Consider the following 56,674-nt stretch of genomic DNA (forward strand, 5'->3'; position numbering starts at 1 on the left):
GGCGGCACCTCGCACGGTGTCGCCATGGAGAGCCCGTCGTCGGCAGCCACCGCACGTTCACGGGCCATCGCAGTGGCCGAGGGCGTGCTCGAGGCGGCGCACCGGGTGCGCTCGCCGTTCACCGTCTCCGGCGTCATGCCGAGGTTCGCGGAGCCGCCGCACATGCAGTGCAGCCTCCTCTCGCTGCCGGCCGGGCTGACTCCCCCGCAGATCGGCGACGAGGTCCCGGTGCGCATGCGCCTCACCACGACCACCCCGGACGCCGTCGTCGTCGCCTGAGCGCAGCCAGCTCCTACGTGCCGAGGTCGCCGTCGGGATAGATCCACCGCGGCGGGTCCGGCACGATGACGCCCACCACGCGCGGCTGCGACCCGACGCGCCCGAGGTCGACGACCGACCCGGAGCCGGCCCTTGCGACGATCCGGCGGCACTGCCTCGGAGCACACCACAGGGGCAGCACGTCGCCGTTGTCGGACCGGACCGCCATCCTCAGCGTGCCGGCCATGATGCCACCCTCGCGGGTGTGGACCAGGGCTGGATCCTGGTAGACGACGACGACCGGACGCATGCCGTCGGCATCGACCCGGGTGGCTGCCTCGGCCATCGCGGCGTACTGCAGCCGGGTGGCCTGGTGCTCGCCCACGTCCGAGCGCCAAGTGAGCACGCCCCCCACGACGAGGACGACCAGGCCGGCTGCGGCCAGACGCCCCACGGGGACACCGCGTCGACGAGCGAAGGGGACGCCGACGCGGCGTGACGGTGGCGCGCCGAGCAGCAGGGCCACGGGTAGCACGGCGACGTACCAGGTCCACAGCTGGCCACGGCTCTCTGTCACGACCCCCGTGATGAGGGCCTGCGCGGCGTCAAGCCCGCCGGCAAGGGCGAGCCCCACCAGGAGACGCTGCATACGAGGTCGTACGGCGACGTCCCGCAACCCCAGCCCGATGGCCCCGACGGCCACGGCGGCCGCCCACCACTGCTCGGCCCAGAGGGCTCCGGCGGCCCGTGCCCAGGCTGCTGAGTTCGTCGCCAGGGCGCCGGCCGAGGTGAGCGGGTGAGGGTTGCGCCAGTAGGCGATCTTGATGCCGAAGTAGCCGTGCTCCAGCCAGTTCAGGAGGTACGCCACCCCGACCCCGACGGCGAACCCGGCCAACCATCCCGCCAGGACTGCGAGAACCGCCCGCCACCGCGCCTCACGCAGGAGCACGACGGCGAAGACCGCGAGCAGCACGCCCACCGGGGGGTAGGTCAGGACCGCGGCGGCCTCCCAGCCGACCAGCCACGGCCCCAGGCGCCACCTCGACCGCGCCGCCCAGGGCAGGGTCCACAAGGCGCCGGCCGCGACGAGCACCGACGGCGTCAGCACCCCGGGCCAGTAGAGCAGCTGCACCCAGACGGCGGACGCGTAGAGGCCGACCCCGAGAAGTGCATCGACCGCCGCTCGGGGGCGGATGCCTGCGAGGTGCAGCACACGCCACATCCCGGCCACGAGAAGGGCGTAGCCGACGGCATACGTGATCGCCGCCGAGGTGGGAGTGCCGTGCTGGCCGACCACCGCCCACCACAGGGAGTTGAGCCAGCGGCCCTCGTTGAGCTCGTGGTCGGCCACGGGCGTCACGCCCGGGGTGCGGGCGGGCACGAGGAACGGCCAGTCGTCCTGGCGGATGAACGGGGTCACGGCCTGGCTGAAGGCCTCCGTCAGCAGGAGCGCGCACGCGATGACGACAGGAACGAGGTAGTGCCGGCGGGGCCGCTTCGGCAGCGGGCGGGGCGAGGTCGAGGCGACGGGAGCGGTGCGCGTGGCCCGTGCGCTCGTCAGAGTGTCGCCGAGAGGTCGCAGGTCGGTGGTCGTCACGTTGAGCGGCATACCCAACGGAGAGGAGGAGGGCTTCCGCGTCCGTCGGCGGGCCCTGTCCGCCGGGGTCTGGGGGCTGTTGTCAGCCGAGGCGGTCGAGGATCCGGTCGGCGACCTCCTCGGAGCGCAGCCGTGTCGTGTCCAGCTCGACGGCGTCCGCCGGAGCGGGTAGCTGCGGGATGGACAGCAACGACCGCAGCACCGTCGGGTCCATCAGCTTCGCCCGGCGCGACCGCTCGGGGCGCGCCACCCGGGCCGCCAGCTCGTCTGCGTCGGCGCTCAGCCAGACCGGCACGAAGCCGGCCCCACGGCGCCGCGCGAGACGCCGGAGCCGCTCGAGGATGGCCGCGTTGTCCGGCTCGTCCGGCAGCCAGTTGGTGAAGACGTGGCTGAACGACGGTGGAGCGAGCTCGGCGGCCTCGTGGACGATGTCGAGGACCCGGGCGCGCAGCTCGTCGGTCGCCTCGATGCCCTCACCCCGGTGGACACCCATCGGCACGAACACCGGGTCGTTGACGAGGTGGTTGTCCACGACGATGGCGCCGGTGCGCCGCTCCAGCTCGCGGGCGACCGTGAGCTTCCCGACGGCGGGCGGCCCGACGAGGTAGAAGATGTGCGTGGTTTGGGTCACCCGGAGACCCTATGCCGCCAGGCGGGTACGTCGTCAGAGCAGCAGACGACCCAGGATCCCCCCGCACTAGGGTGATCTCGACCGGATCGGGGGAGCTCCCCGGTCCCGAGCCCAGGAGCGGCAGATGAGCTTCAACGACAACGCGCAGCTCGACACCTCCCAGGTGCAGAGCGGCGGCAGCAGCGGCGGAGGAGGCGGCGGCTTCCCCGGCGGCATCCAGGTCGGCGGAGGCATCGGCGGCCTCATCCTGCTCGTGCTCGCGCTCGTCTTCGGCGGCAACGTCCTCGGCGGCGGCAGCTCCGACGGCGGCTCGACCAGTGGCCTGCCCTCGCAGCAGCTCGACAGCAGCCAGCTCTCGGCGGGTGGCCAGGTCGACCGGTCCTCCTTCTCCCAGTGCAAGACGGGCGCCGACGCCAACCGCAATGACGTGTGCCTCATCGTCGCCACGGTCAACAGCGTCCAGGACTACTGGACCAAGACCCTGCCGAAGTACCGGGTGAACTACGAACCGGTGAAGACGGTCATCTACCAGGGCCAGACGCCGTCGGGCTGCGGCACGGCGAACGCGCAGGTGGGTCCCTTCTACTGCCCGCTCGACTCCAAGGTCTACGTCGACGCGAGCTTCTTCCAGGAGCTGACGAGCAAGTTCGGCGCCGACGGTGGCCAGCTCGCCATGGAGTACGTCATCGCCCACGAGTACGGCCACCACATCCAGAACCTGCTGGGCCTGCTGAACCGGGCGCAGCAGGACCCGCAGGGCGCCAACTCGGGAGCCGTCCGAACGGAGCTGATGGCCGACTGCCTCGCCGGCACCTGGGTCAAGCACGCGACCGAGACCACCGACGCGAACGGCACCCCGCTGCTCAAGCCCATCACCCAGAGCGACATCAAGTCCGCCCTCTCCGCGGCTTCGGCCGTGGGCGACGACCGCATCCAGGAGAAGATGCAGGGCCGCGTCACCCCCGAGACCTGGACACACGGCTCCGCGCAGGCCCGGATGAAGTGGTTCACCCAAGGTTACGAGACCGGCGACCTCAACCAGTGCAACACCTTCGGCGTCCCCACCGTCACCTGAGGCGCTGACACGATCGAAAGAGCAGTTCGTCCGCCCGGACGAACTGCTCTCCCGGGGCGAACTGCTCTTTCGATTCTCAGGGATCGGTGGGCTCCGTGAGCTCGATGCGCGTGGCTCGGCCGCGCCGCAGCGCCGTCTCGAGCACGTCGCGCTTCGGGTCCGGCAGGTCGTAGAGCTCGCGCATCGGCAGGCCGGCGAGGGCGCGCAGTGCCGGCGCCCCGAGCACCTCGCGCACGAGCGCGCGGTCACCCCCGACCACCAGGGCGCGAGGTATGCCGTCCGCGCCCGTGCGTGGGGACTCGTCGTCCCCCAGGAGCACCCTGCGGGCGTGCGCGACCACGGCGTCGACGAGCTCGTCTGCCTGCTTGCCTCGGCGCCGTGCGAAGCGCTGCTGGGACCACCCCCCTGCGGCGGTGCGCGACTGCACGTGGCGGGTGCCGACCTTCGACGCCGTGAAGTCGCCGGCGCGGGCCAGCCCGACGGCATACCCCCCACGCCGCACGAGCACGACACCGAGGGGCTCGTGCGCGAACGGCGTTGCCACGACTGTGGAGCCGTCAGCCGCGCGAGCGGAGACGACGACGCCGCCGGGAGTGGTCTCCTCGGCGGCGTCGTAGGGGCCGTGGCGCTCGGCGAAGCCCGTCATCCATCGGTCGAACCGTGCGGGGTCGACCTCGATGACGCGCGTCGTCACGGGCGCTGGTGGTGCACGCTCAGAGGTTGAAGCCGAGGGCGCGCAGCTGCTCGCGGCCGTCCTCGGTGATCTTGTCGGGACCCCACGGCGGCATCCACACCCAGTTGATGCGGTGCGTCGTGACGAGGCCCTCGAGCGCCTGTGCGGTCTGGTCCTCGATGACGTCGGTGAGCGGGCACGCGGCCGAGGTCAGCGTCATGTCGAGGACGGCGTGCGACTGCGCGTCGACGGTGATGCCGTAGACGAGGCCGAGGTCGACGACGTTGATGCCCAGCTCGGGGTCGACGACGTCGCGCATGGCCTCTTCGACGTCGGCCACGTTGGGCGGGGTGGTGGTCTGGGTCATGACGGAACTCCTTGGGGGGAGGCGGGACTCGTGGACGAGATGTCGATGCCGGCCTGGGCCAGCGCGTCGGTGAAGGCGGTCCAGCCGAGCAGGGCGCACTTGACGCGCGCGGGGTACTTCGAGACACCGGCGAAGGCGACACCGTCACCGATGACCGTCTCGTCGCCGGTGACCTGGCCGCGGGAGGTGAGCATGGACCGCATGGCCGCGAAGGTCTCGAGCGCCGCGGAAACCGGGTGGCCGATGACCTCCTCGGCGAGCACGGACGAGCTGGCGACGGAGATCGAGCAGCCCTGGGCCGAGTACGAGACGTCGGTGACGACGGCGTCGGGGCCGGTGCCCGAGACGTCGACCCGCAGGGTCACCTCGTCGCCGCAGGTCGGGTTGATGTGGTGCACCTCGGCGTCGAACGGCTCACGCAGACCTGCATGGTGCGGCCGCTTCGAGTGCTCGAGGATGAGCTCCTGGTAGAGGTCCATCAGCTGGCCTCCCGTTCGATGTCGAGGCCGAAGATCACCGGCACCCGGTCGAGGGCCGCAAGCAGCGCCTCGACCTCGGCGGCGGTGTTGTGGACGGCGAACGACACGCGGGTCGTGGCAGTGGCACCGAGCGCACGGTGCAGCGGCCACGCGCAGTGGTGGCCCACGCGGACGGCCACCCCGGCATCGTCGAGCACCTGTCCGACGTCGTGGGCGTGCACGCCGTCGACGACGAACGCGACGGCACCGCCGCGCGGGGTGCCGACCGAGGGACCGACGACGCGGACCCACGGGCGCTCGGCCAGACCCCGCTGCAACAGGTCGACGAGGGCGGCCTCGTGCGCGTGGAGGCGCTCGATGCCCAGGTCCTCGATCCAGCGGATCGCGGCAGCCAGTCCCACGGCCTGCGCCGCGTTCGGCACGCCGGCCTCGAACTTCTGCGGTGCGGGCGCGTAGGTCGAGCGCTCCATCGTGACGAGCTCGATCATCGAGCCGCCCGTGAGGAAGGGCGGCATGACCTCGAGCAGCTCGCCGCGGCCCCAGAGCACGCCGACCCCCATGGGGCCGTACATCTTGTGGCCGCTGAAGGTGATGAAGTCGGCGCCCAGGGTGGCGACGTCGACCGCGAGGTGCGGCACCGACTGGCACGCGTCGACGACGACGAGTGCCCCGACGGCGTGCGCGCGCTCGGCGAGCTCGGTGACGGGGTTGACCGTGCCGAGCACGTTGGAGACGTGGGTGAAGGCGAACACCTTGGTGCGCTCGGTGAGCAGGTCGTCGAGGCCCGAGACGTCGAGCGCCCCGTCGTGGTCGACGGGCACCCAGCGCAGGGTCGCGCCGGTGCGACGAGCGAGCTCCTGCCACGGCACGAGGTTGGCGTGGTGCTCCATCTCGGTCACGAGGATCTCGTCACCGGGGCCGAGCAGGAACCGCTCGTCCTTGGGCTCGTCGGTCGGGGCCGCGTTGGAGAAGGCGTACGCGACGAGGTTGAGCGCCTCGGTGGCGTTCTTCGTGAAGACCACCTCGTCGGCTGGCGCGCCGACGAACGAGGCGATCGTCGCCCGCGCCGCCTCGAAGTCGTCGGTCGCCTCCTCTGCGAGCTGGTGCGCGCCGCGATGGACGGCGGCGTTGTGCTGCTCGTAGAACGCGCGTTCGGCGTCGAGGACCGGCGTCGGCTTGTGCGACGTCGCCCCGGAGTCGAGGTAGACGAGCGGCCTGCCGTCGCGCACCGTGCGCGCCAGGATGGGGAAGTCGCCGCGGATCGCGGCGAGCTCCCCGTCCGTGAAGGGCAGGACGTCGGTCATTCGGCTCAGGCCTGGGCCGCCGCGGCGGGGGCCGCGGTGAGGTAGCGGTCGTAACCCTCGTCCTCGAGGCGGTCGGCCAGCTCGGGGCCACCCTCCTCGACGATCTTGCCGTCGACGAAGACGTGCACGAAGTCGGGCTTGATGTAGCGCAGGATGCGTGTGTAGTGCGTGATGAGCAGGACGCCGAGGTCGCTCGCGTCCTTGGCGCGGTTGACGCCCTCGGAGACGATCTTGAGCGCGTCGACGTCGAGCCCGGAGTCGGTCTCGTCGAGGATCGCCATCTTCGGCTTGAGCAGCTCCATCTGGAGGATCTCGTGGCGCTTCTTCTCGCCGCCGGAGAAGCCCTCGTTGACGTTGCGCTCGGCGAACGCGGGGTCCATGCGCAGGTTGCCCATCGCCGCCTTGACGTCCTTGACCCACGTGCGCAACTTGGGGGCCTCACCCTCGATGGCGGTCTTGGCCGTGCGCAGGAAGTTGCTCACCGTGACCCCGGGGACCTCGACGGGGTACTGCATCGCGAGGAAGAGGCCGGCGCGGGCGCGCTGGTCGACCTTCATCGCGAGGACGTCCTCCCCGTCGAGCGTCACGGTGCCGCCGGTGACGGTGTACTTCGGATGGCCGGCGATGCTGTAGGCCAGCGTCGACTTGCCGGAGCCGTTGGGCCCCATGAGCGCGTGGGTCTCCCCCGACTTCACGGTGAGGTCGACCCCGCGCAGGATCTCCTTGGGGCCGTCCTCGGTCTCGACCGAGACCGTCAGTCCCTTGATCTCGAGCGTGCTCATGGGTCAGTTCTCCTTGTGGGTGCTGGCGGTGTCAGGGCTGGGGGTGTGCTGGGTGGGAGCGGCGTACGCGGTCGACGCGAGCTCGTCCTCGATGGCCGCGGTGATCTCGTCGCGGAGGTCGGCGAGCGGGATCTCACGGATGATGTCGGCGAAGAAGCCGCGGACGACGAGACGCTTGGCCTCGTCCTCGGTGATGCCGCGCGACTGCAGGTAGAACAGCTGCAGGTCGTCGAACCGGCCTGTGGCAGAGGCGTGCCCGGCACCCAGGATCTCGCCGGTCTCGATCTCGAGGTTCGGCACCGAGTCGGCGCGGGCGCCGTCCGTGAGAACGAGGTTGCGGTTGAGCTCGTAGGTGTCGGTGCCCTCGGCCTCCGCGCGGATCAGGACGTCGCCGACCCACACGGTGCGGGCGGTCTCGCCCTGGAGCGCACCCTTGTAGGTGGCGCGGCTCTTGCAGTGCGGCGCGTTGTGGTCGACGTACGAGCGGTGCTCGAGGTGCTGGCCGGCGTCGGCGAAGTAGACGCCGAGCAGCGTGGCGTCACCGCCCGGACCGGCGTAGCGCACGTTGGCGTTGACGCGGACGACCTCGCCGCCGAGCGTCACAGACAGGTGCCTGTACCGGGCGTCACGGCCCACGAGCGCGTCGTGCTGGGCGAGGTGGCGGGCGTCGTCGGCCCAGCGCTGCACCGACACGACGGTCAGGTCGGAGCCGTCGTCGGTGATGACCGACACGAGCTGCGAGTAGTGCGCCGAGCCAGTGTGCTCGACGACCACGGTCGCCTTGGAGAAGCGTCCGGCGCGCACGACGAGGTGGCCGTGGACGGGCTCGCCGCCCTGGCCGACGAGCGAGAGGCGCACGGGCTGGTCGAGCTCGGCCTCGGCCGGGATGTCAAGCAGCAGCGCACCGTCCGCCGCGGCTCCCGCGACGGCTGCCGCGCGATCCTGGGGCGGCAGGATGCCGAGGGCCTGCGCCTGCTCGGCGCCGATCGTCGACGTCGTGACGCCCTCCGGAAGGGAGGTGGCCCAGTCGAGCCGGCCGGTCGCTCCCTCGGCCAGCAGGCCGGCGAGCTTCTTGACGGGCGTGAAGCGCCAGTCCTCCTCGCGGCCGCTCGGGAGCGGGAAGGCGGCGACGTCGAAGGACGCCGTGCGCTCGGCACGCGACTGGTCGGGCACGAAGGCCGCGGCCGAGTCGGTGTGCCCGGAGGCACCCGGCACGGTCGCGGTGGCGGTGGCGGTGGGGGCGGCGTCGGGCACCGTGGTCTCGCTCTGCTGGGTCTCGGTGGTCTGGGTCGTCTGGGCGGTCGTGTCAGCCAGAAGGCTCATCAGCCGACGGCTCCTTCCATCTGCAGCTCGATGAGGCGGTTCAGCTCGAGGGCGTACTCCATCGGCAGCTCGCGGGCGATCGGCTCGATGAAGCCGCGCACGATCATCGCCATGGCCTCGTCCTCGGCCATGCCGCGGGACATGAGGTAGAAGAGCTGGTCCTCGGACACCTTGGAGACCGTGGCCTCGTGACCCATCGAGACGTCGTCCTCGCGGATGTCGACGTAGGGATAGGTGTCGGAGCGGCTGATCGTGTCGACGAGCAGCGCGTCGCAGCGCACGGTCGAGGCCGAGTGCGAGGCGCCCTCGAGCACCTGCACGAGGCCGCGGTAACTCGCGCGACCGCCCCCACGGGCGACCGACTTGCTGATGATCGAGCTCTTCGTGTTGGGGGCCGCGTGGACCATCTTCGAGCCGGTGTCCTGGTGCTGGCCCTCGCCCGCGAAGGCGATCGAGAGCGTCTCGCCCTTGGCGTGCTCGCCCATCAGGAAGACGGCCGGGTACTTCATCGTCACCTTGGAGCCGATGTTGCCGTCGACCCACTCCATCGTGGCGCCGGCCTCGCACGTCGCGCGCTTCGTGACGAGGTTGTAGACGTTGTTGGACCAGTTCTGGATCGTCGTGTAGCGCACGCGGGCGTTCTTCTTGACGATGATCTCGACGACGGCCGAGTGCAGCGAGTCCGACTTGTAGATCGGGGCGGTGCAGCCCTCGACGTAGTGCACGTAGGAGCCCTCGTCGGCGATGATCAGCGTCCGCTCGAACTGGCCCATGTTCTCGGTGTTGATGCGGAAGTACGCCTGGAGCGGGATGTCGACGTGGACGCCCTTGGGCACGTAGATGAACGAGCCACCCGACCACACGGCCGTGTTGAGCGAGGCGAACTTGTTGTCGCCGGCCGGGATCACCGTCGCGAAGTGCTCGCGGAAGAGGTCCTCGTGCTCCTTCAGCGCCGTGTCGGTGTCGAGGAAGATGACGCCCTGGGCCTCGAGGTCCTCACGGATCTGGTGGTAGACGACCTCCGACTCGTACTGCGCGGCGACACCGGAGACGAGGCGCTGCTTCTCGGCCTCGGGGATGCCCAGGCGGTCGTAGGTGTTCCGAATGTCCTCGGGCAGGTCGTCCCACGTGGCCGCCTGCTTCTCGGTCGACTTCACGAAGTACTTGATGTTCTGGAAGTCGATGCCGGTGAGGTCCGAGCCCCAGGCGGGCATCGGCTTCTTGCCGAAGAGGCTGAGGCTCTTCAGGCGCAGCTTCGTCATCCACTCGGGCTCACTCTTGCGGGCCGAGATGTCGCGCACGACGTCCTCGCTGAGCCCACGACGCGCCGTGGACCCGGCCACGTCGCTGTCGGCCCAGCCGTACTCGTAGGTGCCGATGCCCTTGAGGCCGGGGTTCAGCTCTTCGATGTGGGTGGTCATGAGGAACCTTCCTTGACGTGCGTGAGCGTGTCGGTGCTGCTGGTGGGGGGCGTGCTCGTGCGGGGCGTACGCGTGCCGGTGACCGTGCGTGCGGTGGTCGCGGCCACTGGGTCAACACCGGGGGACGCCGTGGTCTTCCGGCCTCGGGCGCCGATTCCGCCGGTCGGCACGAAGGTGGTGCACACGTGGTGGCCGCCCGCCAGGGTGGCGAGCCGCTGGACGTGAACCCCCAGGAGGCGGGAGAAGGCGTCGGTCTCGGCCTCGCAGAACGCGGGGAACTCGGTGGCGACGTGCTGCACGGGGCAGTGGCCCTGGCACAGCTGGACACCGGTCAGGCCGCCGGCCCCGACCGGCCTCGCGGTGGCCGCGAAGCCGTCCTCGCTGAGCGCCTCGACGAGGGCCGCCGTGCGGGCGGAGGGGTCGTCGCCGGCGGCGGCGAGGCGGGCGGCATACCGCTCCTCGAGGTCGCCGACCCGGCTGCGGGCGAAGTCCGCCACCGCTGCAGGACCGGCGTGCTGCTCGAGGTAGCGCAGCACCTCGACGGCGAGAGAGTCGTAGTCGGCCTCGAGCGCGCTGTGGCCGGCGTCGGACACGACGTACGCGCGGGCGGGGCGACCGCGGCCGCGGCGACCACCGGAGGGCTCGTGCGGCACGACGGCACCCTGCTCGACGAGGACGTCGAGGTGGCGCCGGACCGCGGCGGGTGTCAGGTCGAGGTGGCGGCCGAGCTCGGCCGCCGTGATGGGGCCGTCTGCGGAGACCATGTGGAGCACGCGCGAGCGGGTGCGGGACTCGAGCGGCGACCCGTGGTCGCCGTCCTTCGCCTCGCGCGGCGCATGCTCACCGATAAACACCACACCAGTGTGACCTAATTGCCCCCAGGACTCCAGTTAGGAGCCCCTTACCGCTCGCGGCGCCGGCCACCGTCGCAGTCCCCCAGGCCCGCGAGGTCCTCGCCGTCCTCGCCGCCGTCCTCGCCGCCGTCCTCGTCCTCGTCCTCGTCGGACTCCGGCGGCATGATCACCGAGGGGAGTCGGGTGCGGGGCGGGGCCACCGCGTCGGGACCGAACCACCGTCGCCGCAGGGGACCCGTGAGCCAGCCGAGCGGACACGTCAGCACGTAGCCGTAGGCGAGCGCCATGCCGGTCTGGCCCGGGTAGAGCGCCAGCCCCAGCACGATGACGACCACCAGGGGGACGGTGATCCGCAGGTGGCGGGGCGAGAGCAGGTCGCGGAAGGACCGGAAGCGGAACGAGGACGCCATCAGGGCGGCCGGGACGACGCCGGCGGCGACCGGCACCAGCGGCGCCCAGTCGTAGAGCGGGTCGCCGATCGCGAGCACAGTGGAGATGACCACGCCTGCCGCGCCGGGGCTCGCGAGGCCGACGAAGTAGCGCTTGTCGGCCAGCGGGTCGATGGTCACGTTGAAGCGGGCCAGGCGGTAGGCGGCGCACGCCAGCCAGAACATCGCCCCCGCCCAGGCCCAGACCGGGTAGGCCGGCAGGGCCCACGTGTAGACGAGGACGGCGGGGGCGATCCCGAAGGAGATGAGGTCGGCCAGCGAGTCGAACTGCAGGCCGAACGGCGTGATGGCGCCGACGGCCCGGGCCACCGCGCCGTCGCAGATGTCGAGCACGATCGAGATGCCGACGAGGACGGCGGCCGTGCGGAAGTGGCCCTGGAAGGAGAGCAGCACCGAGGAGAAGCCGCACAGCATGTTGCCGAGGGTGAAGAGGCTCGGGAGCGTCGCCCGGGCGCGGACGCGCGGGTTGAGGCGGTCGAGGGGGATGACCCTGGCACCCGTGGCGGAGACGAGCCGCATCCGCCGGCTCACGCGGTCCCGCCGGCGGGGGCGGTCGTCGGAGGCCGTGTCGCCGGTCATGAGAGGTCCGCCGCGGGGAGGCGGGCCGGCCGGCGCGGTGATCACCGTGGGCGCGGCCGCCATGACGGCGAAGGGCCGGGCGGCTGGGTCGATCTTCACGAGTGCGGTCTCCGTCGGGTGCGAGAGGTGGGAGCAGCGGGCCGGCGGCGGTCGTGCCCGGGGCGGGACGAAGGGTACGCGCTCCGCGGCCGACGGCGCGATGACCGGGCTTCCTCTCTCCGAGCCTAGACTCATGAGCCATGACCGCCGCGGTGACACTGGCCGACCTGCACCGCACCTTCGGTCAGGTGGCGGCGCTCGACGGCCTGAGCTGGTCGGCCCCTGCGGGCCGCATCACAGCAGTGCTCGGGCCCAACGGTGCAGGCAAGACGACGGCCATCGAGTGCGCCGTCGGCCTGGGCCGTCCGGACTCCGGCGACGTGCGCGTGCTGGGCGTGGACCCGTGGCAGGCGAGCGCCGACCACCGGGCCCGGGTCGGCGTGATGCTGCAGGCGGGCGGGCTGCCCAACGGCACGAAGCCGCTGCGCCTGCTGCACCATCTGTCCCGCCTCTACGCGGCACCCATGGACGTGGAGGCCGTCGCCCGGCGCCTGGGCGTCACGGACTTCGCCTCGACCACGGTGCGCCGGCTCTCGGGCGGACAGAAACAGCGGCTGGCCCTCGCCGCCTCGCTGCTCGGCCGCCCCGAGGTGCTCTTCCTCGACGAGCCGGCCGCCGGCCTCGACCCCCACGGCCGGCTCGACGTCTGGGACCTCGTGACGGAGCAGCGTGAGGCGGGGGTCACCGTGGTGGTGACGACGCACTCCTTCGAGGAGGCCGACCGCCTCGCCGACCACCTCGTCATCATGAACGCCGGACGCGCCGTCGCGGAGGGGGCTCCCGACGCAGTGACAGGCGGCCGTTCGCTCGAGGACGTCTACTTCAGCCTGACCCGGAGGGGGGCCGCGTGAGCACGTCAGCCGGTCCCGTGGCCTCGACCACGGGACGTGCCGCCCCCGCGCGACGTCGGGTCCTGGCCCAAGCCGCATTCGAGGTCGGCAGCCTCCTGCGCAACGGCGAGCAGCTGCTCGTCTCGCTCGTCCTGCCGGCGATGGCGCTGGTCGGGCTGAGCCTCACCACGTCCCCGTCGCTCGGTCCGGGCATCCGCATCGACGTGGCGACGCCCGGTGTCATCGCCCTCTGCGTCGTCTCTGCCGCCTTCACGTCCCAGGCCATCGCCACGGGCTTCGACCGCCGCTACTCCGTCCTGCGCTACCTCGGCGTCACGCCTCTGGGCCGCGGCGGTCTCGTCGCCGCGAAGGTGCTGGCCACGCTGGCCGTCGAGGTCGTGCAGATCGGATTGGTCGCGGGGCTGGGCCTGGCGCTCGGCTGGAGCCCGGAGCCGGCCGGGATCGCGTATGCCGTCCTCTTCGTCGTCGTGGGCACCTGGGCCTTCGTGGCGCTGGCCCTCCTGCTGGCGGGAACGCTGCGGGCGGAGGCGGTGCTCGCCGTCGCCAACCTCGTGTGGGTCCTGCTGCTGGGCCTCGGCGGCGTCATCGTGCCCCGTACGCAGCTGCCGGCCGGGCTCTCGCACCTTGCGGCCTACCTGCCCTCGGGCGGCCTGGCCGACGGCCTGCGGTCGGCGCTGGTGCGCGGAGAGCTGAACCTCGCCGCCCTCGGCGTCGTCGTCGCGTGGGCGCTCGTCGCCACCGTGCTCGCGGCGCGTCTCTTCCAGTTCGACGACTGAGCCGGACACACTGGCGACACCCAGGACCGCTCGGAGCACGGCTCACCGCCGCCTTCGACGACCTGACGACCGCCCGGCCTGGAGGCAACGTGTTCGACTACATCTTCGGTCTGCCCATGCACGTGCTCGTGATCCATGCCGTCGTCGTCCTGGTGCCCCTGTCGGCGCTCTGCGCCATCGCGTACGTCGTGCGACCGGAGTGGCGCCACCTGCTGCGGTGGCCGACCGCCGTCGGAGCCGTCGTCTCCGGCGTCTCCGCCTACGTGGCGGCCGAGAGCGGTGAGGCGCTGCAGCGCAGGGTCGTGCGGGTGCGGGCGAGCACCACCGACGCCGCCCTGCTCGGCGAGCACGTCGAGTGGGGCGACCGCGCCAAGCTGTTCTGCCTGGCGTTCATGGTGCTGACGCTGGTCGCGCTGTGGTTCGCCCGGCCCCGAGACGAGGAGTCGCCGCGCCGGCGTTCCTTCGACGTCTTGACCGGGACGCTCGTGGTGGTCTCCGCTGCGATCGCGGTCATCACCGTCGTGCTCGCCGGGCACGCTGGGGCGCAGGTCGTGTGGACCGCGTTGGCCTGACCGGCACGAGGCTGGTTCGGGTGTCCCGGCCCGGCGGCATACCCTTGAGGGGTGTCCTCCACGCGAACCGTGAGCGACGCCGACGCACGGGCGGCCACCCCCCGTCTCGCCCGGCTCGCCAGCCACCTGCCCGCCGTTCCCGCCCGGTGGGCCCGACCGGTCCTGATGGCCAACCTCGTCGCAGAGGTGGGCATCGTCGTGACCGGCGGGATCGTGCGGCTGACCGGCAGCGGCCTCGGCTGCAGCACCTGGCCCGAGTGCCAGCCCGGCTCCTTCACGCCCGTCCGCACGCCGCAGAGCGCCTACCACGACCTCGTCGAGTTCGGGAACCGCACGCTGACCTTCGTCGTCGCGGTGCTCGCCATCGCCTCGCTCTGGGTCGTGCTGACCCACTGGCCGCGCCGCCCCAGGCTCCACCTCGTGGCCATCGGCGTCCTGGCCGGCATCCCGGCGCAGGCTGTCCTCGGCGGCATCAGCGTGCTCACCGGGTTGAACCCCTGGACCGTCATGGGCCACTTCCTGCTGTCCATGGTGCTCGTCGCCCTGGCCACCGCCCTGGTGCGCGGCTCCCGCGATGACGTGTCGGGCCCCGGTGAGCTCGTCGTGCACCCGCTCGCCAGGACCCTCGCGATCGTCACGAGCGCGGTCGGCGCGGTCGTCCTCCTGCTCGGCACCGTCGTGACGGGCTCGGGGCCCCACTCGGGAGACGCCGACCGGCCGGCCCGCACCGGCTTCGACCCCCAGGCCGTGTCGTGGCTGCACGCGGACGCCGTGATGCTCTTCTCGGGGCTCGTCATCGCCACGCTCGTGGTGGTGCGCATCTCGGCGACGACCGACGATGCGCGTCGAGCCTGGACCATGGTGCTCGTCGTGACCATCGCCCAGGGCGTCATCGGCTACGTCCAGTACTTCACCAAGCTCCCCGAGCTGCTCGTCCTCGCCCACATGCTCGGCGCCAGCCTGCTCGTGGTCGCCCTGACGTTCGGGGTCCTGGCGACGCGGCGGCACCCGGTCTGACTCCGGGCCCAGGACGCTTGCCTAGGCTGGGGTCGTGAGCGACCAGCCGACCCTGCGTGAGGGCGAGCTCGTGCTGCGGCCGTGGACGCTGGACGACAGCGACGCCACGCGCTCCCTGCACGACGACGAGATCGCCCGCTGGTTCGACTCCCCGGCCACCCCGCCGACCGCCGAGGAGCACCACGCCTGGATCCGGCGCACGCACACCGAGTGGGCCCACCGGTCCAGGGCGACCTTCCTCGTCGAGTGGGGCGGGTCGGCCGCAGGCACCGTCGACGTGCGCGTCCAGGGCCTGGGGGTCGGAGTCCTCTCCTGGGCGGTCTACGCACCACACCGGGGCCAGGGACTCGCGTGGCGGGCCGTGCGCCTGCTCGTCGAGTGGGCCTGGGACGGTCTCGGCGTCGAGCGCGTCGAGGCGCACGTCAACCCCGGCAACCGCGCCGCGGTGCGCACTGCGCTGCGCGCCGGGCTGCGCCGCGAGGGACTGCTGCGCGGCAACACCACCCTGGGCGGCGCCCGTCAGGACACCCTCGTCCTCGGCCGCCGGCGTGACGACGCGCACCCCGACTCGCGCCAGGGCTTCACGGCGATGCTCGACTCGACGCTGCCGACGAAGCGCGCCATCGGCCAGGGCGCCCTGCGCTCCCCCTCCGGACACGTGCTCCTGTGCGAGCTCGTCTACAAGCGCGACTGGGACCTGCCGGGAGGCGTCGTCGACCGGCACGAGTCCCCCGCCGCCTGCGTGGTGCGCGAGGTCCGCGAGGAGCTCGACCTCGTCGTGACGGCTGGTCCGCTCCTCGCCGTCAACTGGCTCCCGGCCCTGCACGGCTGGGCCGACGCGACGGCCTTCGTCTTCGACCTGGGCACCATCGAGCCCGACGTCATCGAGCGGGCGCACCTGCAGCAGCGCGAGATCCGAGACGTCCACTGGACAGGCCCGCACGACTGGCCCGGTCGGGTGGCGCCCTACAACGAACGCCTGCTCAAGGCCCTGCACCACCACGAGGGCGGCACGCTCTACCTCGAGGACGGCGCGCCGACCCCCTGACCGCGGCACACGGCATACGCCCTCGGTGGGCTCAGGAGAGGAACGGCAGCGGCAGGTGCCAGATCGGGTCGAGCGCGACCCCCACGAACAGGATCGTGAGGTACGTGATCGAGAAGTGGAACAGGCGCATCGGCTTGAGGACGTCGTCGGCCGCACCGGCCCGCGCCCTGGCCAGCAGTCGGTGCGCCTCGGTCAGGAAGAGCCCGCCGGCCACCACGGCCGCCGCGGTGTAGACCCAGCCGACGTGTTGGACGGGGATGAGCGCGAGCGAGGTCAGCACCATCGCCCAGGAGTAGGCGACGATCTGCCGCGCGACGACGACGAAGCGCTCGACGACCGGCAGCATCGGCACGTGCGCCGTGGCGTAGTCGTCCTTGTAGCGCAGCGACAGCGGCCAGTAGTGCGGCGGCGTCCAGAAGAAGATGACGAGGAAGAGGATGAACGCCGACCAGCTGAGCGAGCCGGTGACGGCCGACCACCCGATCAGCACCGGCATGCAGCCCGCTGCGCCGCCCCACACGATGTTCTGGGCCGTGCGCCGCTTGAGCAGCAGGGTGTAGCCGAAGACGTAGAAGGCGAGGGCGCCCAGGGCGAGCCACGCGCTCAGCCAGTTGACGAGCAGTCCCAGCCACAGGGTCGACGCGACGGTCAGCGCGACGCCGAAGACGAGCGCCCCCCGCGGACTGACCGTGCCGGTGACCAGGGGCCGGCGGCTCGTGCGGTGCATGACGGCGTCGATGTCGCGGTCGATGTAGCAGTTGAGGGTGTTCGCGGCGCCGGCCGACAGGGTGCCACCGACGACCGTCGCGACGACGAGCCAGAGGTTGGGCACGCCGTGCTCGGCCAGGAACATCACCGGGATGGTCGTGATGAGGAGCAGCTCGATGATCCGCGGCTTCATCAGCGAGACGTACTGTCCGACGAGGAACTTCACCCCACTGCCGTTCGGACCGTGCAGCGCCGAGAGGTCGGCGCGGGGGTCCACCGTTGTCACTGAGATCCTCACCGCTGGTACGTCGCTCCGACCCTGGGGTACGAAAGCATTGCGTCGCAAGTCTAGACCGTCAACGCGGACGGCCGGCACCGCGCCGAGGGGCGCCGAACCACCCTTCGGGCGAGGTGTGATCCCTCACAGCACGGGGACTAGGCTCGTCGCAGTACGCGACCCACCTTGCCGAAGGAGAACCGTTCCGTGCCCACCGCTGCGTCCAGCGCCGCCCCCACGGCGAAGAATCCCACCCGATCCAGCACCTCGCGGACGGCGAGGACGAAGGGCCTGCTGGCACAGCGCGACCCGGGTCTGCCGATGCCCGTGGCGAAGAAGGCCGGCTGGAGCGACCTCGACGTGCGCGCGGTCGACACGACGCGTCTGCTCGCCGCGGACGCCGTGCAGAAGGTCGGCAACGGCCACCCCGGCACGGCCATGTCCCTCGCGCCGCTCGCGTACCTGCTCTACCAGAACGTCATGACGCACGACCCCTCCGACCCGGCGTGGCTGGGACGCGACCGGTTCGTGCTCTCGTGCGGGCACTCGAGCCTCACGCAGTACATCCAGCTCTACCTCAGCGGCTACGGCCTGTCCCTCGACGACCTCAAGTCGCTGCGCACGTGGGGCTCGCTGACCCCTGGTCACCCCGAGGTGCACCACACCCCCGGCGTGGAGATCACGACCGGGCCCCTCGGCTCGGGCCTCGCCTCGGCGGTCGGCATGGCCATGGCGCAGCGCCGCCAGCGCGGGCTCTTCGACCCGGACGCGAAGCCGGGCACGAGCCCCTTCGACCACCACGTCTACGTCATCGCCTCCGACGGCGACATGCAGGAGGGCGTCTCCCACGAGGCCTGCGCGCTCGCGGGCCACCAGGAGCTCGGCAACCTCACCGTCCTCTACGACGCCAACCAGATCTCCATCGAGGACGACACCGACATCGCCTTCAGCGAGGACGTCGGCGCGCGGTTTGAGGCCTACGGCTGGCACGTCGTCGAGGTGGACTGGCGCCAGGACGCCGACGGCGCCACCTACGTCGAGGACGTCGACGCCCTCCTCGCCGCGATCCGCTCCGGTGACAAGGTGACCGACAAGCCGACCCTCGTCGTGCTTCACACGATCATCGCGTGGCCGGCGCCGACCAAGCAGAACACCGGCAAGTCGCACGGCTCCGCGCTCGGCGACGACGAGGTCGAGGCGACCAAGGAGCTCCTCGGCTTCGACCCGAAGAAGAGCTTCGTCGTCGAGCCCGCCGTGCTGAAGCACGCCCGCGACGTCGTCAAGCGCGGCAAGGCGGCCCACCGCGAGTGGGACAAGTCGTTCAAGGCCTGGCGCAAGGCCAACCCGGACCGCGCGCAGCTGCTCGACCGGATCCTGTCGGGGCAGGCGCCCGCAGGCCTCTCCAAGGCGCTGCCCTCCTTCCCTGCCGATGAGAAGGGCGTCGCCACCCGCGCCGCCTCCGGCAAGGTGCTCACCGCCCTCGCCGACGTCATGCCGGAGCTCTGGGGTGGGTCCGCCGACCTCGCCGAGTCGAACAACACGACGATGGAGGGCGAGCCCTCCTTCATCCCCAGCGGCAAGCAGACGCGCTCGTGGAAGGGCGGCCCCTACGGCCGAACGCTCCACTTCGGCATCCGCGAGAACGGCATGGGCATGATCCTCAACGGGATCGCGCTCGAGGGCCTGACCCGTCCCTACGGCGGCACCTTCCTCGTCTTCTCCGACTACATGCGCCCGGCCGTCCGCCTCGCCTCGATCCAGCAGGCGCCCGTCACGTACGTGTGGACGCACGACTCCATCGGCCTCGGCGAGGACGGCCCGACCCACCAGCCGATCGAGCACCTCGCCGCCCTGCGCGCCATCCCGGGCCTCGACGTCGTGCGTCCCGCGGACGCGAACGAGACGGCGGCCGCCTGGGCCCAGATCCTCACGAACACCGACGGCCCCGCGGCACTGTGCCTGACGCGCCAGCCCGTGCCGACGTGGGACCGCAAGAAGTACGGCAAGCTCAGCGGCGTCGCCAAGGGCGCCTACGTCCTCGTCGAGGAGTCGCGTCCCGGCGACCCGGACGTCGTCCTCGTCGCCACCGGCTCGGAGGTCCAGCTCGCCGTCGAGGCCGCCGAGCGGCTCGAGAAGTCCAAGATCGCGACGCGCGTCGTCTCGATGCCGTGCCGGGAATGGTTCGAGAAGCAGGGCCGTTCCTACCAGGACAAGGTCCTGCCGCCGGCGGTTCGCGCCCGCGTGAGCGTCGAGGCCGGGATCTCCATGGGCTGGCACGACATCGTCGGCGACGCCGGGCGCATCGTGAGCATCGAGCACTTCGGTGCCTCTGCCGACCAGGCCACGCTCTTCCGTGAGTTCGGCATCACCGCCGACGCCGTCGTCAAGGCCGCAAAGGACTCCCTCAAGGCCGCCCGGAACGGAGCGAAGAGCGCACCCGGGGTGACCGAGACCAACCCGGCGCGCGCCGCCCAGAGCGCCTCCACCGACGTCATGGGCGCCGTGGACCACACCGGCAGCGGCAACGCCGCCCGCGCGGCAGCCGCATCCGCAACGAGCAAGGGGAAGTGACCAGCATGACCAACCCGAACACCCAGGCACTCTCGGAGGCAGGCGTCTCCATCTGGCTCGACGACCTCTCCCGTGAGCTCATCGAGACCGGCAGGATCTCCGAGCTCATCGAGGAGCGCAACGTCGTCGGCGTCACCTCCAACCCGTCGATCTTCCAGGCGGCGATGGCCAAGGGCGAGCGCTACAACGACGACCTCGCGAAGCTGACCAAGGACGGCAAGGACGTGGAGGAGGTCGTGTTCGAGCTGACGACCTCCGACGTGCGCGAGGCGTGCGACCTCTTCCTGCCGCTCTACGAGTCGACCGAGGGCGTTGACGGCCGCGTCTCCATCGAGGTCGACCCGCGGCTCGCCCACGACACCGACAAGACGGTCGAGCAGGCCAAGGCGCTGCATGCCGCCGTCGACCGCCCGAACGTGCACATCAAGATCCCGGCCACCAAGGCGGGCCTGCCGGCCATCACGGCCACCATCGCCGAGGGCATCAGCGTCAACGTGACCCTGATCTTCTCGCTCGAGCGCTACCGCGCCGTCATGAACGCCTACCTCGAGGGCCTGGAGAAGGCGCACGCCAACGGCCACGACCTGGCGAAGATCCACTCCGTCGCCTCGTTCTTCGTCTCGCGCGTCGACACCGAGATCGACAAGCGCCTCGACGCCGTCGGCACCGACGAGGCCCGCGCCCTCAAGGGCAAGGCGGGCCTCGCCAACGCGCGCCTCGCCTACCAGGCGTTCGAGGAGGTCTTCTCCACCCCGCGCTGGGGCTCGCTCGCCGAGGCCGGCGCCAACGTGCAGCGCCCCCTCTGGGCGTCCACGGGTGTCAAGGACCCGGCATACCCCGACACGATGTACGTCACCGAGCTCGTCGCAGCGGACGTCGTCAACACGATGCCCGGCAAGACGCTCGAGGCGACCGCCGACCACGGCGACATCCACGGCGACACCGTGACGGACGGCTACGAGCTCGCCAGCAACGTCCTCGACGACCTCGAGGGCGTCGGCGTCTCCTACACGGAGGTGGTCGAGCTGCTCGAGAGCGAGGGCGTGGAGAAGTTCGAGAAGGCGTGGGGCGAGCTCCTGGACGGCGTCACCGCAGAGATGGAGAAGGTGACCGCATGACGTCGCTGTCCGTCACGGCATCAGGGGCAGCGGCGGACGCGATCGGGACGCACGTGCCGACCCTCGTCGACGACTCCGTCGCCAGCCGGCTCTTCGCCAAGGACGCCACCCTCTGGGGTCCCGAGGCAGAGTCCGAGTCACGGATCCGTCTGTCGTGGGTCGGCCTCTCGCGCTCCTCCCGTCCACTCGTCGGCGAGATCGCCGCCCTCCGTGAGTCGTTCGCCGAACAGGGCCTGACGCACGTCGTGCTCTGCGGCATGGGTGGATCGTCGCTCGCACCGGAGGTCATCTGCGCGACGGCCGGCAAGCCGCTCGTCGTGCTCGACTCCTCGGACCCCGACTACGTACGCCGTGCGCTCGGTGAGGACCTCGACCGCACCGTCGTCGTGGTGTCGAGCAAGTCCGGCTCCACCGTCGAGACCGACTCCCAGCGACGCGCGTACGAGCAGGCGTTCACCGACGCCGGCATCGACCCGACGGCCCGCATCGTCGTCGTCACCGACCCCGGCAGCCCGCTCGACCAGGAGTCGCGCGAGAAGGGCTACCGCGTCGTCAACGCCGACCCTGAGGTCGGCGGCCGCTACTCGGCGCTGACCGCCTTCGGGCTCGTGCCGAGCGGCCTCGCCGGAGTCGACGTCGAGGCGCTCCTGGACGAGGCGGAGTCCGTCGCCGACGTGCTGGCTGCCGACGACGACGCCAACCCGGGACTGCGTCTCGGGGCCGCCATGGGCGGCACCGACCCGCTGCGCGACAAGCTCGTCCTCGTCGACGACGGCTCCGGCATCGTCGGGTTCGCCGACTGGGCGGAGCAGCTCATCGCCGAGTCGACCGGCAAGAGCGGCACCGGCGTCCTGCCCGTCGTCGTCGGGGGTGACGACGCCCCCGAGGTCACGGGGCCCGCACCGGACGTCACCGTCGCGCGACTGGTCGACGCCGATGCCGAGGTCGATGCCCAGGCCGACGCCGGTGGGGCTGCCGGCTCCGAGATCCGCGTGGGTGGGGCCCTCGGCGCCCAGCTGCTGCTCTGGGAGGTGGCCACGGCCGTGACCGGCCGTCTGCTCGGCATCAACCCCTTCGACCAGCCCGACGTCGAGAGCGCCAAGAAGGCCGCCCGCACGCTGCTCGACCAGGGCCTGGGCCAGAGCGACGACGCCGCCGCCACCGACGGCGCCGTCGAGATCCGGGCCCTCGGGGGCTCCGGCGACTGGCTCGGCGACGCGCGCACCGTGCCGGCGGCACTGGACGCGCTCTTCGCTCAACTCGATTCGCAGCGCGGCTACGTCGCTGTGATGGCCTACCTCGACCGTCTGGCCGATGCCGACCTCGCCGAGTGCCGCGTGGCGCTTGCCCGGCGCACCGAGCGCCCCACGACCTTCGGCTGGGGGCCGCGGTTCCTGCACTCGACGGGCCAGTTCCACAAGGGCGGCCCAGCCCAGGGTGTCTACCTGCAGATCACGACGACACCGAAGCAGGACCTTCCCATCCCCGGCCGTGAATTCACCTTCGGCGACTTCATCGCCTCGCAGGCCGGCGGGGACGCCGCGGTGCTCGCCGACCACGGTCGCCCCGTGCTGCGCCTGCACCTCACCGACCACGACGCCGGGCTCGCCCAGCTCCGCGAGGCTCTCCTTGCAGGAGGGCGTGCATGAGCCCGACGCGCATCGCGCACGGCCAGAACCCACTGCGGACCGCCGAGGACAAGCGCCTCCCCCGCATCGCGGGACCCTGCGGTCTCGTGCTGTTCGGTGTGACCGGTGACCTCGCCCGCAAGAAGCTCATGCCGGCCATCTACGACCTCGCCAACCGCGGGCTGCTGCCGCCGGGCTTCTCGCTCGTCGGCTTCGCCCGGCGCGACTGGGCGGCCCAGGACTTCGGACAGGTCGTCCACGACGCCGTCAAGCAGCACGCGCGCACCCCGTTCAGCGAGGACGTCTGGCGCAACCTGTCCGAGGGCTTTCGTTTCGTGCCAGGCACGTTCGACGACCCGGCAGCCTTCGACCTGCTCGCGAAGACGGTCGCCGAGCTCGACGAGGACCGCGGCACCGGCGGCAACCACGCCTTCTACCTCTCCATCCCCCCGGGCTTCTTCGCGACGGTGTGCGAGCAGCTCGAGCGCTGCGGCCTGACCAAGGCGCAGGGCGAGAGCTGGCGACGGGTCATCATCGAGAAGCCGTTCGGCCACGACCTCAAGAGCGCCCAGGAGCTCAACCGGATCGTCGAGAGCGTCTTCCCGCAGGACTCGGTCTTCCGCATCGACCACTACCTCGGCAAGGAGACGGTCCAGAACCTGCTGGCCCTGCGCTTCGCCAACCAGCTGTTCGAGCCGGTGTGGAACGCCAACTACGTCGACCACGTGCAGATCACGATGGCCGAGGACATCGGCATCGCGGGCCGTGCCGGCTACTACGACGGCATCGGCGCCGCCCGCGACGTCATCCAGAACCACCTGCTCCAGCTGCTCGCCCTGACGGCGATGGAGGAGCCGGTCTCGTTCGACGCCAAGGACCTTCGAGGCGAGAAGGAGAAGGTGCTCTCGGCCGTGCGGCTGCCTGCCGACCTCGACAAGGGCGCGGCCCGAGGGCAGTACGCGCGTGGTTGGCAGGGCGCCGAGGAGGTCGTCGGCTACCTCGAGGAGGACGGCGTCGACCCCAAGTCGGTCACCGAGACCTTCGCCGCCGTGACCCTCGAGGTCGACACCCGCCGCTGGGCGGGTGTCCCGTTCTACCTGCGCACCGGCAAGCGGCTCGGCAAGCGCGTCACCGAGATCGCCGTGGTCTTCAAGCGGGCCCCGCACCTGCCCTTCGAGCACACCGCGACGGAGGAGCTCGGCCAGAACGCCATCGTCATCCGGGTGCAGCCCGACGAGGGCGTCACCCTCCGCTTCGGCTCGAAGGTGCCCGGCGCGCAGATGGAGGTCCGGGACGTGACGATGGACTTCGGCTACGGCTCGTCGTTCACCGAGGCCTCGCCCGAGGCGTACGAACGCCTCATCCTCGACGTCCTGCTCGGCGACCCGCCGCTCTTCCCCCGTCACGAGGAGGTCGAGTCGTCCTGGCGGATCCTCGACCCGCTGATGAAGCACTGGGCCAAGGCCGGCAGGCCGGAGCAGTACCCCGCCGGCACGTGGGGGCCGCCGTCGGCCGACCAGATGCTCGAACGCGACGGACGCAAGTGGAGGATGCCGTGATCCGCGACCTCACCGACACCACGACCACGGGCATCAGCAAGACCCTGGTTCGCCTCCGCAACGAGGTCGGCGCGATGGCTCTCGGTCGCGTGCTCACCCTCGTCGTGGTCGTCGAGGACACCGACGCCGGCACTGCCATCGAGGTGGCCAACCAGGCCAGCCGCCAGCATCCCTGCCGCATCGTCGTGGTCATCTCCGGCGACCGGCGCGGCAAGAACCGCCTCGACGCGCAGATCCGTCTCGGCGGTGACGCCGGCGCCAGCGAGATCGTCGTCCTCCGGCTCTACGGAGCCCTGGCCAACCACGGGCCGAGCGTCGTCGTGCCACTGCTGCTGCCGGACTCCCCCATCGTGGCCTGGTGGCCGGGCGAGGCGCCGGCGGACGTTGCCAAGGACCCGATCGGCGCCATGGCCCAACGCCGCATCACCGACGCGGCCGAGCACCGCAACCCGCGGCTCATGCTCAAGAAGCGGGCGGCGAACTACGCGCCGGGCGACACCGACCTCGCGTGGACGCGACTGACGCGCTGGCGTGGGCTGCTCGCCGCGGCCCTGGACCAGCCGCCCTACGAGCCGATCACCGGCGCCGTCGTCAGTGGCGCGCCCGACTCGCCGTCCTCCGACCTGCTCGCGGCCTGGCTCTCACGTCGGCTCAAGGTGCCGGTGCACCGGGTGTCGACCCCGCGCGGCTCCGGGATCAGCTCCGTGCGCCTCGAGCGCAAGAGCGGACCCATCGACCTCGTGCGTCCCGGTGACGTCGTCGCCACCCTGTCGCAGGTGGGCCAGCCGGACCGCCGGATCAGCCTGCCGCGACGCGAGCTCCCGGAGTGCCTCGCCGACGAGCTGCGCCGCCTCGACCCCGACGACGCCTACGAGGACGCCCTGCTGCACGGCCTCAGCGCCCTGCAGCCGGTGCGACTCACGGCCGCCGCCGCAGCCAAGGCGGGCAAGGCTCCCGACCCGGCCGAGTCCCGGCGCCTCGCCGCCCGCCTCGGGCGCGACGAGTCGGCGAAGGAGGCCAGCGCGATGATCACCGCACCACCGGCCCCGGAGCACGCCGAGACCGCCGACGTCCACGCCGCCACGGTGCGCAAGCTCGCCGGCAAGCGCACGCCACGCGAGAAGCAGGCCGCCAAGGACCGCCAGAAGACGGCCGAGGTCGCTGCCAGCGCGGAAGGGTCGACGTCCAGGACCAGCACGGCCAAGCGGACCCCGGCCAAGAGGGCTGCCGCCAAGCAGACCACCGCCAAGCGTGCGACGGCGAAGCGGGGTACGACCAAACAACAAGCCACGGCGAAGCCGGCGGCGTCCCCGTGACGGCCGACCCACGGGTCCTCGTCCATCCGGACAAGCAGGCCCTCGCCGATGCGGCCGCGGCCAGGCTGGTGACGGCCCTGCTCGACGCGCAGACCCGCAACCCCGAGGCGCAGGTCGCTCTGACGGGCGGCTCGATGGGGTCGTCGATCATCGCCTCCGTCCTTCGCACGCCGGGCCGCTCGGCCGTGGACTGGTCGCGGGTGCGGGTCTGGTGGGGCGACGAGCGCTACCTGCCGGCCGGCGACCCCGACCGCAACGACACCCAGAACGACGAGGCCGGGCTCAACTCGCTGGGGCTCGACCCGGCCAAGGTCCACCGGGTGGCCGGACCTGAGGCGTCGGAGAGCGCCGAGGCCAGCGCTGCGGCATACGCCCAGACCATCCGGGAGCACGGGCAGAAGGCGTGGGACGTCGTTCTGTTCGGCGTCGGTCCCGACGGCCACGTCGCCTCGCTCTTCCCGCACCACCCGGCGCAGCGCCGGGCCGACGAGATCGCCGTGGCGGTCCACGAGTCGCCGAAACCCCCGCCCGACCGGGTCAGCCTGACGTTCGAGTGCTTCGAGCGCAGCCGGGAGGTGTGGTTCCTCGTCGCCGGTTCCGACAAGGCCGACGCCGTAGCGGCGGCGCTGGCACCGGGCGCCGACCGCTGGGACGTCCCCGCGGCCGGCCCGAAGGGCGAGGCCGCCACGCTGTGGCTCGTCGACGTCGACGCGGCTGCGCGCCTCGGAGGCTGACGCACCCGCACGTGCACGACATGGCGAAGGGCCCGGGAGACTCCTCCCGGGCCCTTCGTGGTCATCGTGGTCGCGCGTGCGTCAGCTCACTGGATGAGGCCGCGCTCGCGCAGGGTGCTGAGGGCCTCGTCGAGGATCGCGGCGCCGTCGGCGTCGCTGCGGCGCTCCTTCACGTAGGCCAGGTGCGTCTTGTAGGGCTCCACCTTCGGCGGAGCCGGCGGGTTGGCCTTGTCCTGCCCGGCGGGGAAGCCGCACCGGGGGCAGTCCCAGGTCTCCGGGAGCACCATGCCGGGCTCCTCGGCGAAGCTCGGACGGGTCTCGTGCCCGTTGGAGCACCAGTAGGAGATGTGGACCCGAGGAGCCGAGTCGCCGCGCTCTGCCTCACCCATCGGGCCGGCGCCGACCCTGCTTCCACGAATGGCGTTACCGCTGGCCATCTGTTCGTCCTCTCAGCTCGCGAAACGGGCCAGGAGGCCCAGACCGATGATCGCCGTCGCCCACACGAGCGCCACTGCCACCGTGAACCGGTCGAGGTTGCGCTCGGCGACCGAGGAGCCACCCAGTGACGTGGACATGCCCCCGCCGAACATGTCGGACAGGCCGCCACCCTTGCCCTTGTGCAGCAGGATGAAGAGGGTCAGGATCATGCTGGACAGCACCAGCAGGACCTGAAGCACGATGCGAACCGCATCCACGTGGTCACTCCAAATCGTCGGTATCTCGGGGGTCGACGTGCCGGTCGGCCCGTCCCCCGCGTGTTCCGGGGCTCGGGCAAGGATACCTGCCCGAGTGCCCATCGGCCGAACGCCCTCCCGCGGTCCGTCGCGGGCCTGCTCGGCCGATGGGGCGGGTCAGGCCGTGGCGAGGTGGTCGCGGTAGCGGCAGATCGACGCGAACTCCACCGGGTCGATCGAGGCACCGCCGACGAGGGCGCCGTCGACGTCCTCCTGGGCCATGATCGCCGCGACGTTGGACGCCTTGACGCTGCCGCCGTAGAGCACGCGGACACCGTCGGCGACGTCGGCGCCGTAGAGCTCGGCGAGCAGCGCGCGGATGGCCGCGCAGACCTCCTGCGCGTCCTCGGGCGTCGCGACCTCGCCGGTGCCGATGGCCCAGATGGGTTCGTAGGCGATGACGACCGAGGCGGCCTGTTCGCTCGTCACCCCGGCGAGGTTCTCGCGCAGCTGCGCGACGACGTGCTCGACCTGGCGGCCCTCCTTGCGCACGTCGAGCCCCTCCCCGCAGCAGAGGATCGGCGTCAGGCCATGGGTGTATGCCGCCTTGACCTTCGCGTTCACGAGCGCGTCGGTCTCGCCGTGGCCCTCGCGTCGCTCGCTGTGCCCGACGGCGACATAGGTGCAGCCGAGCTTGGCCAGTAAGGCACCGGAGATGTCGCCGGTGTAGGCGCCGGACGTGTGCGGCGAGAGGTCCTGGGCGCCGTACCTGAGGTCGAGCTTGTCGCCCTCGACAAGGGTCTGCACCGAGCGCAGGTCGGTGAACGGCGGCAGCACAGCGACCTCGACGGCCGCGTGGTCGTGCTTGGCGTCACGCAGCGTCCAGTCGAGCTTCTGCACCAGGTGCGTGGCCTGAAGGTGGTCGAGGTTCATCTTCCAGTTGCCGGCCATGAGCGGCACGCGCCCGGGCGGCCTGGCGTCCTTGGTCCTGGCCATCAGGCGTCGCCCTCCTCGAGCACGGTCAGGCCGGGCAGCTCCTTGCCCTCGAGGTACTCGAGGCTCGCGCCGCCCCCGGTCGAGATGTGCCCGAAGTCCGAGTCGGCGAAGCCGAGCTGTCGCACCGCGGCGGCGGAGTCGCCACCACCGACCACCGTGAGCGCGCCGCCCTTGGTGACGTCGACGAGCGCCTGCGCGACGGCCTTGGTCCCGGCGGCATACGGCTCCATCTCGAAGGCCCCCATCGGGCCGTTCCAGAAGACCGTGCGGCAGTCGGCGAGCTTGTCGGCGAAGAGCGCGCTGGACTCGGGGCCGATGTCGAGGCCCATCCGGTCCGCGGGGATGGCGTCGGCCGCGACGACCTCCTGGGCGGCGTCGGCGCTGAAGGCGTCCGCCGCGACGACGTCGATGGGCAGCACGATCTCGACGCCCTCCTTCTCGGCACGGTCGAGGTAGCTCTTGACGGTGTCGATCTGGTCGGCCTCGAGCAGGCTCTTGCCGACCTCGTGGCCCTGGGCGGCGAGGAAGGTGAAGAGCATGCCGCCGCCGATCAGGAGACGGTCGGCGGGGCCGAGGAGGTTGCCGATGACGCCGAGCTTGTCGGAGACCTTCGCGCCTCCGAGCACGACGGCGTACGGCCGCTCCGGGTCCTGGGTCAGACGCCGCAGGACGTCGACCTCGGTCGACACGAGATCGCCGGTGGCGTGTGGGAGCAGGCGGGCGACATCGTAGACCGACGCATGCTGGCGGTGCACGACGCCGAAGCCGTCGGAGACGAAGACATCAACGAGAGAGGCGAGCTCACCCGCGAACTCGGCGCGCCCCTCATCGGTCTTGGCGGTCTCACCGGCGTTGAAGCGGAGGTTCTCGAGGAGCAGCACCTGGCCGTCCTCGAGGGCGGCGGCCTTTGCCTTGGCGTCCTCGCCGACGGTGTCCTCGGCGAAGACCACCTCGCGGCCGAGCACCTCGCCGAGGCGCTTGGCGACGGGGGCCAGCGAGTACTTGGCCTCCGGGGCGCCCTTGGGGCGGCCGAGGTGGGCGCAGACGAGCACGCGGGCGCCGGCGTCGGCCAGGCCCTTGATCGTCGGGGCGGAGGCGCGGATGCGGCCGTCGTCGGTGATCGTCGAGCCGTCGAGCGGCACGTTCAGGTCGGACCGCACGAGGACGCGCTTGCCGCGCAGGTCCCCGAGGTCGCTGATGGTCTTCACGCGGGATGCCTCTTCAGTGGTGGGAGTTCAGCCGGGCATGGGTTACGGGCATGGATACGGGCATGGGTGCGGCCACCGCCTCGGTGCTCGCGTGAGCACCGAGGGCGGTGGCCGAGCGGCTCAGAGGGACTGGCCGACGAGCGCGACGAGGTCGACGAGGCGGTTGGAGTAGCCCCACTCGTTGTCGTACCAGCCGACGACCTTGACCTGGTTGCCGATCACCTTGGTGAGGCCTGCGTCGAAGATGCAGGAGGCCGGGTCGGTCTCGATGTCCTTGGAGACGATCTCGTCCTCGGTGTAGACGAGGTAGCCCTTGAGCGGGCCCTCCGCCGCGGCCTTGACGGCGGCGTTGACCTCCTCGACCGTGGTCTCGCGGCCGGCCTCGAACGTCAGGTCGGTGGCCGAGCCGGTGGGCACGGGCACGCGGAGCGCGTAGCCGTCGAGCTTGCCCTTGAGCTCGGGGAGCACGAGGGAGACGGCCTTGGCCGCGCCGGTGGTCGTGGGGACGATGTTGAGCGCGGCGGCACGCGCACGGCGGAGGTCCTTGTGCGGTGCGTCCTGGAGGTTCTGGTCCTGGGTGTACGCGTGGATGGTCGTCATGAGGCCCTTGACGATGCCGAACTCGTCGTTGAGGGCCTTGGCCATCGGGGCGAGGCAGTTCGTCGTGCACGAGGCGTTGGAGATGACGGTGTGCTTGTCGGCGTCGTAGAGGTCGTCGTTGACGCCCATCACGATCGTGATGTCCTCGTTCTTGGCCGGGGCCGAGATGATGACCTTCTTCGCGCCGCCGTCGATGTGGGCCTTGGCCTTCGTCGCGTCGGTGAAGAAGCCGGTGGACTCGACGATGACGTCGGCCCCCACGCCGGCCCAGTCGATCGCTGCGGGGTCGCGCTCCTCGAAGACGCGAATCGCCTTGCCGTCGACGATGATCGACGTCTCGTCGAACGTGACCTCACCGGGGAAGCGACCCAGGATCGAGTCGTACTTGAGCAGGTGGGCGAGGGTCTTGTTGTCCATGAGGTCGTTGGTCGCCACGACCTCGATGTCGGCTCCGGACGCCGCGATGGCGCGGAAGAAGTTGCGGCCGATGCGGCCAAAGCCGTTGATTCCAACGCGAACGGTCACTGCTGTGCACCTCTTCGGTGAGACTGTTTCGGACGAAATGCCAGACCTTGGGCCGCGCCGTTGCGACCTCGATCATCGCCCACCCTAGTGCGTCGCCCAGCGGGTCGACGCGGCAGTCTCAGCGCTTGGTGAGGGCTCCGGCAGGTGTCGGAGAGCGGCTCAGCTCTCGAGCATGTCGGCCGTGAGGTTGGCGTCGGTGCCCGGGACACCGAGCTCCTCGGCGCGCTTGTCGGCCATCGCCAGCAGGCGCCGGATGCGTCCTGCCACGGCGTCCTTGGTCATCGGCGGCTTGGCGAGCTGGCCGAGCTCCTCGAGGCTCGCCTGCTTGTGCTCGAGACGGAGCACACCTGCCTCGCGCAGGTGGTCCGGGATGTCCTCGCCCAACAGGTCCATCGCCCGCTCCACACGGGCCCCGGCCGCGACGGCCGCACGGGCGGACCGGCGGAGGTTCGCGTCGTCGAAGTTGGCGAGCCGGTTGGCCGTCGCCCGGACCTCACGCCGCATCCGCCGCTCCTCCCAGGCGAGCACGGCATCGTGGGCGCCGAGCCGCGTCAGCATCGCGCCGATGGCGTCGCCGTCGCGGATCACGACGCGGTCGACACCGCGGACCTCGCGGGCCTTGGCCTGGATGCCAAGGCGGCGGGCGGCTCCCACGAGGGCGAGGGCGGCCTCGGGGCCGGGGCAGGTGACCTCCATGGCGGACGAGCGGCCTGGCTCGGTCAGCGAGCCGTGGGCGAGGAAGGCACCGCGCCAGGCGGCCTCGGAGTCGCACGTGGCGGCGCTGACGACCTTGGGCGGCAGGCCGCGAACGGGGCGCCCGCGGGCGTCGATGAGGCCGGTCTGCCTTGCGAGCGTCGCGCCGTCCTCGACGACCCGCACGACGTAGCGCGAGCCACGACGCAGCCCGCCGGCGGCAAGCACGAGGACGTCGCTCTTGTGGCCGTACACCTCGGCGATGTTGCGGCGCAGGCGCCGGGCGGCGTTCGCCGTGTCGAGCTCCGCCTCGACCACGATCTGTCCCCCGATGATGTGCAGGCCACCGGCGAAGCGCAGCATCGTGGAGACCTCGGCCTTGCGACAGCAGGGCTTGGTCACCTCGAGGCGTGAGAGCTCGTCCTTCACCTTCGCTGTCATGGCCATGGCCGACATCCTGCCACCCTGATCAAGCACCCTCGTCGCGCAGGCCCGTGCCATCGTCACGGGCCGCCTGCGGCGGCCTCACGAGATGACGTCGCGCAGGGCTGCAGCGAGCCGGAGCGGGTCGTGGACGCCGGGCTCACCACGGGCCGCCACGGGCGCGACCACGAGCTCGGCCCCGAGGTCGGCCGCGGCTGCGCGCAGGGATGCTCCGTCGGGCACGACGCTCGGGTCGGCCAGCACGACGTCGAGCCGCAGGTCGGGCGCGTTGGCGGCGAACGACGCGAGGTGGTCCTCGGCCCGGAAGTCACGGGTCTCCCCCTTGTGCACCTCGAGGTTGAGGTTGAGCAGCCGCTTGGCCGGCGTCGTGACGAGCGCGTCGACGAGGTCGGGCACGAGCAGGTGCGGCATCACCGAGGTGAACCACGATCCCGGCCCCAGCATGACCCAGTCGGCGTCGCGGACGGCGGTGAGGGCCTCCTGGCAGGGCTCCGGGCAGGTCGGCACGATCCCGATGGACGACACGATGCCCGGCGACGACGCCACCCGGTGCTGCCCGCGCACCGCCAGGGTGGCGCCTGGCTGGGCCGGGTCGTGGCCGAGGATCTCGGCGACGATCTCGAGGGGCTCGGCTGCCATGGGCAGCACCCGGCCGCGAGCGCCGAGCAGGCGCCCCACGAGGTCGAGACCCTGCACCGTGTCGCCGAGCAGCTCCCAGATCGAGACGATCATGAGGTTGCCGAGGGCATGGCCCTTGAGGTCGCCTGTCCCGGCGAACCGGTGCTGGAGCACGTCACGCCAGGTGTGCCCCCAGTCGCTGTCGTCACAGAGCGCCGACAGCGCCATCCGGAGGTCTCCCGGCGGCAGCACGTCGAACTCCTCGCGCAGCCGCCCGCTCGACCCGCCGTCGTCGGCGACGGTCACGACGGCCGTCACCTCGTCGGTGAGCAGCCGCAGGGCCGTGAGGGCGGCCGCCAGCCCGTGACCGCCGCCGAGCGCGACGATCCGGCGATGGTGCGGTGAGCCGAGGGGTAGGCGTGGCGTCGTCACGGACGGGGTCCCGGTCACTCCCGGCCGAGGTCGCGGTGGACGACGAAGGTGTCGACGCGGTCGCGGCCCCCGAGCCGCTCGCTCAGGGCCTCGGCGATGGCGACCGAGCGGTGCTTGCCGCCCGTGCAGCCCACGGCCACGGTGACGTAGCGGCGTCCCTCCCGGACGTAGCCGTCGATCATGGTGTCGAGCAGCTCGCTCGACCGGTCGAGGAACTCCTCGGCGCCCTCCTGCTTCATGACGAACTCGCTGACGGGCCTGTCGCGCCCGGTCAGCGGTCGCAGCTCCGGCACCCAGTACGGGTTGGGCAGGAACCGCATGTCGAAGACGACGTCGGCGTCGAGCGGGAGGCCGTACTTGAACCCGAACGACATGACCGCGATCCGCAGCTGCACCCGCCGGTCGCCGGCGAAGAGCGAGGAGAGCTTGGCGCTCAGCTGGTGGACGTTGAGCCCTGAGCTGTCGATCACGACGTCGGCGGACGAGCGGAGGTCGAGGAGCATCTCGCGCTCACGCTGGATGCCGTCGAGCAGGCGCCCGTCACCCTGGAGCGGGTGCGGGCGCCGAACGCTCTCGAAGCGGCGGACGAGGGCCTCGTCGGTGGCGTCCAGGAAGACGAGGCTGGGCCGCTCCCCGCGGGCGCGGGCCGCGCTGATCGCTCCTTCCAGCTGGGCGAACCACCCACGGGCGCGGACGTCCACGACGACGGCGACCTGTTGCAGGTGCTCGTCCGGGTGCTCGTTCCGGGCCTGGTCGCGCAGCTCGTCGAGGTGCGTGAGCAGCTGCGGCGGGAGGTTGTCGACGACGAGCCAGCCGAGGTCCTCGAGGACGTTGGCGGTCGTGCTGCGGCCGGCGCCGCTCATCCCCGTGACGATGACGATGGGGGCGTCGGCCAAGGACGCCTGGGATGCGCGCCTGGGGTCGGCGGTCATTCGAGCACTTCTCCTGTCGTGAGGTTCACGGCTGGCTCCTGTGGTGCTCCCTCAGCCAAGTGGTTGACGACGGCGGAGGCAAGCGACCGGCCGAAGCCGGGTACGGCCATGATGTCCGTTACGTCCGCCGTGCGAAGGCGTTTCACCGACCCGAAGTGTCGCAGCAGCGCCTTCTGGCGGCTCGCCCCGAGGCCCGGTATGCCGTCGAGCTGGGAGGTCGTCATGGCCTTCGACCGGCGTTGGCGGTGGAACGTGATTGCGAAACGGTGGGCCTCGTCGCGCAGGCGCTGCAGCAGGTAGAGGCCCTCGCTCGTGCGGGGCAGGATGACGGGGTGCTCCTCGCGCGGGAGCCAGACCTCCTCGAGCCGCTTGGCCAGACCGACGAGGGCCACCTCCTCGATACCCAGCTCGTCGAGCACCGACTGGGCGGCATTGACCTGGGGCAGTCCTCCGTCGACGACGACGAGGCTCGGCGGGTAGGCGAACCGGCGGGGGCGGCCGGTCTCGGGGTCGATCGGCCCGGAGGCTGACGGCTCGTCGTCGGTCGCGCCGCCGCCGACGACGCCGGTGGACAGGTCGAGGTCACCAGCGCCCTCGGCGTCCTCGAGGTAGCGGCGGAAGCGGCGGGTGAGCACCTCGCGCATCGCCGCGGTGTCGTCGACGGTGGCCGGCTGGCCCCCGTCCTCGCCGGAGGCCGCGCCGCGCACGATGAACCGGCGGTACTCGCTCTTGCGCGCGAGGCCGTCCTCGAAGACGACCATCGAGGCGACGACGTTGGTGCCCTGGACGTGGCTGACGTCGTAGCACTCGATGCGCAGCGGCGCGTCGTCGAGACCGAGGTACTCCTGCAGCTCCTGCAGTGCCTTGCTGCGCAGCGTCAGGTCGCCGGCGCGCGCCACCTTGTGACGCGCGAGCGACTGCTCGGCGTTGCGCCGGACCGTCTCGGCGAGGGTGCGCTTGTCGCCGCGTCGGGGCACGCGGACGCTGACCGCCGAGCCGCGCACCGACGAGAGCCACTCGGTGACCGCCTCGAGGTCCGCAGGGAGGGTCGGCACGAGCACCTCGCGCGGGACCGCGTCGCGCTCGGCGTCGCCGTAGACCTGCAGGAGGAGGTGCTCGACGAGGGTCGGGACGTCCTCGCTCTCCTTCTCGACGACCCAGCCGCGCTGGCCGCGGATGCGGCCGCCGCGGACGTGGAACACCTGCACTGCGGCCTCGAGGTCGTCGTCGGCCAGGGCGAAGACGTCGGCGTCGGTGGCGTCACCGAGGACGACGGCCTGCTTCTCGAGGGCCTTGGTCAGCGCCCCGATGTCGTCGCGCAGCCGGGCGGCCTGCTCGAAGTCGAGCTCGGCGGCCGCCTCCTTCATCCGGGTCTCGAGTCGTTTGGCGAAGCGCGTAGAGTTGCCGGCCATGAAGTCGCAGAAGTCCTCGGCGATGGCACGGTGCTCGTCGGGCGTGACGCGCCCGACGCACGGCGCGGAGCACTTGTCGATGTAGCCGAGCAGGCACGGGCGGCCACTCGCCGCCGCACGCTTGAAGACGCCCGAGGAGCAGGTGCGCACCGGGAATACGCGCAGCAGCAGGTCGAGCGTCTCGCGGATCGCCCACGCGTGGCCGTAGGGGCCGAAGTAGCGGGTGCCCTTGCGCTTGGCCCCGCGCATGACCTGGGCCCGGGGGAACTCCTCGCTCATCGTGACGGCGAGGAAGGGGTAGGACTTGTCGTCGCGGTACTTGACGTTGAAGCGCGGGTCGAACTCCTTGATCCAGGAGTACTCGAGCTGGAGGGCCTCGACCTCAGTGCGCACCACGGTCCACTCGACGGACGCCGCCGTGGTGACCATGGTGGCGGTGCGGGGGTGCAGCGCCGCGATGTCCTGGAAGTACGAGGAGAGCCGCGGACGCAGCGACTTCGCCTTGCCGACGTAGATGACCCGGCCGTGGGCGTCGCGGAAGCGGTAGACGCCCGGATCGGTGGGGATTTCGCCCGGCTTCGGTCGGTAGGTCGTCGGGTCCGCCACATCTCCACCCTATGTCGGGCCTGTGACATCGCCGTACGGCGCCTACCGGCGCCCACGTCGGCTTCCGGGCGCCTGCCAGACCCGCCGGTCACCCGACGGTGAAGGTGTTGCCCTTGACGGTGATGGTCTTCGGCGTGAGCCCGGTCGGGGCGGGGCCGGACACGCGGTCGCCGGTGGCGGCGTCGAAGTGGCTCTGGTGGCACGGGCAGATGATCTGGCCGCCCTCGACCGAGCCGACGATGCAGCCCTGGTGCGGGCAGACCGCGTCGAAGGCCTTGAAGGCCCCCGCGGTCGGCTGGGTCACGACGGTGCTGGTGTCGGCGAAGACCTTGCCGCCGCCCACCGGGATGTCCGACGTCGGCGTGCCCGAGGAGGCCGCGCCGGACGGCGATCCCCCGGTGCTGGGGACCGGCGGACTGCTGCAGGCCGCGAGGGCGCCCGCGCCGACCACGACACCGGCGAGCTTGAGCGCCCCGCGACGGTCGGTGAGGCCGGCGACCCGGGCGTCCACTGCGGGCGCGGTGCGGGCGGACGGCGTGGGGTCGGTCATGCGTTCCTCTTCCGGGTCGTGGTCGAGGCCCTCGTCTTGCTCACGGTGGTGCTCGACGTGGTCTTCTTCGCAGCGGCGGTGCTCGATCCTCCTCGTGCGCGAGCGGGCGCCTTCGCTGCCTTCACGGTGCGCGGGCTGGATGTGCCCGCGCCGTCAGCCGGCTGGGAGGCGGCCGTGGACGCCTTCTTCGTGCGAGCACCTGCAGTGCTGCGGCTCGTCGTCCGCGCGGTGCGCTCGAGGATCGGCTTGAGGAAGCGGCCGGTGTGGCTGGCGGCGACCTCGGCGACCTCCTCGGGTGTGCCCTCTGCGATGACGGTGCCACCTCCGGACCCGCCCTCCGGCCCCATGTCGATGATCCAGTCGGCGTTCTTGATGACGTCGAGGTTGTGCTCGATGACGATGACGGTGTTGCCCTTGTCGACGAGGCCCTGGAGCACGTCGAGGAGCTTGCGGATGTCCTCGAAGTGCAGGCCGGTGGTCGGCTCGTCGAGGACGTAGATGGTGCGTCCGGTGGACCGTTTCTGGAGCTCGGTCGCGAGCTTGACGCGCTGCGCCTCACCACCGGAGAGCGTCGGCGCCGGCTGGCCCAGGCGGACGTAGCCGAGGCCGACGTCGTTGAGGGTCTTGAGGTGCCGTGCGATCGCGGGCACCGCCTCGAAGAAGGTCGCGGCCTCCTCGATCGGCATGTCGAGCACGTCCGCGATCGTCTTGCCCTTGAAGTGCACCTCGAGCGTCTCGCGGTTGTAGCGGGCCCCGTGGCACACCTCGCAGGGGACGTAGACGTCGGGCAGGAAGTTCATCTCGATCTTGATCGTGCCGTCGCCGGAGCACGCGTCACAGCGCCCGCCCTTGACGTTGAAGGAGAAGCGGCCCGGCTGGTAGCCGCGCACCTTGGCCTCCGTCGTCTCGGCGAAGAGCTTGCGCATGTTGTCGAAGACGCCGGTGTAGGTGGCGGGGTTCGACCGTGGGGTGCGACCGATCGGGCCCTGGTCCACGTGGACGACCTTGTCGAGCTGGTCGAGGCCGGTGACCGTCTTGTGACGGCCCGGCACGTGCCGTGCGCCGTTGAGCTTGTTGGCGAGGACGTTGTAGAGGATGTCGTTGACCAGGGTCGACTTGCCCGAGCCGGACACACCGGTCACGGCGACGAGGTTGCCCAGCGGGAAGTTCACCGTGACGTTCCGGAGGTTGTTCTCGCGCGCGCCGCTGACCGTGAGCTGACGGCCGTCGTGGCCACGGCGGACCGCGGGCGAGGGGACCTCCCGCCGGCCCGAGAGGTACATGCCGGTCAGCGAGTCGGGGTGCTCCAGCAGTCCCTTGACCGGCCCGGAGTGGACGACGTGGCCGCCGTGCTCGCCGGCGCCGGGGCCGATGTCGACGACCCAGTCGGCCGTGGCGATGGTGTCCTCGTCGTGCTCGACCACGATGAGGGTGTTGCCGAGGTCGCGCAGGCGCGTCAGGGTCTCGATGAGACGGTGGTTGTCGCGCTGGTGCAGCCCGATCGACGGCTCGTCGAGGACGTAGAGGACGCCGACCAGACCGGAGCCGATCTGCGTCGCGAGCCGGATGCGCTGGGCCTCACCACCGGACAGCGTGCCGGCCGGACGGTCGAGCGAGAGGTAGTCGAGGCCGACGTCGAGCAGGAAGCCGAGGCGGGCGTCGATCTCCTTGATGACCCGCTCGGCGATCTGCTTCTCGCGCGCGGTGAAGTCGACGGTGTCGAGGAAGCCGGCGGCCTCGTTGATGGCGAGCCCGCAGACCTCGGAGATGTTCTTGCCGCCGAGCAGCACGGCGAGCGACTCGGGCTTGAGGCGGGCGCCCTTGCACACCGGGCACGGCACCTCGCGCATGAAGCCCTCGTAGCGGTCGCGGCTCCACTCGGAGTCGGTCTCGGAGTGTCGGCGCTTGATGAACGGGACGACGCCCTCGAAGCCGGTGGTGTAGGAACGGTCGCGGCCGTAGCGGTTCTTGTACTTGACGTGCACCTTGTAGTTCTGGCCGTGCAGCAGCGCCTCCTTGGCGCGCGCCGGCAGCGCCCGCCACGGGGCGTCCAGCGAGAACTTCATGTCCTCGGCGAGCGCCCCCATGACGCGCTGGAAGTACTCGGCCGAGCCGGAGCCCTGGGCCCACGGCGCGATGGCGCCCTCGGCGAGCGACAGGTCGTCGTCGGGCACGACGAGCTCGGGGTCGACCTCGAGCTCGGTGCCGATGCCCGTGCACTCGGGGCACGCGCCGAACGGGGAGTTGAACGAGAAGGACCGCGGCTGGATCTCGTCCATGCCGAGCGGGTGGTTGTTGGGGCAGGCCATCTTCTCGGAGAAGCGGCGCTCGCGGTCCTTGTCCTTGGGCTCGCGGTCGACGAAGTCGATGATGACGACGCCACCGGCGAGGCCGAGGGCCGTCTCGACGGAGTCGGTGAGCCGGCGCTTGGAGCCGGAGTCGTCGCCCTTGGCGACGAGGCGGTCGACGACGACCTCGATCGTGTGCTTCTTCTGCTTCTCCAGGGCCGGCGGCTCGGCCAGGGAGACGACCTCGCCGTCGACGCGGGCACGCGAGAAACCCTTCGTCTGCAGCTCGGCGAAGAGGTCGACGAACTCGCCCTTGCGGCCCTGGACGACGGGGGCGAGCACCTGGAAGCGGGTGCGGTCCTCGAGCGTCAGTAGCTGGTCGACGATCTGCTGGGGCGACTGGCGGGTCACCGGCTCGCCGCAGACCGGGCAGTGCGGACGCCCCGCGCGGGCGAAGAGCAGGCGGAGGTAGTCGTAGACCTCCGTGATGGTGCCGACGGTCGACCTGGGGTTGCGGTTGGTCGACTTCTGGTCGATCGAGACGGCGGGCGAGAGCCCCTCGATGAAGTCGACGTCGGGCTTGTCCATCTGCCCGAGGAACTGGCGGGCGTAGGCCGACAGCGACTCGACGTAGCGACGCTGGCCCTCCGCGAAGATGGTGTCGAAGGCGAGGCTGGACTTGCCCGACCCGGAGAGCCCGGTGAAGACGATGAGGCTGTCGCGGGGAAGGTCGACCGACACGTCGCGCAGGTTGTGCTCGCGCGCGCCGCGGACGACGAGGGAATGGGCGTTGCCGGTGGGCGTAGCAGTCACGCGCAATAGCCTAGGTCGGGGTACCGACAGTCCTCGCATCGGCGGTCAGGGCTGTACAGCCGACGCACCGGCTTTCGGCCGGGCGCCGGAGGCCTTGACGGGCCCGGACGGCATACTCACTCCATGAGTGAGCACGTGCCCACCCCGATCGAGGACTACGCCGTGCTGGGGGACCTCGGCACCGCGGCCCTCGTCAGCCGCCGGGGATCCGTCGACTGGCTGTGCCTCCCCCGCTTCGACTCGCGAGCGTGCTTCGCCGCGCTGCTCGGCACCCCGGAGCACGGGCGGTGGCTCATCTCGCCCGTCGACCCGGACGCGGTGACGACCCGGCGCTACGTCGGCGGCTCCTTCGTCCTCGAGACCGTCCACGAGACGCCGACGGGCCGGGTCCGGGTCACCGACCTGATGCCGCTCGCCGACGGACGCTCCGACCTGCTGCGGCGCATCGAGGGTCTCGAGGGCACCGTGCGCATGGTCCACGAGTGGACGGTGCGCTTCAACTACGGCCTCACCCGGCCATGGGTGGCGCGACACACCGAGGACCTGGAGGACCGCACCGACGAGATCATCACGGCCATCGCCGGCCCGGACATGCTGGTCCTGCGCGGCGCGCGGCTCCCGCACGCCCAGGACGGCCACCACGTCGACGAGTTCGACGTCGTGGCCGGTCAGAGCCTCACCTTCTCGACGACGTGGTTCCGCAGCAACGAGCCCATCCCGCCGCCCCTGCGGGTCCGCGCCCGCATCGCCGAGACCGTCGCGCGCAGCAGGGAGTACGCCTCCCGCAGCCACTACCAGGGGCCGTACGCCGACGCCGTGACCCGTTCGCTGCTGGTGCTGCGGGCGCTGACCCACCAGGACACCGGCGGCATCGTCGCGGCCGTCACGACATCCCTCCCCGAGCAGTTCGGCGGCGTCCGCAACTGGGACTACCGGTTCTGCTGGCTGCGCGATGCTGCCCTGACCCTCGAGGCGCTCCTGGGCTGCGGCTACGTCGAGGAGACCGAGCTGTGGCGCGCCTGGCTGCTGCGGGCCGTCGCCGGCGACCCCGAGGACATGCAGATCATGTACCGCGTCGACGGTGGCCGCGACCTCCCCGAGCGCGTCCTCGGCCACCTGCCCGGGTATGCCGGGTCGCGCCCCGTGCGCGTCGGCAACGCGGCCGTCGACCAGCGCCAGACCGACGTGCTCGGCGAGGTGATGATCTCGCTCGACAACGCCCGGTCGCGGGGCCTCGCGGAGAACGACGACTCCTGGCAGCTGCAGCGGGCGCTCGTCAACCACCTCGCCGAACACTGGCAGGAGGCCGACAACGGGCTCTGGGAGATCCGCGGCCCGTTGCGCCACTTCACCCACTCGCGCGCCATGGTGTGGGCTGCCTTCGACCGGGCTGTGCGAGCCGTGGAGCGGTACGGCCTCGACGGTCCGGTGGAGCGGTGGCGCGAGCTGCGCGACCAGGTCCGCGAGGAGGTCATGACGAAGGGCTTCGACTCCCGGCGCAACACCTTCGTGCAGCACTACGACACGACGGAGGTGGACGCCTCGCTACTGACGCTCTCGTCGATCGGGTTCATCGAGGGCGACGACCCCCGGATGCTCGGCACGATCGCGGCGGTCGAGGCCGACTTGATGCGCCACGGCCTCGTCCTGCGCTACCGCACCGACACGGGGATCGACGGGCTCGCCGGCGACGAGCACCCTTTCCTGGCATGCTCCTTCTGGCTCGTGGCGGCCTACGCCAAGGCGGGTATGACGACGGAGGCGACGGAGCTGATGGACCGGCTGGTCGGGCTCACCAACGACGTGGGACTGCTGTCCGAGGAGTACGACCCGGTCGAGCAGCGCATGGTGGGCAACTTCCCCCAGGCGTTCTCGCACCTGACACTCGTCGGCGCCGCCCTGGCGCTGGCCGAGGCGACCGGAAGGGCATCGAATGAAGCACGCTGACGTGACCCCGCAGCTCGTCGAGGCCGAGACGGACCGCCTCCTCGCGACGGCGGCCTCGCTCGGAGACGACGCGCTGACCGAGCCCTCGCTCTGCGCGGGTTGGTCGCGGGGCCACGTGCTGGCCCACGTGGCTCGCAACGCCGACGCCCTCGTCCGGGTCTGCGACGTCGCGCTCACCGGCGCCGCCGACACGATGTACGACGACGTGGAGTCCCGCGACGCCGACATCGAGCGCGACGCCCACCGGACCGCGGCCGACCACCTCCTCGACCTGCGCGCGTCGGCCGCCCACCTCGCGCAACGGCTGGAGTCGCTGCGCCCCGAGCACGCCGAGGTCCACGTCGAGAGAACCCCCGGCGGCTTCGCCATCCCGGTCGGGATGGTGGCGTTCATGCGGCTGCGCGAGGTCGTCTTCCACCACGTCGACCTCGACGCCGGCTACACCTTCGCAGGCGCGGCCGCGGAGGTCGTGGCGCTCCTCCTGCGCGACGCGGTCAACCGCCTCAGGCACGCCGACGAGCCGCCGTCGCTCCACATCGCGACGACGGAGGGTGACGAGCACGTCGTGGGGGCCGGCGCGACGCGCGTCACCGCCCCTGCCGCGGACGTGCTGATGTGGCTGGCGCGCGGACGCACCGACGGCGTCGCGTTCGACGGCGCCGTTCCGACCCTGCCCTTCGGAGGCTGACGATGACGCACGGGCGAGACGACACCTACACCGGGCACGTCACCGCGACAGGGCCGGCCGGGGTCCGTGAGCTGCCGGCCCTGACGATCCGCAAGCTCGAGGTCGGCGGCTTCGGCAACAACGCCTACCTGCTGACCTGCCGTGCCACGCGCGCGCAGCTGCTCGTCGACGCCGCGGCAGAGCCCGACCGGCTCCTCGAGCTGGTCGCGACCGGCGGCGACGGGCTCGCGACGGTCGTGACCACCCACCAGCACCGTGATCACGTCGGCGCGCTGGCCGAGGTCGTCGCCGCAACCGGCGCGCGGACGGTGGCCGGCGCCGACGACGCCGATGCCCTTCCCGTCCCCGTCGACGAGCGCGTTGGCCAGGGCGACACGGTCACCGTCGGCGACGTGGACCTCGACGTCATCCACCTGCGCGGCCACACGCCCGGGTCCATCGCCCTGGCCTACTCCGACCCGGCCGGGCACACGCACCTCTTCACGGGCGACAGCCTCTTTCCCGGAGGCGTCGGCAACACGAAGAACCCAGGCCAGAGCTTCGACTCCCTCATCGAGGACGTCACCACCCGCGTCTTCGACGTCTACGACGACGACACGTGGTTCTACCCCGGCCACGGCGACGACTCGACGCTGGGCGCGGAGCGGCCGCACCTGGCCGAGTGGCGCGCCCGCGGCTGGTGAGCCTGAGCCGACGACACGGCATACGCCCTCGGTGACGGGAAGCCGGCGTATGCCGTCCCGCGCGTCGCGTGGTCAGGGCGCGGTCGCGTGGGCAGCGTTGACCGGCAGGCGGACCCGCATGCAGGTGTCGCCGGGTCGCGACTCGATCTCGATGCCGCCGCCGTGCCGGTCCACGACGATGCGGTGGGCGATGTCGAGGCCCAGCCCCGTCCCGCGGCCGACGTCCTTCGTCGTGTAGAAGGCCTCGAACGCGCGCTGCTGCACCTCGGGGGTCATGCCGGAACCCGTGTCGCGGACCTCGACGACCACGGCGTCAGCGTCGTGACGGGTCGTCACCGTGAGGGTGCCGGCGCCGTCCATCGCGTCGACGGCGTTGTCGACGAGGTTGGTCCAGACCTGGTTGAGCTCACCGGGCAGGCCGTCGACGAGGGGCACGTCGGCGCCCCACTGGCGCACGACCGTGACACCGGGACGCAGCCGCGGGCCCATGACGAGAAGGGTGCTCTCGATCCCCTCACGGACGTCCACCCGCTGGTGCGACGCCCGGTCCATCTGTGAGTAGGACTTGATGCCGGCGACGAGCTCGGACACCCGGCGGGTCGACTCACGCACCTCGCCGAGCAGCGAGGACACGTCGATGGTGCGGGCGACCCAACCCAGTGCGGCCCCCAGTCCGCCGTCCGGGGACACGGCGGCGGCCCGCTGCACCCAGTCGAGGCCGGCCCCGGCCGACACGAGCGACGCCGCGAGCTCCCAGGACCTCTCGACGCCCGCGCGGTCCAGCCACTCCCCCAGCTCTTCCTCGAGGTCGGCCGTCTCGAGGGGGTCGGGCAGGGTCGTCGGTGGGGCGAGCTCGCGCCGCAGCGCGTCGAGGTCGCCGAACTGCGCCGGCGTCAGGCCGCTCGTCGCCATCTGGCGCAACGCGTCGAGGAGGCCGTCGCAGGCGCGTTGCAGCTCGGCCGAGGACCGTGCGGCGGCGGCCGCCGGGTTGTTGAGCTCGTGGGCCAGTCCGGCGGCCAGGGTCCCTAGCGTCACCAGCCCGCTGCGCTGGCGGGCCGTCGCCTCGATGGACCTGGCCGTGCCGTAGAGGCCGGCCACGAGGTGGGCCGCGAAGGGGAACCACTCGTCGGCGAGGTCGCGGAGGCACTCGGCCGGGACGCGCAGGAGCCGGCCGGGTGCGACGCCGCGGGCCGTCGCCAGGTAGACGCCGTGCTCGTCCCACGCACGGAAGCCGCCGGCCCAGCGCCCCGGCACGTCCATGCGGCCGACCACGACGTCCTCACGCCCGATGCGGCGGACGAGGTCGAGCGTGCCATCGACGAGCACCCACCAGTGGTCGGCGTGGTCGCCCTCGAGCCACAGCACCTCGCCCTTGACGATCTGGATCTCGGCGCCACCCCCGAGCAGCTCCTCGAGCTGGTCGTCGCGCAGACCGTCGAAGAGCCGCACCGTCCGGAGGTCGGAGAGCTCGAGCATCGGGGGTCCCGTCTGTTGGGCTCGCTCAGATCGTGGCGAGGTAGCGGTGGACGAAGTAGACCGACATCGAACCCTCGCCGACGGCCGACGCCACGCGCTTCATCGAGTCGGCGCGCACGTCGCCCGCCGCGAACACGCCTGGCAGGCTGGTCTCCAGGGCGAAGGGCGGACGCGCGAGCGGCCAGTCGTGGGCCGGGTGCCCCGCGACCAGGTCGTGCCCGGTCAGGACGAAGCCGTGGTCGTCGCGCACGACCTCGGCACCCAGCCAGTCGGTCCGCGGGGACGCGCCGATGTAGACGAAGAGCCAGTCCGCGGCGACCTCGTGGGTGACCCGGGTGTGCCGGTCCGCCAGCGTCAGGCGCTCGAGATGGCCGTCACCGGCGGCGCCGACCACCTCCGTCCGGCAGAGCACCCCGATGTGGTCCTCGGCCCGGATGCGCTGGACGAGGTACTGCGACATGCTCGCCTCGAGGGACTGGCCGCGCACGACGAGGGTGACGCGGGCGGCGTAGCGGGCGAGGTTGAGGGCTGCCTGGCCGGCCGAGTTCGCGGCTCCGATGACGTAGACCTCCTCGCCCGCGCAGCCTGCCGCCTGGCCCGCGTTGGACCCGTAGTGGATTCCGCGCCCCGCGAGGGCGTCGATCCCGAGCGCCTCGAGCCGACGGTAGGAGACGCCGGTCGCGAGCACGACGCTCCGGGCTTCGATGTCCTCGGCTCCGTCCAGCCGCACCGCGCGCACCGGGCCCCGCGCCTCGAGGGCGACGACGTCTCGGGCGAGGACCATCTCGGCGCCGAAGCGGCGGGCCTGGGCGATGGCCCGGTGAGCGAGGTCTGCGCCGGAGAGGCCGGAGGGGAAGCCGAGGTAGTTCTCGATCGCGGCGCTCTGCCCCGCCTGGCCGCCCGGCGCGTCGTGCTCGACGACGACGGTGCTCAGGCCCTCGGAGGCGGCGTAGACCGCGGCGGCGAGTCCGGCTGGTCCCCCACCGACGATGCAGACGTCGTAGAGGTCGCGCTCGGCGCGCGTACTCAGGCCCAGGGCCGTCGCGACGGCGACCGGGGTCGGGGCACGGAGGGTCTCGCCGTCGGGGACGAGGACGAGCGGCAGGTCCCCGGGCTGCGCGCCGGCGAGATCGCGCAGCCGCGCCCCCTCTTCGTCGCGCTCGACATCGAGCCACACGTACGGCACGTGGTTGTTGGCGAGGAAGGACTTGAGCAGGTCGCTCGTCTCGGACCACCGGTGCCCCACCACGCGCACGTCGTTCGACTGCTCCGGGTGGGCGTGGTGCCAGTCGGAGAGCAGGTCGTCCACGACGGGGTAGAGGCGGTCCTCCGGTGGGTCCCACGGCTTCAGGAGGTAGTGGTCGAGCCCGATGTCGTTGATCGCCGAGATCGCGACGTCGGTGTCGGCATATGCCGTGACCAGCAGCAGCTTGGCGTCCGGCGCGTCGACGCGGACCTGCGCGAGCAGCTCGATGCCGGTCATGCCGGGCATGCGCTGGTCGGACGCGACGAGGGCGAGCGGCTGGCCGCGGAGGATGAGGCGAGCCACGAGGTCGAGGGCCTCGAGCCCGGAGGAGGCCCGCAGGATGCGGTGCTCGGCGCCGTAGCGGGCTCGTAGGTCCCTGGCGATCGCGGCCGAGACCGGCGCGTCGTCGTCCACCGTGATGATCGCCGGTCGGGCCACCTACTGGGCACCCTCGAGGTCGGCGGGAGTGTCCGGGCGCGGCTCGGCGATGAGCGACTCGAGCTCGGACCGGAGGTACTCGAGGTCGTCCGGGACGTTGGTCAACAGGAGGTGGCGCCGGGGGTTGTTGGCGACCGCCAGCCCGACGCCCAGGCGGGACCGTCCGTGGCGGTGGCGCCAGGCGCGTTCGAGGCGCGGGCCACCGGTCCACTCGACCGGGGCCCGGAGCCACCCCTGCACGTCGACGAGGTCGCCGTCGGGGCTGTGACGTCGGTTCTTCGGGGGCTCGAATCCCTCGAAGGTGATTCGCTGTTCCATATCTCCGACGGTACGGCTCCGGGCCCGGGCCGACCAGCACTTGGCGCAGGTCCGGGCCGATTCCTGAGGGACGAGGCAGGGTGCGAGGATGACGGGCGTGAGATCGCCCGACGCCGTCACCCCCGTCACCTCCGTCACCCCGGTGACTCCCAGCCATCTGGTCCGCGTGCCCCTCACGACGGTGTGGACCGCGCCGGACAGCCCGCGCCGGGTGGACGCCGCCATCCTGGCGGACGAGCCGGACGCCGAGGCGTGGCTGGCCGCCCTCGACGCCAACGGCGCTGACGACGAGTCCGGTGACGGCCGCCTCGGCCTGCACGGGCGCGTCGAGACCCAGCTGCTGGCGGGTGAGCCGGTGGTCGTGAGCGGGACCGACGCCGCCGGCGCCTGGTCGCACGTCGTCGCACCGTGGCAGCTCTCGCCGAAGGACGAGCGCGGCTACCCGGGCTGGGTGCCCACGGCGCACCTCGGGGCGGCGGAGGGCGCCCCCTCGGTGGGCGGGCCCCAGGCGAAGATCGACGTCGCGGCGTCCTCCTCCGGTGATCACCCGGCGGTCGACGAGGCTCGGCGGCACATCGGCCTGCCCTACCTGTGGTGCGGCATCTCGCCGTTCGGCTTCGACTGCTCGGGTCTCGTGCTGCACACCTGGCGTCTCCTCGGGCTCGCCGTGGCCCGCGACGCCTACGCCCAGGCCGAGTTCGCGGCTCCGGTCGAGCTCGATGCGGTGCGCCCCGGCGACCTCTACTTCTTCGCCCGCCCCGGACGGAGCATCCACCACGTGGGCATCGTCGTGCGCCCCGGCCGGATGGTGCACGCTTCGGAGACCGCTGGCGTGCTCGTCGAGGAGGACCTGACCGCGGACCGCGTCGAGACGCTGGTTGCCGCCGGGCGTCTGCCGATGCCGTGACGGTCGACCGCCGCTCGGCTCCCCTGCTCGTCCTCGCCGGGGTCATCTCGGTCCAGTTCGGGGGCGCGCTCGCCGCGACTCTCGTGCCCCGGATCGGCGCGCCGGGGTCCGTGCTGCTGCGGCTGGTCTTCGCCATGATCATCCTCTGCGCCGTCGCACGCCCATCCTGGCGCCGCCGCAGCCGTTCCGACTGGGGCACCGTCGTTCTCTTCGGGCTCGCCCTGGCCGCGATGAACACCGCCTTCTACGCCTCGCTCGCGCACCTGCCCATCGGGGTGGCGGTCACCATAGAGTTCCTCGGCCCCCTGGGGCTGGCTGCTGCCCTGAGCAGACGCCCACGTGACGTCCTGGCCGTCGTGGCGGCAGCGCTTGGTGTCGTGCTCGTGTCCGGCGTGCTGCACGCCTCCGTGGAGCGCCTCGACCTCGTCGGGGTGGGCTTCGCGGCACTCGCCGGCGTCATGTGGGCGGCCTACATCGTGCTGAGCCAGCGCACCGGCCAGGCGTTCGGAGGTCTCGACGGGCTGGCCCTCGCGCTCGTCGTGTCGACGGTCGCCGTGGCACCGCTCGGTCTCGCCTCGGTCGACCGCTGGACTACCAGGGACGTCGCCCTGGGGCTCGGCATCGCCGTCCTGTCGTCGGTGCTGCCCTACTCGCTCGAGCTCGTGGCCCTGCGCCACCTCGCGCGTCGGGTGTTCGGCATCCTGCTCAGCCTCGAGCCGGTCGTCGCCGCCCTCGCTGGCCTCGTCGTCCTCCACCAGGTGCTCGAGCGCGGCCAGGTGGCCGGCATGGCGCTGGTCGTGCTCGCCAGCGCCATCGTGCTCGGGGCGCAGACGCGTCCCGAGTCACCGGACGCAGCGATGGGACCGGGGTGACGGGCGGGTGATGGCTGGAGCGGCAAACCGGTTGACGTCAAGGGGGCTTGACGTCCTAGCGTCGCCCCATGACGTCCGGCACCATGCGCGCTGAGGCGGGGACGGCCGTGCCCGACGACGGCGGCGGCACCCTGTCGCCGGCGTTGCGCGCCACCACGGTCGGCGTGATCGCCCTCGTGTCCCTGCACGCCTTCGAGGCACTCGCCCTGACGACGGTCATGCCGACCATCGCCCGGGAGCTCCACGGCGCCTCCCTGTACGCGATGGCATTCACGGCGACGCTCGCGTCGGGCATCGTCAGCATCGTGTGGTCGGGCAACCTCGCCGATCGTCGTGGCCCACGCCCGCCCCTGCTCATCGGGCTCGCGCTGTTCGCAACCGGCCTCGTCATCGCGGGCCTGGCGCCGACGATGGTCGTCCTCGTCGTGGCCCGCGTCGTGCAGGGCCTCGGCGCGGGCATGACCAGCACGGCGCTGTACGTCCTCGTGACGCGGGTCTACCCGCAGCGGTTGCACACGGCGATCCTCGCCGGCTTCTCGGCGGCCTGGGTCGTCCCCTCGATCGCGGGCCCGTTCGTGGCCGGGCTCATCACCCAGACGATCGGCTGGCGCTGGGTGTTCGGGCTCGCCCTGGTCGTCCTCGTCATCGCCGCCGTCCTGCTCGGACGCATCATCACGGGGCTGCGGCAGGAGGTCGTGGACGTGCCGTGGCGCTGGCGCTCGATCGGAGCGTCCATCCTGCTCGCCACGGCAGTTCTCGGGCTCAACGGGGCAGCCGAACGCCTCGACCCGGTCGGTATCACGCTGGCCGTGGTGGCGGTCGTCGTCGTCGGGCTGACGCTGCTGCCGCTCACCCCACGCGGGACGCTGAAGGCAGCCCGCGGCCTGCCGACCGACATCGCGCTGCGGGGGCTCGCCTTCGCCGCCTTCAGCGGCGCCGAGGTCTACCTCCCCCGCCTCCTGACGGAGCGCGACGGCTTCAGCCCCGCTCTCGCGGGCGTGGCGCTGACCGTGACGGGCGTGACGTGGTTCGTCGGGTCCTGGGTGCAGGGTCGCTGGGACCAGCGCTTCGAGATCGGACGCACCGCAGGGACCGCCCTCGGCGCCATGGCTGCGAGCCTGCTGGGGCTCGCGGCCGCCGTCGCGGTCGGAGCGCCCCCGTGGGTCGTGATCGCCCTGTTCCCCGTGGTCGGTCTCGGCATCGGCACGCTCTACCCCCGCGTCACGGCGCAGGCCCTCGCCAGGGCCGGCACCACCGAGCAGGGCTTCGTCAGCTCTGCGCTGCAGATCGGCGACTCGTCGGGGGCCGCAACCGCCATCGCCGTCTCGGCAATCGTCTTCGCTGCCGTCGGGTCCACCGTGCCCACCGCGTATGCCGTCGTCTTCGGGGTCATGGCCGTGCCGGCGCTCGTGGGCTGGCTCGTGGCTCACCGCGTCCGGTAGGCGCACCACCGCGAGGGTTTCTGCCGCCAGGTGGGTGAGCTCGTCGCTGCCGTCACGTCGTTGCCGGCGCCCGGAAGCGCCCGGAAGCGCCCGGACACGATCCGCGGCCCGGTTCGGGACCTAGGTCCCTGTCGTGTCAGGTGCCGAAATCGTAGGTTCGAGCACGACCCCGAACGCAACCAAGACGCCCTCCCCGATCGGGAGTCGACGCGGAAAGCCGAACCTTTCACTGCACCTACGCCGGCTGCGGCCGGCCACGGCATTGGAGTACCGCATGTCGCATGCACCGAACCTGTCCCCCAGCACCCAGGAAACGGCGCAGCACCCGTCCCGGATGAGCATCCGCGAGCTGATCGCCGAGCTCAGCGCCACCGAGGACCGCTTGCGCCACCTGCCCACGTTCGCACCCTTCGGCGGGCGACTCGTCATCAACCCGGAGCGGCGCCTGGTGCTACGCCACCAACGCCTCGTGCTCGCGAACCTGCGCCGGCGTCGGGCCACGCTCCGGACCTCCATGGCCGGCCGCTAGGAAATCTCCGGTCGCAACTGGTGGGCCCGCGACGGTGGACCCAGGATCACCGTCCGGCTAGGGAGCGTCCTGTGACGATGCCTCCGGAGTCCGGACGCTCCCGCTCTCCAGCCTCGCGTCCCGCTTCGACTTCCAGAGGCTGGCGACCGTCGTCACGCCGAGGATCACGACGATGGCCCCGAGGGACACGAGGATGGGGACGTCGGGCGCTCCCTCGATCGGCTTGCCGCCGTTGACGAACGGCAGGTTGTTCTCGTGGAGGGCGTGCAGCACGAGCTTCACACCGATGAAGGCGAGGAGGACCGCCAAGCCGATGCTGAGGTAGACGAGCTTCTTGAGCAGGCCGCCGATGAGGAAGTAGAGCTGGCGCAGGCCCATCAGGGCGAAGATGTTCGCCGTCAGGACGAGGAACGGCTCCTTGGTCAGGCCGTAGATCGCCGGGATCGAGTCGAGCGCGAAGAGCAGGTCGGTCGTGCCGAGCGCGAGGATGACGATGAGCATCGGCGTGATGAGGCGCTTGCCGTTCTCCAGAACCGTGAGCCGCGTGCCGTTCCAGTCCTTGGTGGCGGGGAAGCGCTTCTCGATCCACAGCAGGAGGCGGTTCTCGTGGTACTCGTCGTCATCGGACTCGCCGCCGGTCGCGAGCTTGACCGCCGTGTACACGAGGAACGCGCCGAAGATGTAGAAGACCCAGGAGTACGCGTTGATGACGACCGCGCCGAGCCCGATGAAGACGCCGCGCAGGATGATGGCGATGATGATGCCGACCATGAGGGCCGACTGCTGCAGCTTCTGCGGCACCTTGAAGCTGGCCATGATGAGCAGGAAGACGAAGAGGTTGTCGACCGACAGGGAGTACTCGGTCAACCATCCGGCGTAGAACTCACCCGCGTACTGGCCTCCCCACTCGAACCACACGAAGAGCCCGAAGAGCACGGCTGCCGAGACGTAGAGCGCAAGGTACCGTCCGGCCTCGGCCATCGTCGGCACGTGCGGTCGACGTGCGATGACCAGGACGTCGACGATCAGGAACACGGCCATCAGGCCGATCGTGAGGAACCAGCCCCAGGCGGGAACATTCATGGGCACAACCTTCCGGTCACCAGATCAGTAACCGGAGGTCTCTCCCGCCCGGCGCGCGGCCGGACCGACGGGACCGGGAGCGGTGGTGAGACCAACTCCGTGATGACGAGCCCGTCGTGTCGGGGATACTCCCCTCCGTGAACGCCTGAGTCTTTCACTAGTGCGGCGATGCCTCAAATCGTGACCGGCGTGTGGGCCGAGCCCTGGGCTGTGCGGCTCACGGCGCGCGATCGGGTCGCCGGCTCCGGGGCAGGCCCGAGACCACGATCTCGTAGGAGGTCTCGATCGCCTCGAGCAGCTCGCCCTCGTCGATCGCCCCGTCGGTGCGAAGGGTGTTCCAGCCGTGGCGGCCGATGTAGGCCATGACGGACGCGTCGCGGGGGTAGCGGTGCAGCCACTCGTCCGCCTCCGCGCGGCTCCGGGCGCTCTTGACCCCGATGGTGGTCTCGCCGAGGAAGACGAAGATCTTGTCTCCCACCTTGGCGACGGTGTCGCCCTCCCAGGGAGAGTCCTCCCACGCACCGGGCAGGGCCAGGGCGGCTTGGCGCAGGCGGGCGGCTCGGCCGTCCTTCGTCGCGGCTCGGACCATGGTCCCTGCCCCACCTCTCACGACATGTCGTCAGCGGGCCGTCACCGGGTGGCGGCACTCATCTGCCGAAGCTCCTTCTTCAGGTCCCCGATCTCGTCGCGCAGCCGCGCAGCGAGCTCGAAGTGCAGGTCGGCGGCCGCCTGGTGCATCTGCGTGGTCAGCTCCTGGATGAGCCCGGCGAGGTCCGCCGCCGCCATGTCGGCAGGCCGGTTGGTCGACCCGCCCGCCGAGACCCCGACGTCGGCCGCCATGGCGCCGCGCCCGGCGCCGCTCTTGCCTCGGGACTGCATCCGGCCGGAGCCGAGCAGCTCCTGCGTGTCGGCGTCCTCGCGCTCGAGCAGGTCGGTGATGTCCGCGATCTTCTTGCGCAACGGGGTCGGGTCGATGCCGTGCTCGGTGTTGTAGGCGATCTGCTTCTCGCGCCGCCGGTTGGTCTCGTCGAGAGCCTGCTCCATGGACGGCGTCATCTTGTCGGCGTACATGTGGACCTGGCCTGACACGTTGCGAGCCGCGCGACCGATGCTCTGGATCAGCGACCGGGCCGAGCGCAGGAAGCCCTCCTTGTCGGCGTCGAGGATCGACACCAGCGAGACCTCCGGCAGGTCGAGGCCCTCACGCAGCAGGTTGATGCCGACGAGGACGTCGAAGACGCCGGTGCGCAGCTCGCGCAGCAGCTCGACACGGCGGAGGGTGTCGATGTCGCTGTGGAGGTAGCGGACGCGGATGCCCTTGTCGAGGAGGTAGTCGGTGAGGTCCTCCGCCATCTTCTTCGTCAGGGTCGTGACGAGGACCCGCTCGTTGCGCTTGGTGCGCTCCTGGATCTCGTGCATGAGGTCGTCGATCTGGCCCTTGGTCGGCTTGAGGACGACCTGCGGGTCGATCAGCCCCGTGGGGCGGATGATCTGCTCGACCGGCGCCCCGGACTTGGCGAGCTCGTACTCGCCCGGCGTCGCCGAGAGGTAGATGGTCTGGCCGATGCGCTCGAGGAACTCCTCCCACCTGAGGGGTCGGTTGTCCATCGCGCTGGGCAGGCGGAAGCCGTGGTCGACGAGCATGCGCTTGCGCGACATGTCGCCTTCGTACATCGCGCCGATCTGCGGCACGGTCTGGTGCGACTCGTCGAGCACCAGCAGGAAGTCCTCGGGGAAGTAGTCGAGCAGGCAGTTGGGCGCGGACCCGGGGGTTCGGCCGTCGATGTGCCGGCTGTAGTTCTCGATGCCGTTGCAGAAGCCGACCTGGCGCATCATCTCGAGGTCGTAGGTGGTGCGCATGCGAAGGCGCTGGGCCTCGAGGAGCTTGCCCTGCTTCTCGAAGCGGGCGAGCTGGTCCTCGAGCTCGAGCTCGATGCCGCGGATGGCGCGCTCCATGCGCTCGGGGCCGGCGACGTAGTGCGACGCCGGGAAGACGTACATCTCCTGCTCCTCGTCGACGACCTCACCGGTCACCGGGTGCAGGGTGTAGATGCGCTCGATCTCGTCGCCGAAGAACTCGATGCGGATCGCGAGCTCCTCGTAGACCGGGATGATCTCGACGGTGTCGCCCCGGACGCGGAAGGTGCCGCGCGTGAAGGCGAGGTCGTTGCGGGTGTACTGCATCTCGACGAAGCGCCGCAGCAGGTCGTCGCGCACGACCTCCTGCCCGACCTTGAGACGCGCCATCCGGTCGACGTACTCCTGCGGCGTGCCGAGGCCGTAGATGCAGGAGACCGACGCGACGACGATGACGTCCCGCCGGGTGAGCAGCGAGTTGGTGGCCGAGTGCCGGAGCCGCTCTACCTCGTCGTTGACCGAGCTGTCCTTCTCGATGTACGTGTCGGTCTGCGGGATGTACGCCTCTGGCTGGTAGTAGTCGTAGTAGCTGACGAAGTACTCGACGGCGTTGTTGGGGAGCAGCTCGCGGAACTCGTTGGCGAGCTGCGCGGCGAGCGTCTTGTTGGGTGCCATGACGAGGGTCGGCCGCTGGACCTGCTCGATGAGCCAGGCCGTCGTGGCCGACTTGCCGGTGCCGGTGGCGCCGAGCAGGACGGTGTCGGTGTCTCCCGCCTTGACCCGTCGCGCGAGCTCGGCGATCGCCGTGGGCTGGTCGCCGCTCGGGGTGTACTCGGAGATGACCTCGAAGGGTGCCACCGTGCGCTGGAGGTCGGTCGTGGGACGCATGGATCAACCGTACGTCGCACGACCGACAGTGCCCATTCGCCTACTCCTCCCAGACGTACGCGGGGCGCAGCTCGATGGTGTCGCCGGGCCCTGCGAAGTTCACGGCGAGCTCCTCCGCCCGCTCCCGGGAGGCCACGTCGAGCAGGAAGAAGCCCGCGAGGTGCTCCTTGGTCTCGGCGTACGGGCCGTCCGTCGCGACCGTGCCGGTCGCCTCCCACCGGTAGAGCCGCGCCGATGCGGGGTCGCCCAGAGCCTCCCCACCCTTCAGCTCACCGCTCCGCGAGAGCTCCTCGAGCATCGCGTCGAAAGCCGCTCCGCCGGCGTCGCGCTCCTCCTGCGGGCGGGCGAGCGCCTCGGCGACGAAGTCACCGGTCGGGTGGCCCCAGGGCTGGGGGTTGGAGTGGATGAGGATGACGTACTTCATGAGCGGTCCCTTCCGGTGGATGGGCGGCCAGTCTGCCGCCTCGCACGGGACGTCGGAGCCGTGGGCCCCGTCTCGACATCACGGCACCCGGTGGGTCCACTCGGCCGTGGCGAACTTCTCGTCGACGAGACGCTGCGCGTCGGCCAGCTCCTCGGCGGTGTAGTCGGACTCCGTCGCGCGGTAGCGCCGCGCGAACGAGGCCGCGAACGACTCGAGGATGGCGTCGCGGGTCATGCCGGTCTGCGAGCGCATCGGGTCGACGCGCTTGTTGGCCGACTTCGTGCCCTTGTCGCTCATCTTCTCGCGGCCGATGCGCAGCACCTCGAGCATCTTGTCGGCGTCGATGTCGTAGGCCATGGTCACGTGGTGGAGCACGGCCCCGGAGACGAAGCGCTTCTGCGCCGCCCCGCCGATCTTGCCCCGGTCGCTGCCGATGTCGTTGAGCGGCACGAAGTGCGCGTTGATGCCCACCTCGGCCAGGGCCTCGATGACCCACTCGTCCAGGAAGGAGTAGGAGCGCTCGAAGCTCAGGCCCTCGACGAGCGACGTCGGCACGACGAGCGAGTAGGTGATGGTGTTGCCGGGCTCCATGAACATCGCCCCACCGCCGGAGATGCGCCGCACGACGTTGATGCCGTGCCGCTCGGCCCCCTCGGGGTCGACCTCGTTGCGGACGGACTGGAACGAGCCGATGACGACGAGCGGGCGGTCCCAGTCCCAGAAGCGCAGCGTCGGGGGCCGCTCCCCCGCCGCGACCCTGTGGGCGATGACCTCGTCGAGGGCGACGTGCAGGGCCGGGTCGAGCACGCGGGCCGGGATGACATCGAAGTCGTGGTCGTCCCACCCGGTGGCCTTGCCCAGGGCACGCCGGATCGCGATGCCGATGGACTCGGCGGTGAAGCCGATGAGGGACACGTCGTCGGAGAGCGCTCCGGTGACGGCGCCGGCGAGCTGCTCGACACCCGCGTCGACGGGCATGCCCGTCAGCGCCGCGTTGATGTCGCCGAGCGCCTCGTCGGGCTCGAGGAAGAAGTCGCCGGACACGCTGACGTTCGCGAGCCGTCCGCCCACCTCCTCGACATCGACCGCCACGAGCTTGCCTCCGGGAACCTTGTACTCACCACGCATACCTGCGTCAACACCGCATACTGCGTGCGTATGCCGGGTGCTCCCTAGCGCGGCTGCCACCCCGTGCGCTCCGCCCAGTCACGAGCCCGCTCCCACGCGCCCTCGAACCACGGCTCCTTCGCCTCGACGTAGCCGGCCGTCGTGTCGTGCACGGTGAGCAGGCGCCGTTTCTCGGCGGCATACGCGTCTCGTTCGGCCGGCTCACGACGGAGCCAGTCACGGAAGAGCAGCGCGAATCGCCATCCGGCGGAAGACTGCTCACGCACGTGGACGTGCACGTGGTTGGCCGGGTCGCACCCGCCGAGGAAGCGCTTCGCCCACTCGTGGGGGTCCCCACCGAGCGGGTGAGGGGTGTCGCTGTGGTTGCCGTGGGAGAAGACATAGCCCGCGTCGGTCAGGGCCGCACGCACGTCGTCACGGTCGGCGTCGGCGAGGTGGTGGACCCCGACCTGCACGTCGATGACGTCCTTGGCGAGCAGCCCCGGGACGGAGGTGGATCCGATGTGCGACACCTCGGTGACGACCCCGGTCGATGCCAATGCCGCCGCCAGCCGAGCGACGACGCGCTCGGCGCGTGGCTCCCAGTCCGGACGTGGCTCGACGACGACGTCACGTGCTCGGTCGGGGCGACGCGACCTCGTGCCGCTCGCCAGGTTGGCGGCGTAGGGCGCGAGCCGCACGTGCCACATCTCGTCCACCGCGCCGACGAGGTCGTCCTGGGCGCCCGAGTTGTCGAGGACGACGTCGGCGACGGCGCGCCGCTGCTCGTCCGTGGCCTGGGCGGCGATCCGGTGGCGCACGTCCTCCTCGGTGAGTCCACGCTGCCCGACGAGCCGGCGCACGCGGGTCTCCACGTCGCACTCGACGACGACGCTGAGGTGCTCGTGGACCCAGAGTCCCCGCTCGACCAGCAGGGGCATGTCGTAGACGGAGACCACCCCGACCGGCGCGGCCGCACGCTGCCGCGCGGCACGTGCCGAGATCGCCGGCCCGGTGATGGCGTCGAGTGCGTCGAGGGCGTCGCGGTCAGGGAAGACGATCGCGGCCAGGGCGGCACGGTCCAGGACGCCGTCGGCGCGGATCACCGTGTCGCCGAAACGTTCCCGGATCTGCTGCAGGGCGGGCTCCCCCGGCTCGACCACCTCGCGCGCCACCACGTCGGCGTCGACGACGTGTGCGCCGAGCTGGGCCAGCCGGCGCGCGACCGTCGACTTCCCCGACCCGATGCCTCCTGTGACCCCGACGCGCAGCACGGGGGTCAGCCTAGGGCCGCACGCAGGGGAACGCCCGCAGTGCCGGCGTCAGGCGAGCCGGGCGGGGAAGCCGCCCGTGGCGACCGGGCCCCAGCGGGTCGGCGTGATGCGCAGCAGCGACTTGCCCTGGTCGCGCATCGCCTGGCGGTACTCGTCCCAGTCCGGGTGCTCCCCCGAGATGGCGCGGTAGTAGTCGACGAGCGGCTCGACGGCGTCCGGCAGGTCGATGACCTCGCAGTCCCCGTCGACCTGGACCCACTCACCGCCGAAGTCGTCGGAGAGCACGAGCACGCTGACCTGGGGCCGCCGGCGGGCGTTGGCCGTCTTGGCGCGCTCGGGATACGTCGAGATCACGATGCGGCCCCGCTCGTCGACACCCCCGGTCACCGGCGAGGCCTGGGGGCGTCCGCCCGAACGTTGCGTCATGAGCACCATCGAGTGGCGCGGGCGCACGAAGTCGAGCAGCGCGTCACGGTCGACCTCGGTGTTGGTGGCGATCTGGCGGGGCATGGTCAGTCCTCCTGGGTTGTGGCGCCGGCACGGTCGAAGACGGCGACGAGTGCCTCACCCAGCCAGGCGGCATACATCGCGTGGGTCCAACCGCACCGTCGCACGAAGCGGTCGTAGATCTCGGGAGC

The 56,674-nt window shown here is 71.4% G+C and carries 54 protein-coding genes (2 of these 54 only partly in view); 20 read left to right on the forward strand and 34 right to left on the reverse strand.

The features are described 5' to 3' along the window. Positions 1 to 279 carry the end of an alanine racemase gene (locus tag AC3WRT_RS10230; RefSeq protein ID WP_492721508.1) on the forward strand. 738 nt of this gene lie to the left of the window's left edge, so 279 of the gene's 1,017 nt are visible here — the last part of the coding sequence; its start codon lies beyond the left edge, outside the window; the stop codon is at positions 277 to 279. A 13-nt stretch (positions 280 to 292) separates the two neighbouring features. Here AC3WRT_RS10230 and AC3WRT_RS10235 read toward each other — a convergent pair whose 3' ends face one another. Together AC3WRT_RS10235 and AC3WRT_RS10240 are read right to left on the reverse strand one after the other, a co-directional pair. Further along, complete coding sequence (locus AC3WRT_RS10235) at positions 293 to 1,855, reverse strand: hypothetical protein (protein ID WP_492721510.1); 1,563 nt, start codon at positions 1,853 to 1,855, stop codon at positions 293 to 295. 82 nt (positions 1,856 to 1,937) lie between these two features. Then, positions 1,938 to 2,486: an AAA family ATPase gene (locus tag AC3WRT_RS10240; RefSeq protein ID WP_492721512.1), complete on the reverse strand. Its 549-nt coding sequence runs from the start codon at positions 2,484 to 2,486 to the stop codon at positions 1,938 to 1,940. A 124-nt stretch (positions 2,487 to 2,610) separates the two neighbouring features. On the opposite strand from AC3WRT_RS10240, the gene ypfJ reads away from it, so the two are divergent. Beyond that, a complete protein-coding gene (gene ypfJ, locus AC3WRT_RS10245) occupies positions 2,611 to 3,561 on the forward strand; it encodes a KPN_02809 family neutral zinc metallopeptidase (RefSeq protein WP_492721513.1) in 951 nt (316 codons plus the stop codon). A gap of 76 nt (positions 3,562 to 3,637) precedes the next feature. Here ypfJ and AC3WRT_RS10250 read toward each other — a convergent pair whose 3' ends face one another. The 9 genes from AC3WRT_RS10250 to AC3WRT_RS10290 are packed head-to-tail and all read right to left on the reverse strand — an operon-like array spanning position 3,638 to position 11,891. Continuing rightward, positions 3,638 to 4,255: an acVLRF1 family peptidyl-tRNA hydrolase gene (locus tag AC3WRT_RS10250; protein ID WP_492721515.1), complete on the reverse strand. Its 618-nt coding sequence runs from the start codon at positions 4,253 to 4,255 to the stop codon at positions 3,638 to 3,640. Between the two features lie 19 nt (positions 4,256 to 4,274). Further along, entirely contained in the window at positions 4,275 to 4,601 is a 327-nt protein-coding gene (locus AC3WRT_RS10255) for a metal-sulfur cluster assembly factor (RefSeq protein WP_492721517.1), read from the reverse strand. Further along, on the reverse strand, positions 4,598 to 5,080 hold the full coding sequence (sufU, locus tag AC3WRT_RS10260; RefSeq protein WP_492721519.1) for a Fe-S cluster assembly sulfur transfer protein SufU: 483 nt from the start codon (positions 5,078 to 5,080) through the stop codon (positions 4,598 to 4,600). The genes AC3WRT_RS10255 and sufU overlap by 4 nt, the downstream gene beginning before the upstream one ends. Continuing rightward, on the reverse strand, positions 5,080 to 6,384 hold the full coding sequence (locus AC3WRT_RS10265; RefSeq protein ID WP_492721520.1) for an aminotransferase class V-fold PLP-dependent enzyme: 1,305 nt from the start codon (positions 6,382 to 6,384) through the stop codon (positions 5,080 to 5,082). The genes sufU and AC3WRT_RS10265 overlap by 1 nt, the downstream gene beginning before the upstream one ends. A gap of 5 nt (positions 6,385 to 6,389) precedes the next feature. Beyond that, complete coding sequence (gene sufC / locus AC3WRT_RS10270) at positions 6,390 to 7,166, reverse strand: Fe-S cluster assembly ATPase SufC (RefSeq protein WP_492721524.1); 777 nt, start codon at positions 7,164 to 7,166, stop codon at positions 6,390 to 6,392. Between the two features lie 3 nt (positions 7,167 to 7,169). Then, positions 7,170 to 8,480 (reverse strand): Fe-S cluster assembly protein SufD, encoded by a 1,311-nt coding sequence (gene sufD / locus AC3WRT_RS10275; RefSeq protein WP_492721654.1) that lies wholly within the window; start codon positions 8,478 to 8,480, stop codon positions 7,170 to 7,172. Positions 8,481 to 8,488: 8 nt separating this feature from the next. After that, entirely contained in the window at positions 8,489 to 9,910 is a 1,422-nt protein-coding gene (gene sufB / locus AC3WRT_RS10280; protein WP_492721526.1) for a Fe-S cluster assembly protein SufB, read from the reverse strand. Then, entirely contained in the window at positions 9,907 to 10,764 is an 858-nt protein-coding gene (locus AC3WRT_RS10285; RefSeq protein ID WP_492721528.1) for a helix-turn-helix transcriptional regulator, read from the reverse strand. The genes sufB and AC3WRT_RS10285 overlap by 4 nt, the downstream gene beginning before the upstream one ends. Positions 10,765 to 10,811: 47 nt before the next feature. Continuing rightward, complete coding sequence (locus AC3WRT_RS10290) at positions 10,812 to 11,891, reverse strand: CDP-alcohol phosphatidyltransferase family protein (RefSeq protein ID WP_492721530.1); 1,080 nt, start codon at positions 11,889 to 11,891, stop codon at positions 10,812 to 10,814. A 140-nt stretch (positions 11,892 to 12,031) separates the two neighbouring features. On the opposite strand from AC3WRT_RS10290, the gene AC3WRT_RS10295 reads away from it, so the two are divergent. The 5 genes from AC3WRT_RS10295 (at position 12,032) to AC3WRT_RS10315 (ending at position 16,155) form a co-directional block, all read left to right on the forward strand. After that, on the forward strand, positions 12,032 to 12,742 hold the full coding sequence (locus AC3WRT_RS10295) for an ABC transporter ATP-binding protein (protein WP_492721533.1): 711 nt from the start codon (positions 12,032 to 12,034) through the stop codon (positions 12,740 to 12,742). Continuing rightward, positions 12,739 to 13,518 carry an ABC transporter permease gene (locus AC3WRT_RS10300; protein ID WP_492721536.1) on the forward strand — a complete coding sequence of 260 codons (780 nt, stop codon included), beginning with the start codon at positions 12,739 to 12,741 and terminating at the stop codon, positions 13,516 to 13,518. Before AC3WRT_RS10295 ends, AC3WRT_RS10300 begins: the two co-directional genes overlap by 4 nt. An 89-nt stretch (positions 13,519 to 13,607) precedes the next feature. Next, positions 13,608 to 14,090 (forward strand): DUF2231 domain-containing protein, encoded by a 483-nt coding sequence (locus AC3WRT_RS10305; RefSeq protein ID WP_492721538.1) that lies wholly within the window; start codon positions 13,608 to 13,610, stop codon positions 14,088 to 14,090. A gap of 51 nt (positions 14,091 to 14,141) precedes the next feature. Continuing rightward, positions 14,142 to 15,107 (forward strand): COX15/CtaA family protein, encoded by a 966-nt coding sequence (locus tag AC3WRT_RS10310; protein WP_492721540.1) that lies wholly within the window; start codon positions 14,142 to 14,144, stop codon positions 15,105 to 15,107. Between the two features lie 34 nt (positions 15,108 to 15,141). Continuing rightward, on the forward strand, positions 15,142 to 16,155 hold the full coding sequence (locus AC3WRT_RS10315) for an NUDIX hydrolase (RefSeq protein ID WP_492721541.1): 1,014 nt from the start codon (positions 15,142 to 15,144) through the stop codon (positions 16,153 to 16,155). A gap of 31 nt (positions 16,156 to 16,186) precedes the next feature. On the opposite strand, the gene AC3WRT_RS10320 is transcribed toward AC3WRT_RS10315, so the two are convergent. After that, positions 16,187 to 17,161: a heme o synthase gene (locus AC3WRT_RS10320; protein ID WP_492721544.1), complete on the reverse strand. Its 975-nt coding sequence runs from the start codon at positions 17,159 to 17,161 to the stop codon at positions 16,187 to 16,189. A 186-nt stretch (positions 17,162 to 17,347) separates the two neighbouring features. On the opposite strand from AC3WRT_RS10320, the gene tkt reads away from it, so the two are divergent. The 6 genes from tkt to pgl are packed head-to-tail and all read left to right on the forward strand — an operon-like array spanning position 17,348 to position 26,066. Then, positions 17,348 to 19,711, forward strand: a complete 2,364-nt coding sequence (tkt, locus tag AC3WRT_RS10325; protein WP_492721546.1) for a transketolase — start codon at positions 17,348 to 17,350, stop codon at positions 19,709 to 19,711. A gap of 5 nt (positions 19,712 to 19,716) precedes the next feature. Beyond that, a complete protein-coding gene (gene tal, locus AC3WRT_RS10330) occupies positions 19,717 to 20,829 on the forward strand; it encodes a transaldolase (protein WP_492721548.1) in 1,113 nt (370 codons plus the stop codon). Further along, entirely contained in the window at positions 20,826 to 22,478 is a 1,653-nt protein-coding gene (locus tag AC3WRT_RS10335) for a phosphoglucose isomerase-related protein (protein ID WP_492721551.1), read from the forward strand. Before tal ends, AC3WRT_RS10335 begins: the two co-directional genes overlap by 4 nt. Next, on the forward strand, positions 22,475 to 24,016 hold the full coding sequence (gene zwf / locus AC3WRT_RS10340) for a glucose-6-phosphate dehydrogenase (RefSeq protein ID WP_492721553.1): 1,542 nt from the start codon (positions 22,475 to 22,477) through the stop codon (positions 24,014 to 24,016). Before AC3WRT_RS10335 ends, zwf begins: the two co-directional genes overlap by 4 nt. After that, entirely contained in the window at positions 24,013 to 25,332 is a 1,320-nt protein-coding gene (locus AC3WRT_RS10345) for a glucose-6-phosphate dehydrogenase assembly protein OpcA (protein ID WP_492721555.1), read from the forward strand. The genes zwf and AC3WRT_RS10345 overlap by 4 nt, the downstream gene beginning before the upstream one ends. Continuing rightward, positions 25,329 to 26,066, forward strand: coding sequence for a 6-phosphogluconolactonase (gene pgl, locus AC3WRT_RS10350; RefSeq protein WP_492721557.1), 738 nt, complete (start codon positions 25,329 to 25,331; stop codon positions 26,064 to 26,066). Before AC3WRT_RS10345 ends, pgl begins: the two co-directional genes overlap by 4 nt. 86 nt (positions 26,067 to 26,152) lie before the next feature. Here pgl and AC3WRT_RS10355 read toward each other — a convergent pair whose 3' ends face one another. From AC3WRT_RS10355 to uvrA, 11 genes are all read right to left on the reverse strand, one after another. Continuing rightward, a complete protein-coding gene (locus AC3WRT_RS10355) occupies positions 26,153 to 26,503 on the reverse strand; it encodes an RNA polymerase-binding protein RbpA (RefSeq protein ID WP_492721559.1) in 351 nt (116 codons plus the stop codon). 12 nt (positions 26,504 to 26,515) lie between these two features. Then, entirely contained in the window at positions 26,516 to 26,761 is a 246-nt protein-coding gene (gene secG / locus AC3WRT_RS10360; protein WP_492721563.1) for a preprotein translocase subunit SecG, read from the reverse strand. A gap of 156 nt (positions 26,762 to 26,917) precedes the next feature. After that, the gene (gene tpiA, locus AC3WRT_RS10365) at positions 26,918 to 27,736 is read right to left on the reverse strand and encodes a triose-phosphate isomerase (RefSeq protein WP_492721567.1); all 819 of its coding nucleotides are present in this window, start codon (positions 27,734 to 27,736) and stop codon (positions 26,918 to 26,920) included. Continuing rightward, positions 27,736 to 28,944, reverse strand: coding sequence for a phosphoglycerate kinase (locus AC3WRT_RS10370; protein ID WP_492721571.1), 1,209 nt, complete (start codon positions 28,942 to 28,944; stop codon positions 27,736 to 27,738). Before AC3WRT_RS10370 ends, tpiA begins: the two co-directional genes overlap by 1 nt. A gap of 120 nt (positions 28,945 to 29,064) precedes the next feature. Then, a complete protein-coding gene (gene gap / locus AC3WRT_RS10375; protein WP_492721573.1) occupies positions 29,065 to 30,069 on the reverse strand; it encodes a type I glyceraldehyde-3-phosphate dehydrogenase in 1,005 nt (334 codons plus the stop codon). A gap of 159 nt (positions 30,070 to 30,228) precedes the next feature. Beyond that, positions 30,229 to 31,209, reverse strand: coding sequence for a DNA-binding protein WhiA (gene whiA, locus AC3WRT_RS10380; protein ID WP_492721575.1), 981 nt, complete (start codon positions 31,207 to 31,209; stop codon positions 30,229 to 30,231). Positions 31,210 to 31,287: 78 nt separating this feature from the next. Next, positions 31,288 to 32,256: a gluconeogenesis factor YvcK family protein gene (locus tag AC3WRT_RS10385; protein ID WP_492721576.1), complete on the reverse strand. Its 969-nt coding sequence runs from the start codon at positions 32,254 to 32,256 to the stop codon at positions 31,288 to 31,290. 14 nt (positions 32,257 to 32,270) lie between these two features. Further along, entirely contained in the window at positions 32,271 to 33,188 is a 918-nt protein-coding gene (gene rapZ / locus AC3WRT_RS10390) for an RNase adapter RapZ (protein WP_492721577.1), read from the reverse strand. Next, positions 33,185 to 35,206, reverse strand: a complete 2,022-nt coding sequence (gene uvrC, locus AC3WRT_RS10395) for an excinuclease ABC subunit UvrC (protein ID WP_492721579.1) — start codon at positions 35,204 to 35,206, stop codon at positions 33,185 to 33,187. The genes rapZ and uvrC overlap by 4 nt, the downstream gene beginning before the upstream one ends. A gap of 88 nt (positions 35,207 to 35,294) precedes the next feature. Further along, positions 35,295 to 35,756, reverse strand: coding sequence for a Rieske (2Fe-2S) protein (locus tag AC3WRT_RS10400; RefSeq protein WP_492721580.1), 462 nt, complete (start codon positions 35,754 to 35,756; stop codon positions 35,295 to 35,297). Further along, a complete protein-coding gene (gene uvrA, locus AC3WRT_RS10405) occupies positions 35,753 to 38,896 on the reverse strand; it encodes an excinuclease ABC subunit UvrA (protein WP_492721582.1) in 3,144 nt (1,047 codons plus the stop codon). The genes AC3WRT_RS10400 and uvrA overlap by 4 nt, the downstream gene beginning before the upstream one ends. 84 nt (positions 38,897 to 38,980) lie before the next feature. Between uvrA and AC3WRT_RS10410 the strand changes: the two genes are divergently transcribed. Genes AC3WRT_RS10410 through AC3WRT_RS10420 form a run of 3 tightly spaced genes read left to right on the forward strand, consistent with a single transcriptional unit; the run spans position 38,981 to position 42,175 of the window. Continuing rightward, positions 38,981 to 40,804 (forward strand): glycoside hydrolase family 15 protein, encoded by a 1,824-nt coding sequence (locus tag AC3WRT_RS10410; RefSeq protein ID WP_492721584.1) that lies wholly within the window; start codon positions 38,981 to 38,983, stop codon positions 40,802 to 40,804. Next, complete coding sequence (locus AC3WRT_RS10415; protein WP_492721587.1) at positions 40,791 to 41,492, forward strand: maleylpyruvate isomerase family mycothiol-dependent enzyme; 702 nt, start codon at positions 40,791 to 40,793, stop codon at positions 41,490 to 41,492. The genes AC3WRT_RS10410 and AC3WRT_RS10415 overlap by 14 nt, the downstream gene beginning before the upstream one ends. Before the next feature lie 2 nt (positions 41,493 to 41,494). Next, positions 41,495 to 42,175: an MBL fold metallo-hydrolase gene (locus AC3WRT_RS10420; RefSeq protein ID WP_492721589.1), complete on the forward strand. Its 681-nt coding sequence runs from the start codon at positions 41,495 to 41,497 to the stop codon at positions 42,173 to 42,175. A 72-nt stretch (positions 42,176 to 42,247) separates the two neighbouring features. On the opposite strand, the gene AC3WRT_RS10425 is transcribed toward AC3WRT_RS10420, so the two are convergent. Genes AC3WRT_RS10425 through AC3WRT_RS10435 form a run of 3 tightly spaced genes read right to left on the reverse strand, consistent with a single transcriptional unit; the run spans position 42,248 to position 45,653 of the window. Further along, a complete protein-coding gene (locus tag AC3WRT_RS10425; protein WP_492721591.1) occupies positions 42,248 to 43,651 on the reverse strand; it encodes a sensor histidine kinase in 1,404 nt (467 codons plus the stop codon). Between the two features lie 25 nt (positions 43,652 to 43,676). Continuing rightward, positions 43,677 to 45,335, reverse strand: a complete 1,659-nt coding sequence (locus tag AC3WRT_RS10430) for an NAD(P)/FAD-dependent oxidoreductase (protein ID WP_492721592.1) — start codon at positions 45,333 to 45,335, stop codon at positions 43,677 to 43,679. Next, complete coding sequence (locus tag AC3WRT_RS10435; RefSeq protein WP_492721593.1) at positions 45,336 to 45,653, reverse strand: hypothetical protein; 318 nt, start codon at positions 45,651 to 45,653, stop codon at positions 45,336 to 45,338. Between the two features lie 97 nt (positions 45,654 to 45,750). On the opposite strand from AC3WRT_RS10435, the gene AC3WRT_RS10440 reads away from it, so the two are divergent. The 4 genes from AC3WRT_RS10440 to AC3WRT_RS10455 all read left to right on the forward strand — a co-directional run bounded on the left by AC3WRT_RS10440 (position 45,751) and on the right by AC3WRT_RS10455 (position 49,403). Beyond that, positions 45,751 to 46,560 (forward strand): C40 family peptidase, encoded by an 810-nt coding sequence (locus AC3WRT_RS10440; protein ID WP_492721594.1) that lies wholly within the window; start codon positions 45,751 to 45,753, stop codon positions 46,558 to 46,560. Continuing rightward, on the forward strand, positions 46,557 to 47,432 hold the full coding sequence (locus AC3WRT_RS10445; RefSeq protein ID WP_492721596.1) for an EamA family transporter: 876 nt from the start codon (positions 46,557 to 46,559) through the stop codon (positions 47,430 to 47,432). Before AC3WRT_RS10440 ends, AC3WRT_RS10445 begins: the two co-directional genes overlap by 4 nt. A 68-nt stretch (positions 47,433 to 47,500) precedes the next feature. After that, on the forward strand, positions 47,501 to 48,874 hold the full coding sequence (locus AC3WRT_RS10450; RefSeq protein WP_492721597.1) for an MFS transporter: 1,374 nt from the start codon (positions 47,501 to 47,503) through the stop codon (positions 48,872 to 48,874). A gap of 274 nt (positions 48,875 to 49,148) precedes the next feature. Then, positions 49,149 to 49,403, forward strand: coding sequence for a hypothetical protein (locus AC3WRT_RS10455; protein ID WP_492721599.1), 255 nt, complete (start codon positions 49,149 to 49,151; stop codon positions 49,401 to 49,403). A gap of 57 nt (positions 49,404 to 49,460) precedes the next feature. Here AC3WRT_RS10455 and AC3WRT_RS10460 read toward each other — a convergent pair whose 3' ends face one another. From AC3WRT_RS10460 to AC3WRT_RS10495, 8 genes are all read right to left on the reverse strand, one after another. Next, entirely contained in the window at positions 49,461 to 50,486 is a 1,026-nt protein-coding gene (locus tag AC3WRT_RS10460) for a TerC family protein (protein ID WP_492721601.1), read from the reverse strand. Between the two features lie 217 nt (positions 50,487 to 50,703). Beyond that, positions 50,704 to 51,075, reverse strand: a complete 372-nt coding sequence (locus AC3WRT_RS10465; RefSeq protein WP_492721602.1) for an MmcQ/YjbR family DNA-binding protein — start codon at positions 51,073 to 51,075, stop codon at positions 50,704 to 50,706. Positions 51,076 to 51,116: 41 nt separating this feature from the next. Then, a complete protein-coding gene (gene uvrB / locus AC3WRT_RS10470) occupies positions 51,117 to 53,231 on the reverse strand; it encodes an excinuclease ABC subunit UvrB (RefSeq protein WP_492721603.1) in 2,115 nt (704 codons plus the stop codon). Positions 53,232 to 53,271: 40 nt separating this feature from the next. Then, positions 53,272 to 53,655: a YciI family protein gene (locus AC3WRT_RS10475; RefSeq protein WP_492721605.1), complete on the reverse strand. Its 384-nt coding sequence runs from the start codon at positions 53,653 to 53,655 to the stop codon at positions 53,272 to 53,274. A 78-nt stretch (positions 53,656 to 53,733) separates the two neighbouring features. Beyond that, entirely contained in the window at positions 53,734 to 54,783 is a 1,050-nt protein-coding gene (lplAB, locus tag AC3WRT_RS10480; protein ID WP_492721607.1) for a lipoate-protein ligase LplAB, read from the reverse strand. Positions 54,784 to 54,827: 44 nt separating this feature from the next. Further along, complete coding sequence (gene coaE / locus AC3WRT_RS10485; protein WP_492721608.1) at positions 54,828 to 56,036, reverse strand: dephospho-CoA kinase; 1,209 nt, start codon at positions 56,034 to 56,036, stop codon at positions 54,828 to 54,830. Between the two features lie 48 nt (positions 56,037 to 56,084). Further along, the gene (locus AC3WRT_RS10490) at positions 56,085 to 56,546 is read right to left on the reverse strand and encodes a PPOX class F420-dependent oxidoreductase (protein ID WP_492721610.1); all 462 of its coding nucleotides are present in this window, start codon (positions 56,544 to 56,546) and stop codon (positions 56,085 to 56,087) included. Positions 56,547 to 56,548: 2 nt separating this feature from the next. Then, positions 56,549 to 56,674: the 3' portion of a TetR/AcrR family transcriptional regulator gene (locus tag AC3WRT_RS10495; protein WP_492721611.1), read on the reverse strand. Its footprint extends 537 nt past the window's final position; only the last 126 of its 663 coding nucleotides appear in the window; its start codon lies off the right edge, out of view; the stop codon is at positions 56,549 to 56,551.

The sequence above is a fragment of the Terrabacter sp. FW104-15G4B genome (assembly GCF_058790095.1).

Bases quoted from the DNA above. Each gene is read 5' to 3' on its own strand.
- sufB (WP_492721526.1), bottom strand. From the start codon at position 9,910: ATGACCACCCACATCGAAGAGCTGAACCCCGGCCTCAAGGGCATCGGC.
- AC3WRT_RS10460 (WP_492721601.1), bottom strand. From the start codon at position 50,486: ATGAATGTTCCCGCCTGGGGCTGGTTCCTCACGATCGGCCTGATGGCC.
- uvrA (WP_492721582.1), bottom strand. From the start codon at position 38,896: ATGCGAGGACTGTCGGTACCCCGACCTAGGCTATTGCGCGTGACTGCT.
- uvrB (WP_492721603.1), bottom strand. From the start codon at position 53,231: ATGCGTCCCACGACCGACCTCCAGCGCACGGTGGCACCCTTCGAGGTC.
- AC3WRT_RS10435 (WP_492721593.1), bottom strand. From the start codon at position 45,653: ATGGAACAGCGAATCACCTTCGAGGGATTCGAGCCCCCGAAGAACCGA.
- AC3WRT_RS10420 (WP_492721589.1), top strand. From the start codon at position 41,495: ATGACGCACGGGCGAGACGACACCTACACCGGGCACGTCACCGCGACA.
- AC3WRT_RS10475 (WP_492721605.1), bottom strand. From the start codon at position 53,655: ATGAAGTACGTCATCCTCATCCACTCCAACCCCCAGCCCTGGGGCCAC.
- rapZ (WP_492721577.1), bottom strand. From the start codon at position 33,188: ATGACCGCCGACCCCAGGCGCGCATCCCAGGCGTCCTTGGCCGACGCC.
- zwf (WP_492721553.1), top strand. From the start codon at position 22,475: ATGAGCCCGACGCGCATCGCGCACGGCCAGAACCCACTGCGGACCGCC.
- AC3WRT_RS10265 (WP_492721520.1), bottom strand. From the start codon at position 6,384: ATGACCGACGTCCTGCCCTTCACGGACGGGGAGCTCGCCGCGATCCGC.
- sufU (WP_492721519.1), bottom strand. From the start codon at position 5,080: ATGGACCTCTACCAGGAGCTCATCCTCGAGCACTCGAAGCGGCCGCAC.
- AC3WRT_RS10490 (WP_492721610.1), bottom strand. From the start codon at position 56,546: ATGCCCCGCCAGATCGCCACCAACACCGAGGTCGACCGTGACGCGCTG.
- AC3WRT_RS10415 (WP_492721587.1), top strand. From the start codon at position 40,791: ATGAAGCACGCTGACGTGACCCCGCAGCTCGTCGAGGCCGAGACGGAC.
- tpiA (WP_492721567.1), bottom strand. From the start codon at position 27,736: ATGGCCAGGACCAAGGACGCCAGGCCGCCCGGGCGCGTGCCGCTCATG.
- whiA (WP_492721575.1), bottom strand. From the start codon at position 31,209: ATGGCCATGACAGCGAAGGTGAAGGACGAGCTCTCACGCCTCGAGGTG.
- AC3WRT_RS10465 (WP_492721602.1), bottom strand. From the start codon at position 51,075: ATGGTCCGAGCCGCGACGAAGGACGGCCGAGCCGCCCGCCTGCGCCAA.
- tal (WP_492721548.1), top strand. From the start codon at position 19,717: ATGACCAACCCGAACACCCAGGCACTCTCGGAGGCAGGCGTCTCCATC.
- AC3WRT_RS10255 (WP_492721517.1), bottom strand. From the start codon at position 4,601: ATGACCCAGACCACCACCCCGCCCAACGTGGCCGACGTCGAAGAGGCC.
- AC3WRT_RS10295 (WP_492721533.1), top strand. From the start codon at position 12,032: ATGACCGCCGCGGTGACACTGGCCGACCTGCACCGCACCTTCGGTCAG.
- AC3WRT_RS10410 (WP_492721584.1), top strand. From the start codon at position 38,981: ATGAGTGAGCACGTGCCCACCCCGATCGAGGACTACGCCGTGCTGGGG.
- AC3WRT_RS10335 (WP_492721551.1), top strand. From the start codon at position 20,826: ATGACGTCGCTGTCCGTCACGGCATCAGGGGCAGCGGCGGACGCGATC.
- AC3WRT_RS10355 (WP_492721559.1), bottom strand. From the start codon at position 26,503: ATGGCCAGCGGTAACGCCATTCGTGGAAGCAGGGTCGGCGCCGGCCCG.
- AC3WRT_RS10455 (WP_492721599.1), top strand. From the start codon at position 49,149: ATGTCGCATGCACCGAACCTGTCCCCCAGCACCCAGGAAACGGCGCAG.
- AC3WRT_RS10425 (WP_492721591.1), bottom strand. From the start codon at position 43,651: ATGCTCGAGCTCTCCGACCTCCGGACGGTGCGGCTCTTCGACGGTCTG.
- lplAB (WP_492721607.1), bottom strand. From the start codon at position 54,783: ATGCGTGGTGAGTACAAGGTTCCCGGAGGCAAGCTCGTGGCGGTCGAT.
- sufC (WP_492721524.1), bottom strand. From the start codon at position 7,166: ATGAGCACGCTCGAGATCAAGGGACTGACGGTCTCGGTCGAGACCGAG.
- ypfJ (WP_492721513.1), top strand. From the start codon at position 2,611: ATGAGCTTCAACGACAACGCGCAGCTCGACACCTCCCAGGTGCAGAGC.
- AC3WRT_RS10450 (WP_492721597.1), top strand. From the start codon at position 47,501: ATGACGTCCGGCACCATGCGCGCTGAGGCGGGGACGGCCGTGCCCGAC.
- AC3WRT_RS10400 (WP_492721580.1), bottom strand. From the start codon at position 35,756: ATGACCGACCCCACGCCGTCCGCCCGCACCGCGCCCGCAGTGGACGCC.